Here is a 50,878-nt window from a genome sequence, read left to right as displayed (position 1 = left end):
TCGACTAAGAATAACAGAACGGAACAAAGCGGTTAGCTCCCGAGTACTATCGGAGCCTGACCTTTAATGCGTTTTAGGAATTGAAGGTTGGGCTTGGATAGGCAAAAGGAGCTGCTTTGAGAAGCTCGACTAATAATAGAGCACAGCAATTAACTTGCTGGCTTTTATCCCACTCTTTAACCTACCTTATATTTTGCACTACTCTTTTACGAATGAAAAGAATTTTTTGCCAAATCAACTATATTTATAATAAATACCTCAGACCAAACATATTTGCTTGACTTCACCTGGTAAAACCAGTACATTAGATTTATCAATTAACTAACTAAAAGTAAGTAATTTCAAAAACAACACTTTCTCACTCAAACGGAGGTCTTAACATGACACAAAATAATGAACTGATTTTTGGCTTAGATACCTTTGGCGATGTGCCAGATGATGCCAGTACTGAGCAACCTGTCTCATATGATGTTGCGCTCCAACAAATTATTCAAGAAGCCAAGCTGGCTGATGAACTAGGTGTCGATGTCATTGCACTAGGTGAACACCATCGCCCAGAATATGCCATTTCTAGTCCGGATACAATGTTAGCAGCCATTGCGATGGTCACCAAAAACATCAAGCTTTCAACTGGTGTCACAGTTTTAAGTTCTGACGATCCCGTTCGTGTCTACGAACGTTTCGCCACTTTAGACAACATCTCTAATGGCCGCGCTCAGGTCATGTTAGGCCGCGGCTCGTTTACCGAGTCTTTCCCGCTCTTTGGTTATGAGCTGGAAAATTACGACGAATTATTTGAAGAGAAAACCGCTTTGTTCAACAAGCTCCGTGACGGTGAACCGGTCGACTGGTCCGGCAAGTTCACTCAGAAGCTGGAACAACAAGAAGTCTATCCTAAAATCACTGGGCACAAACTAGCCACTTATGTCGGTGTCGGCGGAACCCCCGAATCAATTATTCGTGCCGCCTACTACGGCTTCCCAGTGATCCTAGCAATTATCGGTGGTAATCCTGAACGATTCAAGCCATATGTCGAGCTTTATCAACAAGCAACCGCCAAATTTGACCAACCAACTCTGCCAATGGGGATGCACTCCCACGGTGTGATCGCAGATACTGATGAAGAAGCTTACGAAATTGCATGGAAGTATTTGCGCAGATCGATGGACCGGATCGGTGCCGACCGCGGCTGGGTCCCAATGAATAAAGAACGTTTTGATTTCGAAGTTAATAAAGGTGCCTATTATGTTGGAACTCCTGAACACGTTGCCCGTAAAATCGCAGAAAAAATGACAAAAGTCGGCGTTAAACGTTTTGACTTCATTTACGGTGCTGGTGGTCAAACCGCTCAGCAACGAGAAAAGTCAATTGAACTATACGGTACCAAGGTTATCCCAATGGTCAAGGATCTAATTAAGTCTGGTGAATATAGTTATGAATAAACCAACAATTGGGATCTTAGGAGCTGGTAAGCTAGGAACAACTCTCGCTAAGTTAAGCAGCCAAGCCGGCTATCCTACTTTGATCGCCAGTTCCAAGGATCCAGCCAGAATCCAGCTTACCATTAGTGTTTTAGCACCACACGCCCAGGCAGTCACTGCCACTGAACTGACACACCAAGCTGATATCGTGATTTTAGCCCTGCCGCTAGGAAAATATCAGACAATTGAAAAAGACGGGCTCCAAGGAAAGCTCGTCTTAGATGCGATGAACTACTGGTGGGAAGTCGATGGCAAAGATAATCATTACTCTACTCCTGAGCATTCATCAACGGAGCTCATCCAGCAGTATTTGTCAGAAAGCACAGTGGTTAAAGCTTTAAACCACATGGGTTACCATGACTTAGAAGATGAAGCGGAAAACGGCAAAGATGGTCACCGCAAGGCCATCGCAATTGCAGGCGATGATAAACAAGCAGTCTCCACTACTGCCAAAATTGTCTCGTCTTTCGGCTTTGACCCGCTGTTGTTACCGACACTGGCTGCCGGACGAATCTTAGAACCAGGCAGTCCTCTTTTCGGCGCTGATGAGACTTTAGAAAAACTGCAAACTATTGTCGACCAGCAACTTGCTCAATTAAATTAAACGCCAAAAAGCGTTAGCGAACTGAAGAAAATTACTTCAGTCACTAACGCTTTTTTGTTTTAGTCGAGCTTCTCAAAGCAGCTCCTTTTACCTATCCAAGCCCAACCTTCAATGCCTAAAACGCATTAAAGACCGGCTCCGATATGCTCGGGAGCTAATCGCTTTGTTCCACTCTGTTTTTCTTAGTCGATCTCCGTGAAACAGAAAGTTCCGCTTATCCAAACTCAGGAACCAATGCCTAAAACGCATTAGTCCTTGGGTTCCGATAATGCTCACTTTCTAACCGTTTCACTCCACTCTGTTTTTAGACCAGTCCCTGCGCAATCATCGCAATTGCAACCTTCTTAAAGCCGGCAATGTTTGCCCCCGCTTGGTAATTTCCTGCCAAGCCATAATCTTCTGCCGCTTTTTCTGATTCCGCAAAAATGTCGTGCATGATTTTTTCTAATCTGTCATCCACTTCATTAAAGGTCCAAGATAACCGTTCACTATTTTGACTCATTTCTAAGGCCGACACTGCTACCCCACCGGCATTAGCTGCCTTAGCTGGACCATAGGCGATGCCATTTTCATGATAAACAGCAATGGCTTGTTCATCACTTGGCATATTGGCTCCTTCACAAATATACTTCACGTGTTGCTGGACCATCGCCTTAGCCTGAGCTTCATCAATTTCATTTTGCGTTGCACATGGTAAAGCAATATCGTACTCAACGTCAAAGTCCCAAACTGATCCGGGATGGTAAACAGCAGTTGGTACCTCTTTAACATATTCCTTAATGCGTCCACGCTTAACTTCTTTAATTTGTCGGACCACACCGTCGTCAATTCCGGCTGGATCATAGACAAATCCATCCGAATCAGAAACTGTCACAACAGTAGCACCCATCTCTGTCGCCTTTTGCAAAGCATAAATGGCTACATTTCCGGAACCAGAAATCTTAATTTTTTTACCAGCGATTTGATCAGAATTAGCGTGCAACATTGCTTGAGTATAATACAATAAGCCGTAACCAGTTGCTTCTGTCCGCGCTAAACTACCGCCAAAGGTCAAATTCTTACCCGTCAAGACTCCATTTTGGTAACCGCGTAGTCGTTTGTAAGCACCGAAAAGATAACCAACTTCTCGACCGCCAACCCCGATGTCACCAGCTGGCACATCCAAATCAGGACCAATATGGCGCGCTAATTCAGTCATAAAGCTCTGGCAAAAACGCATGACTTCGCTATCCGACTTGCCTTTCGGGTCAAAGTCGCTGCCGCCTTTACCACCGCCGATCGGCAAACCTGTCAAGCTATTCTTGAAGGTTTGTTCAAAGCCTAAAAATTTAACCGTACTCAAGTTCACACTTGGATGGAAACGGAGTCCACCCTTATATGGTCCAATCGCAGAATTAAACTGAACGCGGTAGCCGCGATTTACATGAAAACTGCCGGCATCATCTTGCCATGGCACCCGAAATTCGATGACGCGCTCAGGTTCAACGAGCCGTTCCAATAAATTTTCTTGTATCACACGCGGATGCTTTTCTAACACTGGTACCAAAGAATCTAAGACTGCAAAGACAGCCTCCTGAAATTCAACTTGTTCGGGATCACGTTGTTGAATTGCAGCTTTTACACTTTCAACGTAAGCTTTAGCATCTAACATTAACGTCCATTCCTTTCACTGACTCTCACTCATTATTTTTAACCATTAATTCATTTAATTACAATTATTTTCTAATAGATAGCCTAGTAATGTCAATCACTTTCTGGCTTTTAGTCCAAAAAAATCTGGGTTATTAAGGAAACTACCTTAGTTTGCCCAACTATGGTAGTTTCTTTGTAGTTTTCTACCATAGTCCCACTAACTATGGTAATTAATCAGCACTAAGTGTTCTCACTACTGGTGCAGCAAACCGAGTTCTCGCTTCATTTTCAAAATTCGGTAAACTGACTGGTCAATTTGGCTTCGCGGAATTTCTCCCTGCTGGACTGCTTTAGCAATCGCTGGGGTCCCAGTGGCATAATTTCGACTCATGATGATGTCATTGCCGGCCTTGACAGCCTGGACATCCGCGGAAATTTTTTGTTGGCGGGCAAACTCCTTGATCGCCCCCATCCCTAAATCATCTGAAACGATCACTTTTTTGAAGTCCAATTCTTTCCGCAAAATTCGGTGAGCTGCTGGCGAAAGTGAAGCAGGGTATTTGTCATCGATGTTGGTGGCGATAATATGAGCAACCATGATCGAATCGACCCCCATGCGAATTCCGGCCCGAAAAGGCAAAAAGTCGTCATGTTGAAATTGGGACAATGGCCGCTTGGTCGTCGCTAAGCCAGTATGAGTATCTGCCGCCGAACCATAACCCGGAAAATGTTTCAAGGTCGCCGCCACTTTTGCGGACTGCATCCCGCGAACCACTCGTACCGCATAATTTGCCGTTTGGTCATAGTTTTGTCCCAGAGTCCTGTCAAAAATAAAACTCTTGTGATCACTAGTCACATCAACAACTGGGCTAAAATTCCAGTTGATCCCCAACTGGTGTAAAGCTTGTGCCGTTTTTCTACTGAGATCTTCACTGCCATTGAATCCATACTGGTCATAAATTGTTTTGGGCGCTGGAAATGACTGTCCACCCGTCAAATTAGGGTTCACGCTTAGGCGAGAAACGCTGCCGCCTTCCTGGTCGGTCCCAATCAGCAACGGAATTTGAGCTGCCGTTTGATAAGCAGCAATTTTTTGCTGGAACTCTGGCCGTTTTTGTTGCGCTAGGTCTCGGGCAAACAAAACCAGTCCACCCAAATGGTATTGTTTGATCGCCTGTTTCATTGCTTGTGGATCACCATTACTCGGGACAGCATACATTTGCCCAATTTCTTCTTCCAAAGTCATCTGGTCGACTTGTTTTTTCAATTCTTTTTTAGTTGGCTGAGTTTGCGCGGCTTGAACCGGCATTTGATTGACTACAGTAATTCCCGCCAGCAGCACGAAAAACGCCAGTAAAACTTTTTTCTTCAATTTTCTTTCCTTCTCTCAAAAACATAAAGAGCAGTTTTGCTAAAAATCCACAAAACTGCTCAAACTAAACTTAGATTATTCTATTAACATCTTCTGGCGAATCTAATAAAAGCGGCTCAGACTTGAAGTTTTTCTTCGAGCCTGTTCCCCACAAAGCCCCGCCAAAATCGACACCGGCATTTAAAGCAGCCTGTTCATCGGTATCAGCGTCTCCAATATAAAAAGTTTCATTCGCACTAAAGCCCAGTTTTTCACACGCAAACTCTAATGGTTCGCCCGCTGGTTTCGGCTGTTTAGTATCGCTTGATGTGACCACAATTGCCATCTTTTGATACCACCAAAATGATTGCAAATTCTCGTTTGCATCGTCTCGACTACGCGAAGTTACGATTCCAATTTTAACTCCCGGTTGAGACAACAAATGTTCAAACATGGCATCAATTTCTGGGTAGGCTTCTGGTTGAAGCTCCGTTTTGCGAGCAATTGCCGCGTATGTGGTATACCACTCTTCAGTGCGGTCAGCTGGCACCTTAAAATACTTGACCTCTTGTTTAGCCGTCATCGTAAAGGCCCGTTTCATCCGTCTTTCAGTCGGTTCAATTCCAAATTGAGGCAACAGCTGTTCCATGATCTTCGCAAAATAAGGATAGCTGTCGACCAACGTTCCATCAACATCAAACAAAATCAATTTTTTCATGGTTGAAATTCTCCTCGTCTTTTTAATTAAACTGTCTCTACTTTCAGACTTCATTTGACCCCACTATTTGTCTTGATGATAAGCCCAGGTCACCACACCCAAGTTGATCAAGACTAGGCAGGTGGTCATGATAAACACATACCGATAATCCAAAATCCCGGCCACTCCAGAAGCTAACATTGGTCCGATCACGGAACCCATCGCCTGAAACGACTGGTTGTAACTAAAAATTCGACTAACAGAGGCTGGCGGTGTATTCAAAGACATCACCGTTTGTGTGACAGGCATTAATGCTGCATCTGCGATCCCTACAAAGAAGCGTAAAAGCGCCAAAACTAGGACCGTCTGGACGAAATACATTGGGAAAAATAATGCCCCGGATAATACCAGGCCGCCTAGTAATACTTTTTGAGCACCAATGTGATCACTAAGTTGACCTAACCTGGGCGCAGCCAATAAGGTGGCGACCCCCGGCAAGGCAGCCACGACCCCACTGGCCAAGGCCACGTTCCCGTTACCATGCATTAACTGACGGACGAATAAACTAATGATCGGATTGATCGAATTAGTAGCCGCTTGGATCAGCATTGATGAAATAAACATTGCCCACACAATATGCACATTTTTAATTCCAGCAAAGGCACTGTGTTTGCCCGGCTTCTTTAACGATTCTGACGGCTGGAAGTTTTCCTTCACACCAAACATCGTGACCAAAGTCGCCACAAACATCAGCATCCCAAATAAGAAAAATGGGATCCGATAACCAAAAGCACCAGCAATCAAGCCTCCAAAAATTGGGCCGATCAGCTGACCGCCAACGGCACCAGTCGTTAAGGTCCCCATCATTCTTCCGCTATGTTCACGGGGAACCTCGCTTGCCATCAAAGCATAGGCGTTATTAATATAACCTGAAAAGGCACCTTGAATCAGGCGCAGACCAATTAACATCCAAACATTAGTCGAAAAGCCGGTCAAAGTGGCGGTGATCGTCATCCCGATCGCAGCCCGCAGCAACATTGGCTTTCGGCCAGTTTTATCCGCTAACTTTCCCCACAAAGGCGAAACGATCGCCTGACTTAAAAACGTACTCGAAAAAGCTAGTCCTGCATATAAAGTCAGCTCCCATTTGGGAAAATTACCTAAAGTTGCGACAAAGAGCGGAAGGAATGGCAAACTCATACTCGAACCCGCACCGGTCGCGAAGTTTCCTAACCATAGTGCGTACATATTCTTTTGCCATTGCTCCAACTTTTTTCCTTTTACCATTTTTTATCCTATTCCTGTCTTTCTGTTAACGAGCGGTCTATATCGCTTACTGCTTAAATTTTTTCGTGAAAATGTTTAGCAGTTGCTTTGATCATGTCCATATTTTGTTGATTAAGTAGTGGTGGTAAATCATCGAACGGGAAATACTTTAAACTTAAAGTTTCATCCGTTGGTTTCTGTAAGAGTTGCCCACCAGCAGCTTCCACTAAGTATAACCGACCGATCACTTGAGCTTGATCTCCATTCGGGTAAGTAATAAAACCCTGTTCAAAGGTCCCTAACATATCAACAACTTCGACCTCTAGCCCGCTGTCTTCTTTCATTTCTCGTTTTAAGGTTTCTAAAAAGGATTCGCCGTATTCCATATAGCCGCCCGGCAAACTCCAATTTTTAGTGTCTGTTCGTTCTTGCAACAAAATTTCTTGGTGGTCATTCACTATCGCACCCGCGACAGAGTTCAAAATAATTGGCATATGACCGACTTTACTTCGAATATCCTGAATATAATTACTCACTTTAGTCACCCGTCTTTGTTGATTTATTTCTTATTCTAACTGATTTGAGCCAGAATATCATACCTAAGCTGACAAAACTCTTAAATAATTATGGTTCATCGCCAAATAGGCTCTCCCCCACACATATCAAGCTTAGCGGAGAGCCTACAATTACTTTCTATTCATTCTTATGTTCTTTAGCTTGACTTGGATCACTGGTACTTCTCGCCTGACGCAAAATTGAGATCACTTGCGCGTGGGTCTTTGGACTAAGCGGCTGAGCCATTAAAGCTTCAAAGCCTTCAAAACTCATTCCCAACATATCAGCAACATAATATTCACTCACACTGCTGTTCGAAATTCTTTCTCGCAGATCTTCATTTGGTAATCCTTCTACGTCACGCATAAAAAGTTCCTCCTTCGATGATCCAGGGGCTGCTGTTTTTTCTTTCCCCTACCTATAGTTTTACCAGATAAAGCCAGCTAACACAATTAGCAGGCCTCGTTAATCATGGCTAATATGAAACAAGCCAGTTGGCCTTTATTTTTCTGTAATTGTAAGCGCTTGAAAAAAACAATTAATTTTGTTACGGTTGATGGTAAAGGAGGTGCTTTAATGACTAAAAAATCTATACGAGCTAAGTTTGCTGTCACCATCGGGATCGTGATTGCTATCCTTCAATATGGATATACCATCTGGATCGCCCCATTGTTTTCATCGGCTCAATTTAGTTCTGTCATTAACATTGTCGTGATCCTTGGTACTATTTGGTTGATTTATCTGCTTTTCAAACGAACTTATCCAGACTTTTAGCACTAACCTTCTTGGGCTATTTTAGCAAGTAAGCGTTCTTTTACAAAAAATCATCACTTTTTCCTTATAATCCCTTAACAAATTTACTAAAGGTTGTATAATGAAGGCGAAATTCATTTACGGATGAAGCTCGGCAATTTGTATGCAAGCGTTGTTACAAGTCGTCAGTGGACGGATGCAGCAACGCTATTTGTGTGTCAAAATTCTGGCACACTAGCTTAAAAATTAACCTATTTTGTCTCATTCACCAATTTTATATTTGCTTTGCGTCTAGTTTTTGCCCGTAATTTGAATTGAACCGGCCCGAGTCAAGCTTTTCTGTTACAAAGGAAGGCTTAAAACCAGCTTGGGCGGTTCAGATCAACTAAGTTGTATAATCTCCAGTCTGTCTTGAACACACTTTAAGGTTCAAAATTGACTAGTGATTGGCTTAGTTTGTTTAGTCGAGCTCCGTGAAACAGAAAGTTCCGCCATCCAAGCCCAACCTTCAATGCCTAAAGCGCATTAAAGGTCAGGCTCCGATGGTGCTCGCTTTCTCCCGTTTCACTCCGCTCTGTATATCCTAAGGAGGATTTATTATTTTATCTCATAAAGCTATAGATAAACGTATTTTTCTGCCCGTTGTTGGTTTGTTCGGCCTCGCCGCCTTGTTCTTAATGCTTGGCGGACCTCGCCTGCAACAACCGCTGACTGCGATCCTGAGCTGGGTCAACGTTCACTTCGGCTGGCTCTATCTGTTAGTTTTCATTGTCAACTTTATTTTCTTGCTGTGGCTTGCTTTCAGCCGCTATGGCAACATTAAACTTGGCAAACCCAACGACAAACCAATTTACGGTAATTTCAAATGGGGCTCCATGATTTTTGCGACCGGGATCGATGCTAGTATCATGATGCTGAGTATCACTGACCCGCTGCAATTCATTCAAGCTCCGCCGTTTGGCCTCAAGCCTTACTCAGACTCGGCTTACATTGCCTCGAGTGCCCTATCGCAATTTAACTGGGGACCGATGGCCTGGATGATGTTTGCCCCGGCCGCTATTTTAATTGGTTATGTCACCTATCGTAAAAATAAACCTACTCAAAAATTAAGTGACAACTTTTCTTTCTTACAGGGAAATCGCCCAGGGAAAAAAGTGTTACGTGTTCTGATCGACTTTTTAGTTGTGATCGGGATCATCGGGGGCTTAGGCTCCTCGATTGGGATGGAAGTTCCCCGCACCTCCCGCGTCTTTTCTGCGGTCACCAATATTCCAAATACGATTTGGCTGCAGCTCGGGATCTTCTTCGTTCTTTTTGTCCTATTAGGTCTCACCGTCTACAAGGGCTTAAATGGCGGGATCGACCGTTTAAGTATGTTCAATATTTATTTGGCCGTTGTTTTCTTAGCCTTAATTTTGGCAGTCAGTCCCACTGGAACCTTGTTGGCGGATTGGGGTAAAAGCCTGGGCGTACTCGCACAGAAGTTTATTCCCATGTCGACCAATATTCATCCTAGCCCAACTCAACAAGATACAATTTTCTATTGGGGCTGGTGGTTAACTTTCATGCCATTGATGGGGACCTTTATCGCAAAAATCTCTCGCGGCCGTACTATTCGCCAAATATTATTGGGGATGTTAGGTTACGGTGTGCCCGGCTGTTTCCTGTTTCACGCGATCCTTGGCGGTTATGCCATGTGGCTGCAACGAACCGGAGTAATTGACCTTGTTTCCGTCTTAAATCATCATAGTCAAGCTGATGTCATCGTCGCTGTCATTGCGACCCTGCCGCTCAAAAAACTCATGCTGATTTTTTACGCAATTTCCTGTTTCATCTTCCTAGCTGCCACAATTTCCGGTGCTGCTTACGTCTTATCTTCTTTCACCAGCACACCGCTATATGGCAAGGAACCCAGCCGGTTCAACCGGATGAGCTGGGTCTTTATCTTTTTGGCCTTTGCCTTTAGTTTGGTCTTAGTCGGCGGCTTTGAAGTGATCCAAACGATTTCTGTTTTAGCGGGCTTACCGTTAACGATTGTTTGCTTACTAGTCCTATTTTCGATCTATCGACTGGTCAAACACGACCGCGAATTGATCTTTACACCAACCGAACTCAAAAATACCGACCGGCGGCAAAAATATACCGTCGAACGAAAATTTGCAGTTCGTGGGAAGCTGATCCTTTCCTTTAATAATTATCACAATTTAAGTCGACCATAATCACTGTGACTCAGGAAATTTTTTCCTGAGTCATTTTTATTTAAAAAAACTAACTTGCGGTCACTAAATCTTTCAGGTATATAATAGAGAAAAAAAGGACTGATCATTTTCAATGAAAACTACTGAAGGATTTATGCCGTTTCACGGTTACCAAACCTATTACCGGATCGTTGATGAAGCTCAGAACGGGACTGCCCCACTGATCTTGCTGCACGGCGGGCCCGGCTCCTCCCATAACTATTTTGAAATGCTGGATGACTTAGCTGAATCCGGTCTGCAACTGATCATGTACGATCAGCTTGGCTGTGGCCGTTCTTCTGCTCCTGACCAGCCTGAACTGTGGCAAGCTGAGACCTGGATGGATGAACTGGCTGAATTACGGCGTTATCTCAAGCTAGACCGGGTGCATTTGTTAGGCCAATCCTTTGGCGGAATGCTGGCAATTATGTATTTGTTAGAAAGAAAGCCAAAAGGAGTTCAAAGTTTAATTTTATCCAGCACTCTTTCTTCAGCTTCACTTTGGGCCAGTGAACAGCACCGGATGATCAAATATTTACCAGCAAATGAACAGGCCGCCATCGCGACTGCTGAGCAAACTGGTAATTATGAGACACCTGAATACTTGGCTGCAAATGAACATTACATGGCACTCCATGCGGCTGCACCAGTCACGGCTGCCTCACCCGAACCCTTGCGCCGACCAAAACAAAACGGTGACCAGGCATACTTAACCGCATGGGGGCCAAACGAATATAATCCGTTAGGCAACTTGCACAACTACGAATATACTGACCGTTTGCATGAACTTACTTTACCAACTTTAATTACCAATGGAACTGATGACTTATGTACACCTTTAGTCGCTAAAACAATGTTTGATCAACTGCCAAACGCAAACTGGCACCTGTTCCAAAACAGCCGGCACATGCCGTTTGTTGAACACCACGACGAATACGTCAGTTTGCTGCGCGACTGGCTCACCCAGCATTAATTAACAGCACACTGAAAAAAACACTAATCTTGTTCAAGAACTTGTTATTTTTTCTTGACCTTAACGTTACGGCAAGGTCTATAGTGATTTTGTCAGGGGGAGAACAAAATGGAATATACGATCAAAAAATTTGCTCAATTATCGGGTGTCAGTGCACGGACACTGCGGTACTACGATGAAATTGATCTGCTAAAACCAGCCCGCATCAATTCGGCAGGTTATCGAATTTATGGAGCTAAAGAAGTCGAGCGCTTGCAGCAAATTTTATTTTATCGGCAGCTAGATCTTCAACTAGCAGAGATCAAAAACATTTTAGATGCTCCTGACTTTGACGTTGAACAGGCACTAAATGACCAGTGGCAGCAACTTTCTCAAAAAAAGGCTGACATTGAGCGGTTATTAACGGCTGTTGAACAAACTCTAGACCACTATCAAGGAGAAAAAAAGATGTCTGATCAAGAAAAATTTATGGCTTTTAAAAAGCAAAAAATCACTGAAAATGAAAGTAAATACGGCGCAGAGATCCGAACAAAATATGGCGAAAAAACTATTGATGCTTCTAATCAAAGGTTTTTAAATTCAACAGCAGCTCAACTACAAGAAAAAGCAACGACCGAACAACAACTTTTCGAAAAATTACAGGCTTACGTACAAAACACACAAAGCGACCTTGCCAAGGAAATCTTTGACTTGCACAAGCAATGGTTAAGTTATACTTGGACAAGCTATTCAGCTGAGGCTCATCGAGGATTGGGACTGATGTATGTCTCAGATGAGCGATTTACTCGCTATTACGATCGCCACTTTGTTGGAGCAGCGCGGGCACTGAATGACATTATTCAGCAGTTTGCACATTGATAAAAATTTATGCCAGCATAGCAAAAAACGCCTCTCGCATGAGAAGCGTTTTTTTGCTGGTTTAGAACCCTAATCCTGGTTTATCCTTCAAAATAAAGCTATCTTTTTCTAATGAATACGGCTGATTACCATTTGTTAGGTCAGCCATGAAAACTGAGTCTAAATCAGCAAACTTCACGTTGTCGTGTGCTGCCGCAAACGCCGCTGCCGCTGCGATCCCGCTCGCTGATTCGATCATACAACCTACCATACAATGGACCCCGTACAATTCACAAAGTTGATTGATTTTTTCTGCCTGACTTAAACCACCTGTTTTCATCAATTTGATATTAATATAATCACAGGCCCGCTCCTGCAGTAAATTCAGTGCATCCACTGGTGAAAAGACACTCTCATCTGCCATGATCGGTAGTTTGGACTGGGCAGTCACTGCTTTTAACCCAGCAACATCTGCGGCCTTAACTGGCTGTTCAATAAAATCGATGCGGTCCGCTAGATCAGCCAATTCTTCGATCAACTGCAAGCTTTCTTTCACGTTCCACGCCTGGTTTGCGTCGATCCGTAAACGAGTTGTTTTTTGGGTAGCTGAAGCAATCGCATGGATCCGGGCTGACTCTTCAGCGACATCAGTCCCGCCAACTTTAATTTTTAGTGCTTGAAAACCAGCTTGTTCCTTTTCCAAAGCTTCTTTGACCATCGCTTGAGGTTCACCAATACCAATCGTAAAGTCTGTTGCGACTCGCTGACTACTGCCGCCTAAATACTGATATAGTGGGACCCCAAACAGTTGGCTGCGTAAATCATACAGCGCCAATTCACAGGCTGCTTTGGCTGGTTCATTATGTTTGATGGCTGTCTGTAGTCGTGTCAATAAAGCTTCCCACCGTTCAAAATCCTGCTCTAACAATTTAGGTCGTAAAACTTCCTCGATCACGCTCATGGCCGAGGCCAAGGTATCGCCTGTTACTACTTCATTGGCAGTCGCAGCGCCATGCCCCACTAAACCATTGCTGAGAGTGATCGTGACACCAATAGCTTCAATGTCGTTGACTGTATGTTGAGCTGTCACAAATGGGTGTATTAAAGGTGTTTTTGTCGTTTCACTAGTAACTTTAGTAATTGTTAATGTCATTTATCTTTTCCCGCCTTTAGCACTAAATTTAAGATGATCGTGCTGAACTTTAGTGCCATTATACCGCAATGAACTGCGAATTACAGAGTGCATAAACTTAAAAAAAACAGCTTAGCCCTATTACTAGGAACTAAACTGTTTTTCTAACTGAGCTGCTCCGCTCTGTTATTTTAGTCGAGCTTCTCAAAGCAGCTCCTTCCGCTTATCCAAGTCTAACCTTCAATGCCTAAATCGCATTAAAGGCCAGGCTCCGATATGCTCGGGAGCTAATCGCTTTGCTTCGCTCTGTTTTTATTCTGAGTGACTAGCTGATGTTGTGGCATCAGTTGCTAATTCTTCATGTTCAGTCACTGCTGTTTGCGCTGCGATCCGACCGAATGTAAAGATATCAGCTAAAGAGTTACCGCCTAAACGGTTCCCAGCATGCAAGCCGCCAGCAACTTCACCCGCTGCATACAATCCAGTGATCTTCTCGCCGGCTTCGTTTAAGACATGAGCCTGCTTGTCAATCTTCAAACCACCCATTGTGTGATGCAAGGCTGGTTTACGTGGAGTTGCGTAGAATGGTGCTTTTTCAACTTTCAAATCAAAGACATCTTTACCAAATTCAGGGTCTTTACCAGCATCAACGTAAGAATTGTAATTCTTAATTGTTTGTACTAATTCAGCTGGATCAACTTTAATTTGAGCAGCTAAGCCTTCCAAAGTATCATCTCTGAACAAAGTCCCGGCTGCAACTTGTTCGTCGATTTTTTCTTGACTGGTATTATAAGCCGTTGCCTTGATGTTGTCATCAGCGATCAGGTAGAACAAACCACCATTATCGATTGCTGCTTGAGATAAGACGTCACGACTTTCATATTCGTCAACGAAACGATCACCCTTGTTATTGACCATTACGAAGTTTGCTGGTGGAACTTGCAAACCACTGAACAGTTCACCTGTCACAGGGTCAGAAACTGGCATCATTTGTGAGAAGCCCATTCCGACTAAGTCAGCACCAACATCAGTCCCTAACTTGATCCCGTCACCGGTCATTGCTGGTGAGTTAGAAGTTGCAATATCATCGTCAACCTTAGTCCAGTAAGTGTTATATTGTTGGACCATCTTCGTATTTGCGGCGAAACCACCAGAAGCTAAGATCACTGAGCTGGCATGGACGATCACTTTTTGGCCATCGAAATTTTCTGCTTCCAAACCAACTAATTTGCCATCTTGTTGCAGTAATTTCTTAACGCGAGTATCAGTAATGATCTGCCCGCCTTCTTCTTTAACATATCTTTGTAAGTTTGAGATATATTCGTAACCTTGGTTTTCCAATGGTTTGTGTCCCCGACGCCACTTAGCACCAACAGGCATTGTAACTTCGTTTGGATCGAAGCGAACCCCAATATTTTGCAGCCATTTAACTGAGTCCAAAGCATTATCAACTAAAGTCTTCACTAAGTTGTAGTCACCGTGGATATCATTGCCTGACAAATCTTGCCGTTTTCCACCGAGGTAAGTTTGAATTTCATGCAACAATTTAGAATCAAAGAGGAAGTGCTTGTCACTATCCAAATATTCCTTTAATTGACCTTGTAAAGCATGGAAGTCTTCCAAGTATTCTGGGTCGATTTTCTCGTCTGGTGTTTCCATCAAACTCTTCAAGGTTGCAGCTTCACCTGGCAAAGCATCAAAAGTATTTTGCCATTCTGGATCAGCAGCGTTCATTGGACCACCTGTCCGGATCGTGTTTCCACCAACAGCGGGGAATTTTTCAACCAAGATCGTCTTCTTGCCAGCTTGTAAAGAAGTTGCAGCGGCACTTAAACCAGTTCCACCACCACCAACTACGACGACATCAGCTTCATATTCAACTGGTTCGTCAGCAACGTTTTTCGCTGGTTTTGGACGTTTCTTCAAAACATCAGGGTCAGCCCCTGCCAAAGAAACAGCTTCGGCAACACCAGTCAACACTCCACGGCTAGTATCAGAAGCACCGGAAACAGCGTCAACATTCAAGGTTTGGCCATCAATGATTTGTTGCGGCATCCGCTCCCACACTGTATCAGCGATCCCAGTTGTTTCTCCCTCAGTATCGATTTCGATGTTTTCGATCCGATTTTCTGAGAAAGTTACCTTCATTGGTACCTTACCGTTGTGTCCGCTTGCCATTACTGAATATGTTCCTGGTTCGAAATTCATTTCATCCACTCCATTCAAAACGTCTGCGACTTTAACAAACTGCAAAAAGTTTTTAAAACAAGTTCCTAGAAAATCAATTGTTCCCTGATCTTTTAATGCGCCATTTTCATCGAAGGCTGCAGCACTCGAACTCAACAAAAATTCATTGCCGGGCAAAACGATTGCTCCAAGTCCTGGTGCATCTAAAGTTTGACGCAAGGCTAGCTGGGCGCTGGCAGAGCCTTGTTTCGTAACTGAACTGCCAACTACCATAACAGGTTTGTTATTGAAAGGATGTAGCTTAAAGGACATCCATTCCAAAAAGCTCTTCAAACTGCTAGGGATCATCCGGTTATGTTCTGAAGTTGAGATGATCACACCATCAGCAGCTTCAATTTTTTTGGCATCTCCGGTCAATAAAGCTGACTCGCTCTGGTCATCTGATTCATTAAACAGCGGGTAGTCAGTAATTTCTAACAGCTCGATCTCAGCTTGTTGCTTAAAATGTTGTTGCATGTACTCCAGTAATTTACGCGTTGCTGAGTTAGCTGAGTTTGTTCCAATTACACCAATAATTTTCATGTCAGATCACCCTCACTTTCCTTGGTTACTTTTAACAAATTCTGCGAAATACTTCATGTGGTCTTCCAAAGACTGAATGTCTTCTGCTACAACCATCATGCCATCCTCGTCAAAAGCTTGTAAGGAGTGACCTAATAAGTATTCCTGACCGGGCAGTACACGTGCACCTAAATCTGGGCCATTTAACATGATCCGCAGGTGTCCTTGCGCCCGTGACGTCCCAAGTGCCCCATAAGAAGCACCGACGATAAAGACTGGTTTATCTTTCAAAGCCTCCGTCGTATAAGCTAACCATTCCAACGTATTACTTAAAACGGCAGGAACGGTATGGTCGTATTCTGGAGTAGCAATAATTACTCCGTCCGCTTGCTCAATCGCTGCGGCAATTTTTGCGACTGCTGGCGGTGCAACGTGAGATTCAGGTTTATTGAAAACTGGTACATCCGCAATTTCGCACAGTGTGATCTGATCACTACCGCCAAAATGTTTTTGAATATACTGTAATAAAGTCCGGTTCGTTGAATTTCTAGCATTATTCCCAATAATTCCTGTATAATTCATTATCAAAACCTCCTAAATTGTGAAAAATAGTTTTTATTGACGATTTACAAGTAAAAACTAAATTCTATCCGACAACTAAATATATAATAGTCTTTTAACAATTGCAAATCTTGAAAACGATACCTTTATTTATTTACTGTGTTTTGATAAGCTAATCTCTTCGCTCAATCTTACACAATTTATCTTACAACTTTAGTCTAATGATTTTGCTTGCTTTTGTGAAATACTTATTTTACTATATAGGTATAACAAAAGTGTTATTGGAAGAGAGGAATCAAAAATGACTGTCAAAGACCCTGCTTTGGTCCTGCAATATTTAGATACTTTACTGCGTTACGGTAATTTTACCAAAGCTGCTCAGCAACTTTATATCTCACAACCGTACCTAACTCAAATGATCAGGCGCAAGGAAGACGAGCTTGGCGTGACGCTGATCAATCGACACAGTACTCATTTGAAATTAACTGAAGCCGGCAAGATCTACTACGAATATTTAGAAAACATCAATCAAGAAGAGGCTAATTTCCAACAAAAATTAGCTCAGTATAATAACAATGATCAAATTACTTTAAAAATCGGCGTTTTATCGGCCATGGGCTCGTTTATCCTGCCCTTAGTAATTCCAGAGTTCATGCGGGCCTGTCCACATGTCCAAGTATTATTAGAAGAAGGTGTCCCTTCAACTAGTGAAAAACGGATTCAAAACGGTGACATCGACTTTTACGTGGGGCAAAATCCAGAGACCGCTTCTCCCAACTTAAAGGTCGTCACTGCCGGGCACGAACCTTATTTTGTGCTGATCCCTGAATATTCACGTTTTTATGACAAGCGAACGCTATTTTTACAACCAGATTCACTTGATCTCAAGGAATTATTATCAGAACCCCTAGTTCTCAGTAAGACTGGCTCAGCCATCCGCCATCAAGTTGACGGTCTCCTACAAAAAAACAAGATCCACCCTGACATTCAACTTGAAAGTGAAAACATCGAGACGATCGCCGGTCTGTCCGCCTATGGCTACGGTACGACCGTGATCCCCCAGAGTGTCATCAGTCATTTGTTAGCGGGCAAATACAACTTATATCCCTTAGATGATGAAGATTTAACCTTAAAATACTTCATCGCTTACCCGACTACAAAGAAATTATCCAAGCCCGAACAAAAACTGATCGAAATTTTTTCGACGACTTATGAACGAACCGATCAAATTTCTAAGTAAAACCGTGCTTTGCAAGCGTTGCGCTAATACGCACAGTGAAAGTCGCCCTTTACGAAAGAGCCACAATGTATTATTCTAGGTAGTGGTCACTAATTGACTAACTATTCATTAGTAAATTTTTCAGTGAGTAGTTTAATTCACAGTCCTAGCTGCTAAAAACAACTGGAACTGTCAGAGTATTGACCGTAAGGAGCGAATTTTATGAATGAAAGAAATACAGATGTCCCTCCCAGGCTGCTGGATGACTTTTCCGACTACTGTCTCTACCTTTCATCAAATAACGTTATTGAACAAAGATTTAGTATGGATCACTTTGTAAAGTTTGGTTTAACGGACCGTTCTTTTTCCATGGACGGTTCACAGTTAAAACAGTTAGAAGACTTAATTGCCCAACATAAAAAAAGTGTCGATCCTCAATCAGAGTTAATTAAGCACGAAATTGAAAAACAGTTTTTACACTGTTGAAGCATTGAACTTAACTTATTTCTTACTTCAAAAAAAGGTGTGTCCATCGTCGGACACACCTTTTTTTGTTGACCATCAGTGAAAACTATCTTGTCCAACGAGCAATCTGGAGCATTCCTTGCTCGACTTTGAACCAGACAAACCTGCTCTGGAGCATTCTTTGCTCGACTTTGAGCCAGACGAACCTGCTCTGGAACATTCTTTGCTCGACTTTGAGCCAGACGAGCCTGCTCTGGAGCATTCTTTGCTCGACTTTGAGCCAGACAAACCTGCTCTGGAGCATTCTTTGCTCGACTTTGAGCCAGACGAGCCTGCTCTGGAGCATTCCTTGCTCGGCTTGGCTCCAAGATATTTCTGTTTGGCCCCTCCTTTCCCAAACTTGAACCCAACCCTTTTCCTAACCAAACAAAAATCCGCAACCAAGCTTGCTCCAAATGAGCGGCTTAGCTGCGGACTTTGTTCAAATTTAATGCGCTGCGTTTTGTTTCTTGATCATATCGTAATACATGCCGTGCTGACGTAACAATTCATTGTTCGTCCCACGTTCAATAATTTGTCCCTGGTTTAAGACTAAGATTTGGTCGGCGTTTTGAATGGTCGAGAGGCGATGGGCAATCGCAATCGTTGTCCGGCCCCGCTCCATCTTCTCCAAACCTTCCTGAATCATTTTTTCAGTTTCAGTATCAATGTTAGACGTAGCTTCATCCAAAATCAGGATTTTCGGATCAGTGGCAACTGTCCGGGCAAATGCAATCAGCTGTTTTTGCCCACTTGAATAACTAGCCCCGCGTTCAATGACTTGCGCGTCATATCTATCAGGTAATGCTTCAATAAAACGATCCGCGTTGACAAATTGAGCCGCCTTTTTGACTTGTGCATCAGAAATATTTTGATTAAACATTCTGATATTGGATTTGATTGTCCCATAAAACATGTACGGTTCTTGTAAAACTAAGCCGATTTTTGCTCGTAATTCTTCTAACGGAAAATCACGAATATCACGATCATCAATTAAAACTTCTCCTGTGCCAAATTCATAAAAACGCATCAGCACGTTGATAATTGAAGTCTTACCACTACCCGTTTGTCCAACTAAAGCGACCGTCTCACCTGGATGGGCAACAAAAGAAACATCCTTTAAAATCTGGTGTTTTCCATCATAAGAAAATGAAACGTGCCGAAATTCAATTTTACCAAATTCAAGTTGTGCCGAGGCATTCTCATTTTGAGTTGGTGCCAAAGTTTGGTCATCCATGATCCGCAACACCCGTGAACCGGCGACGATTCCATCCTGAAAATCACTAAAATACTCCATCACTTCAGACAGCGGATTGTAGAAGTTTTCCAAGTAAGTTACGAAGGCGTAAACAACCCCGGCAGCTACATAAGAATGTAATCCATGAACACCAAAAATTCCTAAGACCACAACCGTTCCCAGTGCATAAAAGAGGTGGACGATTGGGCTCAACAGTAAGGAGTTGACCCGGATCATTGCCTTACGCGTTTGATAATATTCACCATTGACGTCTTCAAACTCATGGTTGATCCGTCGTTCCTGCCGAAAGTCTTGAATCACAGTGATCCCCGTGATCGACTCGGCTAATTTGTTATTTAAAACACTCAGTTTTTCCCGCATTTGGCGGTAAACTTTAGAACTATACTTTTGATAATACCAAATCGTGACCCCTAAAAACGGTAAAAATACCAGCAGCCATAAGGCAATCACCTTGTCCGTTAAAAACATAGCCACAAAGGCTGAAAGCATCGCAAAGGTTGCCACGATCAAGCTGCTAAATAACTGCCAGAAAGTCTGAAAAGCCATCGTATCGTTGGTCAATCGCGACAAGATCGAACCGCTTGGTACCTGGTCAAAATACCGCATGCCTAAAGTATGCAGTTTCTTAAACAAGATCCGCCGGGTATCTTCCAACATATATTCCGCACCCATACTATATAGGTAAGTCTGGGCAAATTGAGTGATTGCTTTAAAGAGCATTCCGCAAAAATATAAACCCGCAAAGAACCAAATAATCGTTTCGTTGGCCTTGCCTAATGCCAAATACTTATCCATGAAACGTTGGATAATTCTGGGCAGCAAAATGTTGATCACACTGACTGCCGCCGCAAAAATAATTGAAAAATAAAAGTACCACCGAAATGGTTTGGCAAATGAGAACAGTCGCTTGATGATCTGTAATTGTTCCTTCCACGGAATACTATGAGCCCAAACTGACTCGTGTTGCTTATCCATTCAGCTGACCTCCTTTTTCACTAGTTTCTAAGGCTTGCATGTTAAAGGTCTCAGCGTACCAGCCGCCAGCCGCCATCAACTGGTCATGGCTGCCGCGTTCAATAATTTGACCATCGCGCATGACTAAAATTTCATCCGCATTCATCACTGAACTTAACCGGTGTGAAGCAATGATCGTTGTCTTATCTTGACGTTCTGCCCGTAGTGTCTGCAAAATTTCCGTTTCAGTTTCTGCGTCCACTGCTGATAATGCATCATCTAAAATCAGCAGTTCAGGGTCGATCAACAAGGCCCGTGCAATCGCGATCCGTTGCCGTTGTCCCCCTGAAAGTGAAATACCCTCTTCTCCAACTTGCGTATCATAGCCAGCAGGGAAGGTCTGAATTTGGTCCGCTAAATCACTTTTAGCCGCCGCTTGTTCAACTTCTTTTTGTGAAGCATCTGGTCGAGCAAAGCGGATATTTTCACGAATCGTATTTGAAAACAAATAGGTCTCTTGTGGAACATACCCGATTGCTGGGATCAGTGCATCTAGCTGATAGTCGCGAATATCAACTCCGCCAAAATAGATTGCCCCTTGATAACTGTCAAACTGACGCAATAACAAACGGATCACAGAACTTTTGCCAGAACCGACTTGGCCAACTAAGCCCAAAGTCCCGCCCTCTTTGATCGTAAAATCAATTTGGTGGAGATTTTCATCTTGTTCGTCTGGGAAAGTAAAGGATTCAACTGCGTAATGCAGGTCACCATGTGGTCCTTTAACAACCCCATCTTCTTTATCCAAGATCCCACTGTGCTGGTTCAAAATATTAGCGATCCGGTCATAACTGGCATTTCCTCGTTCCAAGGTATTAAACAGCATCCCAATCGCAAACATCGGCCAGACTAGCATGGAAAGATAGGAAACAAACGAGACTAATTCTCCCAAGGAAATAGTCTGTGAGACCACCAAATGCCCACCATAAACAATCGTTAAGACATAAGATACCGCCATGATCATCGTCGTAATTGGATCAAACATCGCGTCTAATTTATTAACTTGCCGGTTAATTTCAATTGTCTCATCGATTTGACCGTTAAACTCAGCCACGTCATCTTCTTCCTGGCCAAAACTCTTGATAACTTTGACGCCACTAATACTTTCCTGCGCCTTATTATTCAAGCGCGAAAAGGCTGCCTGTGATTTACGAAAGGCGTTGTGCATTTTTTTACCTAAAACCCGCGCCATGACGGCCAAAAATGGGAAAGGTAAAATCGCAATAATTGTCAAGCGCCAATCAACGACCAGCATCATTGCCACTAAAGTCGTGCCCCCAGTAATAATTGAATCTGCAAACTGCAAGATTCCACCACCAGCCACACGCTGGATCGCAGACAGGTCATTAGTGGCATGTGCCATTAGGTCCCCGGTCCGGTAGTGCTGGAAAAACTCGGTGTCCATCTGCATATAATGCCAGAATAATCGTTCCCGCATGACCGCCTCTAGCTTGGCAGACTCTCCCCAAATTGCAGTTCGCCAGATGTAACGTGCTAAATACTGCGCCAGCGAAACCACCGTCAATGTCACCAGTAAAGTGACTAATTGCTGAACCGTTAAACTATGTTTGTGGATCGCATCAACTAAATGACCAATGATCCACGGCGGTACAATTCCCAACAGGGCGGTTAATAGCAGTCCAAAAACTCCAACTAGGTAAGTTTTCCATTCTCGTTTGAAATACCAGCCTAGCTTAATAAAAATACCCAAAAGGTCTCGCCCCCATTTCTAATAATTTTGCCGTAAAATTCTAATCATAATTCCATTTAAACACAAGCACCGCCAAAAGCCTAGCGATTGAACCATGATTTTCATTTTACTGCTATGTACAGAAAAAATCCCCAGCTATGAAGCCAGGGGTTTTTCTTGCGATATTGTCTCTTGAGTTGAAACGAATTACTGGATCTTAGATGAAGTTAATGAAAGGTTCGCCCAGAAATCATTATTAGCTGGACTTAAATCAAAACCTTTGACCCGTTTATTAACTGGATTCCAGTCAAAACTATTATCAGTTGCTACATAAGCAGCTTGGTCGTTCATGTATTCTTGCCACTTCTTGAATTGTTGTGTCCGGTAAGAATCATCCCAAGCCTTCTTATTATTCAAGGAGTTAATCAACTCTGTGTTCTTCTTAGAAACAAAGTGTCCCATGTTAAATGGTGCATCTTCACCATACAACTGCGTTGGTGTTGGTTCAGATGAAACACCCCAAGCCGCTGCAAAAATATCAATTTGATTTTGCTTTGGTTTTTGCAAAGTATCATAGAAACTGTTCATTTCCATTTCTTTACCAGTTGCCATCTTCACGTTCAAACCAACTTTTTGCCAACGTTGCAAGTAGTCTTGATATGTTGCATGGCTAGTTGCACTACCCTGCATTGCGCCAAAGTGAATTACCAGTGGTTTGCCGTTTGGTTGTACACGCCATTTACCCTTCTTCTTGTAACCTGCATCATCCAATAACTGGTTAGCTTTCTTCTCATTGTGTGGGAAACCTTTAGCTGATTTGTCAGCGTATTTGTCAAAGACTGGTGGAATCAAAGTCTTGGCCCGCCATTTAACACCATTCCCAAACTTCTTGTTCAAGGCATCTTCATCAACGGCATACATCATTGCTTGCCGTAACTTTTTATTACCCATCTTGGCCTTCGGATCCATCACATTTTTCTGGGTTTCAGTGTCATATTTTCCCACGTTAAAGCCAAAATAATTGTAACTTAAAGCAGGGATTCCAACCATCTTGTAGTCTTTCAGACCCTTCAAGTTCTTATAACTAGTTCCGCGCATTACACCGCCTGGTGTCGTAAAATCATACTTTTTAGTCTGAATTGCTTTATCAATACTGTTGGATGAAACCACGTTGATCGTAATGTGCTTGACTTTTGGTGTCTTCCCCCAGTAATACTTGTTAGGTGACCAAGAAGTTGATTCACCGGCGACCAGCTTGTCGAGTTTATAAGGCCCAACAAAAAGCGGGTTCTTACGAACTTGATCTGACGCAGCTAACTTGTCGATTGCAATTCCCTTATAGTGATGATAAGGAGCAACAGTACCCCAGATAAACGAGTTGCCAGCAAACTTCATACTTGGTGACAAGGTATTTAACTGAATAACCACTTTCTTACCATTTTCGCCATCTGGATATGTAAATCCTGAGATAGTATTGGTTTTACCCTTGTGGAAGTCGGCCATGCCTTCGATTCGTTCAAAATCAGCAGAATACTGAGAAGAAGTTGACTTTGGACTAGCGATAATTTCATACGGATATTCAACGTCACGTGCTACCACTGGATGACCATCAGACCACTTTGCGTTATCGCGAATTGTGATCGTCACTGTATTCTTCTTACGATCAAGTTTTTGATCAGCTAAACCACCATCCACGATCTTGTAGTTCTTATTAACGTTAAATAAATTACCATTTCCGCCAGGTGAAAAGACGTTAGAATCTTCTTGGTTATCAGCTAAAGTTGGTTCAGTCACACCTTTAAATGGTGAATCGTTTGGTTCAGCAACCTTCAAAGTGCTCTTTGCGTTTGCACTTTTACTTGCTTTATCCGGGTTCTTGTAAACCTCAGTCAGTTTAGCTCGTCCACTATCATTAGCGGAACTCTTTTTCTTGTCGCCACCATTACCACACGCAGCCAAGCTCAATGCGATCATAATCGCAGCAGATGAGACGGCCCATTTTTTCTTTGTCTTATTCATACGCTTCCCTCATTCCAATTTTTGTCCAAAACATCCTCTACAACACACCGGTACTGCAAAACTTGTTTACTACTCAATGAGATGCACCACCTCCTTAAATTTGACTGATGAAACTTTTTTGGTTAACTTTGCGGTAGTTTGTCGTTCAAACTGGGAGCTACTTCGCCTGACTTGAGCCGGCTAATCCTTTTGATGGTCTTACTTTCCCAAACTTGGACCGCCTAATTCATTTGATGGTCTTACTTTCCCAAACTTGAACCGGCTAACTCATTTGATGGTCCTACTTTTCCAAACTTGGACCGGCTATCAAGTTTACGGAAGTTTGTTAATGCTCGCCTTCTAACCGCCTCACTCCGCTCTGTTATTTTTCTGCTCTTCTTTGTGAGGCATTCGCTGCTCGGCTGACTACCTGGCCGATGTAACTAATTGCTAAACATAAGATAATGATTTCAATCGCTGCTGGTAACCATGTCCACCAGTATTGCGTAATGTTATTCGGATCATTAGCATTGGCAATCAGTGTCCCAAGCGATGGGGTCTGCGGTGGCAACCCAAAGCCCAAATATGATAGTCCTGTTTCAACACCAATATTTTCCGCAAATGAAAGTGTAGTATCCACAATGATCAGCGATGAAATATTTGGCATGATTTCTTTGAAAATAATCTTCCAAGAACCCGTCCCGGACGTAATTGAAGCCGCCACATAATCCTTTTTCGTCTCCGCTAACGTTCGTGAACGAATCAACCGCGACGTCCCCATCCAATAAAATATCGAGAAAATGAAAGTCAACGAAATTGAGTTGTAATCATGGATAATTGTCACCAAAACAATAATCATCATCGTCATTGGTAACATCATCATAAAGTCATAGACCCGTTGCATCCCCCAGTCAATGTAGCCGCCAAAGTAACCGGAAATCAGTCCCCAAGCGATCCCAAAAGTCGAGGAGATCAAGGTCAAACCAATCGCGATCCCAATCGAGTTTCTAGAACCTACGATCAGCTGTAAAGCAATCGAGCGCCCGTTGGCATCTGCTCCCAACAAAAAGTGATCTTCCATCGGTGGTGTCAGATAGGCCATAATATTGGTCGTCATCATTTTTTCACTGTTAATAAAAATTGGTGCTATCATGACAAATAAGATAAAACCCACCACAATGATCAAAGAAATCAAGGCCGGACGGTCTGCCTTAAATTCGTTCCATAAGATTCGCGTTGAAGACGGGGCTGCTTCTTGATTTGCTTCAGTGGTTAACCGCTGTAATTCTTCTGGTGAAATATCTGCTTGATTTGTTTTTACTGCCATCTATCTGCATCCCCCTTCCTAATCAATTCGAATCCGTGGATCCACGATTCCTAAAATAATATCTGATAACAAAGTTCCTAAGAGGTTCAAAATTCCAAACATTAAGACCAGCGCCGTAATGACGGTATAGTCCCGATAGTTAATAGAATCAATAAACAACATTCCCATTCCTGGATAAGAGAAAATTGTTTCGGTAAAAATTGAACCGTTCAACAAACCTGTGATCGAGTAACCCCCAAAAGCGGCGATGGGTAGTAAAGAATTCCGGAAGATATGGTGCTTATAAATATCTTTATTAGGAACCCCTTTTGACCGTGCAGTCCGCACATAATCGGAGTGCTTGGCGTCGATTACTTCCGAGCGCATGTACTGTACGATGTTAACTGTGCCAAATAACGCTCCTAGCAACCCTGGCAATAAGATATGCTCCAGTCGGGAGCTTAAAACTCCCATCCCATGCGCAGTCGGTGAAACCGAACCTGTCGTCGGGAACCAGTTAAAGACATACCCGAAGATCCACAACCCGATAACTAAGATCACGAAAAATGGAATACAATATGTGACATATGTATAAATTCGGATCACAGTATCTGGCAGGCGACCTTCATGTTTCCCGGCATAAAGTCCCAGCGGTAATGCCAACATATAAGTTAAGACCATCGTAAAGGCGGACAACCATAAGGTGTTGACGGCCCGGTCTCCAATTAGATTAGAAACTGCTTCGTGGTACTGGTAGCTTTGGCCCAAATCACCGTGGAACAAATGCACGACCCAGTTCCAATATTGTTGGTACCATGGGTCATACAAACCATTGATTTGCTTTAAATGTTCAATTTGAGCGGCACTAGAACGCGGGTTGATCGACCCCGTAAACGGATCTCCTGGCATTGCTTTAGCTAGTAAGAACACCAAGATACTCAACAAAATAATTTCTGGGATCATAATCAAAACGCGGCGTAAAATTGTCTTCCACATTAAGCATCCCTCCTTTTTTCTCCGGTCAGTTGAGTCAGTTTATCTTCTGGCAAAGCTACAAAATGAGTGGGTGACACCTGGAGCAGTGGATAAGCCAATCCTTCTTCGTCGTAATACTGGTCAGATTCTTGCTGGTAAACTTGCTCAATCTCTAACCGCTTTTGCATGCGTTCTTCCCGGTGAGCCACATCCACTTCAGGAATGGCTGCTAGTAAACGTTTGGTATAGATATGTAAAGGATGCTCATAAATATCTTCCCGCGTTCCGACTTCCACTAACCGTCCCTTGTTCATGATGGCAATATTTTGACACATATGACGCACCACCCCGAGATCATGGGAAATAAATAAGTAAGAAATGCCAAACTCCCGCTGAATTTTTTTCATGAAGTTTAAGACCTGGGCTTGCACTGACAAATCCAGCGCCGAAACAGGTTCATCCGCGATAATTAATTGTGGATTTGTCGCAACAGCTCTAGCAATTCCTATTCGTTGCCGCTGTCCTCCAGAAAATTGGTGCGGGTATTTGTAAAGTGAATCCGGATTAAGTCCAACTGTTTCCAATAGTTGCAGCACCCGGATCTTTTCGTCTTCTGCCGATAACTTTTCAAAGTTACGTAAAGGTTCAGCAATGATATCAATGATTCGTTTGCGGGGATTCAAGCTTGATAAGGAATCCTGGAAAATCATTTGTACGTTTTCGTTATACTTGATTTTTTTGCGGGCAGACTTTTTAGTAATATCGACCCCATCATATTTGATCGACCCCGAAGTAACCTCTTCTAAACCGACAACTGACTTGCCAGTAGTTGACTTACCTGAGCCTGACTCACCGACTAAACCGTACGTTTCGCCCGCTTTAATATCAAAACTAATTCCGTCAACGGCCCGCACAACGTCTGTCACACGGTTTAAAAAACCTGAACGGATCGGGTAATGAACTTTTAAATCTCTAATTTCAATCAGGTTCATTGGTCAACATCCTCCAATCGTTGGAAATAAAAATCTTGGTAACAAGTGCACCGCACTTGATGCCCTGGCGCTACTTCATGCATAGTAGGCTCCTCTTCATGGGCACTTGCTTTGATCCATGGGATCCGTGGAGCAAATTTATCACCAGTTTGCGGCATTTTTTCAATCGATGGTACGCTGCCAGCAATCACGTAGAGGTCATCGTGTAAGACATCCATATCGCCTTGCGGCATCGAACGTAATAATGATCTAGTGTAAGGATGTTTAGGATCACCGAAAACTTGGGCGGTCGTCCCGCGTTCCACGATTTCTCCGGCATACATCACGGCAACCTCATCAGCAGTTTCAGCGACAACTCCTAAATCATGGGTGATCAAGATAATTCCAGCATGATTTTCAGCTTGAATATCTCGTAAAACGTCCAAAATTTGGGCCTGAATTGTCACATCCAAAGCAGTTGTTGGTTCATCTGCGATAATCAGATCAGGTTTGCAGGCGATTGCAATCGCAATAATCACTCGTTGCCGCATCCCGCCAGATAATTCGTGGGGAAATTGATGGGCTGTTCGTTGCGGCTCCAAGATGCCGACCTGATTTAACAATTCGATCACGCGGGCATGTTTTTCTTCACTAGACATGCCTGTATGGTAATCCAATACTTCACTAATTTGATCTTCAATCCGTTTCAAAGGATTAAGAGCTGACAACGGGTCCTGAAAAATCATGCCGATTTTGGCTCCGCGGATGTCATTTAAATCTTCTTCCTTCATTTCTAATAAATTTTGACCAGCAAAAACTGCTTGGCCCGAAATTTGAGTAGTTTGCGGGTCATGCAGGCCCATGATCGTTGTTGCCAAAGTACTCTTACCACAACCTGATTCGCCCACGATCGCTAAAATCTCATCTTTTTCAACTTCTAAGTCGACATGAGACACTGCTGGGTAATACTGACCGTCAATTTTAAACGCGGTTGAAACGTCTGTTAGTTTTAATAATTCGTTTTCTTCATTCAAAATACTCGCCTCAGTCTCAATCTTTTTAAATTTCGTTTCTGTGAAGTTATATTATAATTATGTAAGATTATATTAAATTATGTACGACTTTTCAACTGTTTTAGTTAATTAAATTTTAATCATAGTACCATATTAGTCTGATATAAATAAATGTATTCGCTACCATATGTGTTGTATCAAGAATTTACTTAAAATTATTTTTAACAGTTTAGAATTTAATGAGAACTATTTCAAGTCAATTTTTAATGTTAAAATGAATTACAGTACACACAGAAAGGGAGTTATCCTATTACACCTTACACACACAAGGTCCAATACTATGAAACTGACCAAATGCAGATCACGAGTCACACCAACTATATTCGCTTCATGGAAGAAGCACGGTCAGACTACTTAGAGCAAATTGACTGGCCCTATGATCAGCTCGAAAAATCTGGGGTAATTTCGCCAGTTGTCAACGTTAATTGCAACTATAAAAGAACGACGACCTACCCTGACTTGATCGAGATCACGACCCGTGTCCACAAGGTCAGCCGGGTCAAATTAACTCTGGCCTACCAAATGACAGTCTCAGGTCAGCTAGTTTGCCAAGCTGAAAGCTCACATTGCTTCTTAAATCAGGCTGGTAAAATCGTTGACCTTAAAAAAGCCATGCCAGATTTTTACCAACAGCTGCTGGAACTGCAAAAACAGGAACTATAAGTCAAACAGTATCATTCACATCAGCAACACTTATATTAATTTTCAAACCAAAAAATCCAGCACAAAAAAGAAACATTTCCTTTTTGTGCTGGATTTTATTTATCTGATGTCCACTAATTTATTTTTGGCTAATACTAGTTAAAATGGTTTTCAAAATTTGAACCATTAATCCCAAAACTACTAGTGGTACGGCCACTAAAACTAACAAGTTTCCATCTCGGCCTCCACCCAATTGTTCAAGCAGTATGCGGAAAATCAAAAAGAGCAATATCGTCCACACGAACGAATTAGTCATTAACTTTCTCATTTGATTTCTCCTCTCAACGCTCATTTCAAATTATTCTGCGTCTTAGCCGCCAAGCGACCGTTTCTAAAAGACAGGGTCAAGACTCCGGCCGGCTCGCCTTTCGTTTCAGCGGCAGTATAGGTCCACTGCTCATTATTTAAACCAGGCAGCCGTTCATTAAAAGTATAATCATTGGGTGTCCCAAGTTTTCGAGCAATGTCACCTTTTTTAGTGCCAAGTTTTAAGTTCATGAAATTCTGGCGGGTGATAGTTTTTGTCCGGCCTCTTTTTAAGCCCTGAATAGTTTTAGAAACTGCATGACCATCGTCAAAAAAGACGTAAATGCGTGATTCTGCCGGACTATTCGCAACTTGTTGCCAAACTGCCACTTGAGTTTTAACTCCCTTTTTTTGCGTCTGAGTCACCTTTTTTGGTCGACTGCCAAAAAGCTCACTCACATCTTGCAGCGAATCTCCTTCAAAACGAGACAGCTCGATCGAATTAAAATTAGCCTGCGTTAAGTGGCTTTTAGCTTGGTAATTTTGCCGCAGTAAAACTCCGGCTAATATCACAACGATCAGAAGTAACACTGCACTAACGGCGTGGGGCCATAGGCTAGGCTGACTCGTTGGTTGCGGAGTATTTTGCCGTTTTTCAGTCATCTCGGCCTCCTATTTTCGCTGTATCATTCGTAACCCACGGTACCGGTTCAACGCAGCACCGAGTTCTTGTGGCCTTGGCACTGCCAAATCACCGGCATGACGTTTGTCGCCGAGCACCTGGTCTAAACCTTGCTGGTCAATTTTGTCATACAAACTATGCAGCATTTCTGCCACCGTAGTTTGTTCATCAAAATAATCACGTTTCAAGACCGCTAGTAAGGCAGTGATTCCCCGCGTTTGACTGGGTTCAACGAGTTGTTCGACTGCACTTAAATTTAAATTACTGTGTCCAAATGAAATTTCGGTTCGGCTGCGAGCCTTAAAGCGGTCCTTACGCGTGACGACCCTAAAATTACTCTTTTTAGGGATCCGCGCTTCCAGTTGACCAAAGTCGGTTTCGGCTGCAGTCAAACTAGTGGGTCCTTCTAAGGCGGCGATCTCGTGGGCCCGTTTAGTCACATCCCCAGGCTGATATTCATTCATCATAATAACTCGGTCGGCTACTTCGAAATACGCTCCCGAACCGCCAGTCACTAAAATAGTGGAAACGCCCACCTGCTTAGCAAGAGCCTGAACTTTAGCCACAAATGGTGTGATTGGTTCCCGATCATCACTAACCAGTCGCTGCATTCGAGTATCGCGGATCATAAAGTTGGTTGCGGAAGTATCTTCATCTAATAACAATGTTTTAGCGCCGCTTTCAAGTGCCTCGATCACATTAGCTGCCTGTGACGTACTGCCACTCGCATTTAAGGTCGAAAATTCGGCCGTATTCCGCCGACCAGGAATATGGTTGATAAATGGTGTAATATTCACGTTGGCCACACTTCGCCCATCTTCAGCACGGATCTTCATCGCTGTTTGATCAGTTAACACAAGTTCGCGGCCATCGCCTTGAATGTGATTATAGACACCTCGGTCTAAGGCCTGCAGCAAGGTTGATTTGCCATGGTAACCGCCACCGACGATCAAAGTGATTCCCTGTCCGATCCCCATCCCAGTCACCTGCTTGCCACCGGACAACTTAAACGTAACTGCTAATGATGCTGGACTGACAAATGGCACCCCAGTTTTCAACGGTAAATCAGAATCTCCGCTATCTCGCGGCAAAACTGCACCGTTCGCAACAAACGCCACTAACCCCTGTGCTTGCATTTGCTGCCTCAATTCCTGCTGCATCTCAAACAATTCCACTTGTGCTTGCAGTTTGCGTTGGTCCAGCTGGTCGTACATCAGGGATTTTTGCACGATCTGCGGTAAAATCTCCAATAAAATTTTCGCTGCCGCTTTCGCATTGATCCGCCGTCCATTTGCGGGCAACCCGACTGTCAAACGGACCTCAAGTGTCTCTTTGGTAAAAATAATTGCCGTTCGTTCCAAAATTTCTTGTCCGCAGTGGTCGATGCGAATCTCACTGCTATGACCAGTCCCACGTTGCGGTACATCGCTCTTGATGATTGCTTGTGCCACTGCTCGTTGGAGAAAATCCGCCACTGCGATCCGCCGATTTTTAGTCGCCAGTAATTGTTTGGGTAAACCCGTTTTTTTAAGCGGGAGAACCAAATGAAGAGTTGTCGCTGGTGCGAATGGATCCACTTGAATATGGTCAAACACTAAGATATAAGCCGCAAACTGGTATGCTCCGCTTAATGATTTATAACCACCGTATCCTTTCCCGGCCAACGCCAATAATTTTTCAGTCAAATTTGCCATTAAAAATAACCTGCTCCTTTAGCTCGTACTACGATAACACAACGTTTAAATATAATTCGCCTTGAATGATCCCCACACTCGCTCCAGTCTTCGAAGCAAAACCAGCTGGGTCTTTCATTTGAAAATTCTTAACTCGATAAATCTTAGCGACACCCTGTTCATTGGTAACCTTCATTCGTTGTCGCTTCACATCATTTTGAAACTTTTGTGCTTCCGCAATCGATTTAAAACTCACTAAATAGCGGGTATTTAAGCTGATTGAAAAATCTTTGATCAAATCAGCTGCATGTTGAACTTTATTTCCCTGGCTGTCTGAATATTCCAGGACGACTTGTTCAAATTTTTTCATCATACTTAACTTCCTTTCACAGTAATGAAATCTGCTCATTACTGACACCTTATCCTAAATTTTAAACCAAAGTTGAAGTCGAGGCCAACTTTTAAACTCCAAAACTTTCGTGCCAGCAATTCAATTTAGCGGTCTTTTGGGCAGAATCCTGTATAATAGAGACAAACAAATATTTTCTTAGTCGAGCTCCATGGGGCAAGAGATGAGTATTATCCAATTATGCCAGTTCAGCACTAAAAACGTGCTACCCTGGCATAATCCGATAATACTCATCTCTTAACCGCCTCATTTTGCTCTGGGCCTAATAACATGGAGGTTTCCAATGAAAATTATTGAATATGTATTTGCCAAACAAGACCTAGAATTTCAAGTCCACCAAAACGATTCTTGGCAATTTCGAGCCGGTTTCCTTTACCCTGTGATCCAAGAAGAAGATTCCAGTGAACTTCAAATTTATTTTCACTTGCTGAAAGATGACGAATCACTGCATCAACGCGTACTTGTCCTCGAATCAAACGAATGGCACGACTGGGTCGCTAGCGAGCCCAACATTCACCGCATTCCAGCTGCCGACCTCAATCAGTTTATGGAACAATACTAATATCAAAAACCCTAGCCATTTCACTTAAACACAGCTATAGTTTTTCGTATCTAAATTTTGTAGACATTATTCTCGGAATTTTGGGTACACAAACTAAATTCTAGACTTCCATCTGAATAAAAAGGCTGTCATCTTTCAAAATGAGTATTCGCCCATTTGAAAGATGACAGCCTTTTTTGTCGAGCTCCGTGTGGCAGGAGGTTCCACTTATCCAAACCCAGGGATCAATGCCAAAGACGCATTAGTCTCTGGGCTCCGATGATGCTCACTTTCTACCCGTTTCACTCCGCTCTGTTTTTCTAGTCGAGCTGCTTGAAACAGAAAGCTCCGCTTATCCAAACCCAGAGACCAATGCCAAAGACGCATTAGTCCCTGGGTTCCGATAATGCTCACTTTCTACCCGTTTCACTCCGCTCTGTTTTTACCACAGTTCTTTTTTCAATTCTAGCCGGTCTGCCTCAGTAATCGGACGCAATACCCGACACGGATTTCCCACCGCCAAGACCCCGGCAGGAATATCACGGGTCACCACACTGCCCGAACCAATCACACTTCCAGCACCAATCGTCACTCCGCCATTGACTACCACATTTGAACCTAGCCAACAGTTATTCTCAATTCTCAACGGTTTTCCATATTCAAATGCGACCTGTTTACCAGCCACTTCATGCAAATTACGCTCCGCTGGTAACAAAGCATGCATTGGTGTTGCCAAAGTAATATTAGGTCCCAGAAATTCGTTATCCCCTAAGATCACCGGACATGTATCTAACACAGTCAAATTGAAATTAGCGTAGAAATGGTCACCAATTTGAGTATTACTACCATAATCAAAGAAAATCGGTCCTTGAAAAAAGACATCTTTGCCCTGATTGGGAATTAATTCCTGGATGATTTGCCGTCGTTTGTCGGTCTGATCATCAAATAAGGTGTTGTACTCCTGACAGAGACGGTGTGCCTTAGTTCGCTGTTCTTGCAAACTAGCATCTTCCGGATCGTAGAGTTTGCCAGCGAGCATCTTTTCTTCGTTTGTCATCTAGTTCTCCTTACTAACTGTTACAAATCTAGCTGGTAATCACTTTCACTTACCACTGGGATTATTTTAGTAAAAATGTACTTAAATAATCCAGCTAAAACTACTGGCGCCACAATGAACAACAATAATCCAACTAAAATATTGGAGCCAGTCCAGCCACCTGGTGCTAAGTTGATATGGTTGATTGGTCCAACTAAACCACTGATACCAAAGCCAGCACTCATTGGTGTCCCTTGCACGTTAAAGAAGTAGCCCAAAATTCCTAAGACAAACGCATTCGCTGCAATTGGCAAGAAAGTTTTGAAGTTTCTAGCAACTACTGGCAATGCCATCTTGGGTGAACCCAGGAAAATCGCCAAACTAGTTCCGCGGGAATTCACGCCCCAACCCATAATGGCATAACCGAATCCAGCCGCACAAATTCCTAAGTTAGCAGCGCCTGAACCTAGTCCAGCCAAGGAAACCGCGAGTGCGATCCCTACCGTGGTAATTGGAGACAAAATCAGAAGTGAGAACACTTCGGCTAGTAAGACTGACATTACTACTGGCTGTAACGCCATTAACTGTTTAACACCGAGACCGATCCAGGTCGTAATTTGTGACACGTATGGGTACATCAGTAATCCACACACCCCGACTACCGCTAACAATAATGGAGGAATTACCAACAAACTAAATGATTTCAATTTTGAACCGATCAACATGATCACAGCTACTCCGACTGTCGCCGTTATAATCATGTTAATAATATCTCCGGTCCCATTCATTGTCATGATCCCATCTTTAAAGATGACTGACCCCGATGCCAGATGAGTCGCTAACCCTAACGAGAAGGTTTCAATTGGTGTAAACTTGAACCGCATCCCAATTGAGATCCCACAAACAACACCCATTAAGGAATTCGACATTGTCAGTGCATTCAATACAATCGTTAACTGAGGAAAACTCCCCACTAAAGCTTTAAAAATTTCTGACAGCAACGCTCCCGGAATTAACACAACAACGACACCCGTTGCTACCCCATTTAAAATATTCATTACAAAAGTCTTCAAATCCATCTTTTGTGCCATAAACTTCTTCCTCTCTCAATTTGGTTTGATTGGACGGCTTCGTGTCAGTCACAATTTTTTAGTTGGGCAGCTATATGTATAAAAAAAAGCCGCCTCTATCGCATAGAAAAACTATTCGATAGAGGCGACTCGTTAATACGACCGCGGTACCACCCTACTTTGAAAATATCTGACGACACTTCCACTCTTTGATAAGATGATAACGGTTCTTAACAAACCCGAACTTGATTCGCCGTATTTCGTGAAGATTACTCTGATCGGTTCGCAGCGTCCACCGACTTCCTGACAACATAAGTAATTTCCTACTTGCTTGGCGACTTCTTAAGTTAGAAAAATATTAACATCCAATTAGGTTTTAGTCAACCATCTTTTAATAATTTGTTCATTTTAAAAAATCAACAGTTATTTGTGCACATAAACCCGACTTTCATATGGGCGGAATTCAGTCAACTGGCCAGCTGGGTAATTTGCCAACAACAGCTCGCCTTTGACCTGGTCGTAATCCCGGTGCACAGTTGTTGCCGTAAAGTTATTAATAACCAGTAATGTAGTCCCCTGATATTCACGCAAGTAAGCGAAGACTTGGTCGTCTTTAGGGTCCAGCAACTGGTAACTGCCGTATCTGATGGCTGGTTCTTGGTGCCGCAATGCGATCAATTTTTGATAATAACTAAAGACTGACTCAGGATCGTCTGTCTGACTAGCAGCGTTGATTTCTGGATAATTTGGATTCAGCGCAAACCATGGTTCAACGTCAGAAAAACCCGCATTCAGGCTGGTATCCCATGGCATCGGGGTTCGTGCATTATCCCGGGACATGTGTGCCAAATAACGTAACATTGTTGAACCCGAAACTAGCTGTTCTTTTTCAACGTACTCATGATAAGCATTCAACGATTCAATATCCTCGTACTGGTCCAAGCTAGTGTAGCCAACGTTAGTCATTCCTAACTCTTCACCTTCATACACGTACGGTGTTCCTTGCAAAAGGTGGAGAGTAGTCCCCAACATTTGAGCGGCTTTAACTCGTTCTTGTGGTCCAGCAGTCGTGAACCGTGAGACTGCGCGCGGCTGGTCATGGTTATTCCAGTACAAACTATTCCAGCCCTGACCGTCCAGCCCTTCTTGCCAACGCGAAAGGCTCGCTTTTAAATCCACCAACGAAACTGGTTGATCGTTCCATTTGCCTAAGCGTGGATCAGGATTGCCCGCCAAACTAACGTGTTCAAACTGGAAGATCATATTCAGCTCGGTCCCAGCCAAATTACTATACTGTCGCGCCATCTCAGGGGTAGCCCCTGGCATTTCACCAACAGTCATAATGTCATAGTGGGACAGAACTTCCCGATTCATTTCCTGTAAAAACTCATTCAAACGGGGGCCATTTGTCGTATACGGACTGCTATCGCCATAAGCAGCACCCGCAGCTTGCGGCCCATCAGGCAGGCCTGGCACCTTCGAGATCATGTTGATCACATCCATCCGGAAACCATCGATGCCCTTCTCTAACCAAAACCGCATTGCTGCATAAACGTCCTGGCGCACGGCTTCATTTTCCCAGTTTAAGTCTGGTTGTTCTGGCGCAAACAGATGTAAGTAGTATTGTCCTCGTTCCGGCACATAAGTCCAAGCTGAACCGTTAAAGCTTGCACCCCAGTTGTTAGGTGCATGACCATCGACTGGATCACGCCAGATATAGTAGTCAGCATAGGGATTATCCCGCGATTGTTTGCTTGCTTGAAACCATTTGTGCTGATCAGAAGTATGGTTAACTACCAGATCCATCATCAATTTTAGCTGATTTTTGTGGAGTGCCTCTAGCAATTGATCAAAGTCTTCCATCGTGCCAAAATCAGCCTGGATGCTCTCGTAATCTGAGATATCGTAGCCGTTATCAACGTCAGGTGAGCGGTAAATCGGGTTCAACCACAAGACGTCGACTCCCAATTTCTTCAAATAAGGAATTCGCTGCTTGATACCACCTAGATCACCGATCCCGTCATGATTACTATCTTGAAAACTACGAGGATAAATCTGATAGACCACCGCATCTTTAAACCAATTTGAATTCATTCAAAAACCTCCTTGGACTTTTATGTGCCAATCTTCTGGCTATTTACAGTCACTTTATCACAATCATCTCGGACAAACTGCTTCCCCTAGTTTTTTTAATTTAACTTTCATTTTCTGGCAACAAAGTCAGTTCATTTCCAGTGGTCCTGTAGACGTTAGTCTGCCAAAGTTGTGTGTACAGCAACTTCTGTAGACATTAGTTTGCCAAAGTTACGTGTACAGCAACTCCTGTAGACATTAGTTTGCCAAAGTTGTGTGTACAGCGACTCCTGTAAACATTAGTCTGCCAAAGTTGTGTGTACAGCGACTCCTGTAAACATTAGTCTGCCAAAGTTGCGTGTACAAATTTATTTCTGGACGTTACTTTTGCAATCTTGTGTCCACAAATCTGTTGACCTATCAAAAACGAGACTGCCTTTAGCCAAATTTGGCAAAAAGACAGTCTCGTTTATCATATTATTCTTAGTCGAGCTACTTCACCCAGAAGATTGCGCTTAACCTGCTTTCCGTCACAATGCCTAAACCGCATCATGCCCGGAAACCTGTTAATGCTCGCCTTCTAACCGGGTGACTCCGCTCTGTTATTTTTAGTCGAGCTACTCAAGCCAGAACTCTCCGCCTATCCAAGCCCAGCGACCAATGCCAAAAACGCATTAGTCACTAGACCCCGATAGCGCTCAAGTTCTCCCGGCTTGCTTCGCTCTGTTATTCTTCAACCTCGATCGTTAACGCATTTTCCGAATAGTTAATATACGTCCGCAACTTAGTCGCATCCTTCCGGGTGATCCGGCCCGTTTCTAACATCGACTGAACTGACGCCCGTTGCGCCCCCAAAGCAATGATTTGTAATTTCGAACGCTGCTTTTGGTACTCTTCAAATTCAAAGTTTGATTTACCTTTCGCACGCTCGATCCGGTTCCGGTAAGTGATCACCAAATGGTAAATCGTATTCCGGTTAATTTTACTGTTATCGACTTTTTCACTAGAAACATACCGTGATAAAGCTTTGATCGCAGCCTTGGAAACTTCTCGTTCAACTAACCGTGCTTCTTTTAACCAGGCCTTACTTTCTTCTTCCGAATGACGGGCATGGAAATACCGGTGAAAGAGCCGGCGAACCGCACGGAAATCAGTAACAATGCTTAACTTCGGTCGTTCAGTCAGACGTTCAGTATTTTTCAACTCCTGCTCGACCCGGTATAAAGCATCCTGGCACATTTCCGCACTGATCTGGTTGTTTTTAAATAACCGTTCAATGGCTTCTCGTTCACCCTGAATGGCTACTTTACGCAACTTCACTTCTTGTGCCAACGCCTTTTCAACTTGGTCATCATTTCTGATTTCCATGGAAATTTGCCGTTCCACATTTTGATAGTCCAAAATCAATTCATATGCTGCCCGTTGATTTTTCGGCTTCATTTTCTCATTCAACCGTGAAATCGCCGTTTGAACAATAATCAAATAGGCTTCATTTTCTGTCAAATATTGTGGCAGCTCTTCTTCGTCTTCCTCATCACCATCATCAACCAAACTTCCCCGCGTCATGATTGGCCCGGCATTTGGTGCGACTGACGGTAAGGTGATCACCGCCGCTAACAAACTAAAAATCACCACACACGATGCAATAAACAACACTAAATCTCGTTCCGGGAACGGTGACCCGTTTGGCATTCGCAACGGTAAGGATAAAATCCCAGCCATCGTGACCGCACCTCTCACTCCAGATAAACCGGATAAGAGCGCATAACGAGCGGCACCTTTCTTTTTACCCTGATTTTTGCGGGTAGGAAAGACCTGGTAAACGTAGGTCCAAATCACACGAATCACTAAAATAATGATCCATGTTAACAAAGCATAACTAACAGCTTGTAGTGTGCCAAACTGGTCGCCTTCGACCACATTACGCATCGCAGTTGGCAACGCGTTTCCCAGCAACATGAAGACAAAGCCGTTCAATAAGTAGTTCAATACATCCCAGGTCGTCGTTGAAACGACCCGTAATTCCGGCCGATATTCCACCGCAGGCGTTTTGCCAAATTGCATCGTGACCCCGGCTGCAACTACACCGATTACGCCGGAAGCATGGAAGACTTCTTCGATCACAATATAAATCAAAAACGGACTAACTAGCTGAATTGCGGTATGAAAGACCACGTCATCAACGCCATTTCTAAGTAACAATTCTTGCACTAGATCCAGGATCCGTGACAATAAAAAGCCGAGAATGATCCCAACGATCCCAATATAGATAAAGTTTCCTGAAGCTTCTGCCAGTGAAAAAGTTCCGGTTAAAACTGCCGCTAACGCATAGCGGAAAGCCACCAGCCCAGAAGCATCGTTGATCAAACTTTCACCACTGACCAAATGCAAGACGGAATCTGGTAATTTTGCACGTTTGGCGATCGACTGCACCGCGATTGGATCAGTGGGCGACAAAATCGCTGCCAACGCGAAAGCTTCTGCCAATGGAATTTTTGGTACAATTTGATAAATTAAATAGCCGCCAACGATCGTTGTTAGAAAAACTAACAGGATCGCATTTCCGAGGATCGGCCCCCGCATGCGCCATAACTCTCGCTTGGGGAACCGCCGTCCATCGGTATAGAGCAGTGGCGCAATAAAAACGAGTAAAAACCAGTCCTGGGACAAGTTGATTTGGAACTCTCCGCTAAAGGCGGTCAACAACCCGAGGACAATTTGAATCAAACTTAAAGGTATTGCTGGTAAGTAGTGACTGATCACGTTTGATACTAAGATCAAAAGTGCCAGCACAATAATAATTTCAATCAGATGCACGTATAAGATCACTCTCCCAAATTTTTGCCGATGCAACACTCACTGTCTTTGTAACAAATCAGCCACCTATTGCTGGTGTTCAATTTTGTTTTTGATTCGTTTCAGCGTCGAGACGGAAAAACCAGTTTTGTCGGCTACTTGCTGATAAGTGAAGTCCTTCAACAGCAAATAAGCCTGCCGCTTTTCCTCGGTGATCAATGCTTTTGGCCGTCCTTCATGATAATTTTGATTCCGTTCTTTAGCCCGTTTTTTACCAGCTAAAGAACGTTCACGGTACTCGATTTTTTCTAACAAAACAACCTTTTCCAAGGTTTCCAAAATCAAGCGTCCCGCAGCCGAATCATCGATCAAGCCTAAATCCAACACATTAATCAAAATTCCCCGTTTAACTAGCGACTCGCACAGCTCTGTCAGTTGTTTAGCGGATTCCGCCATTCGATCTAAGGTCGTCACCACTAACATATCCTTGGCTTGGAGTTGTGCCAATAACTGCTTAAACGCAGGAGTTTGCGCTGAAATTTCATCACTTTCGTCACAAAAAATTTTTCCGGTCAAAACACCAGCATGCACCAATTGTTCTTGTTGCGCACTTTGACTAGGACCACACAGTGAAACACGAATATAACCATACTTCATAAACGTTCCCTCGTTTTAACACAGAGTCAAATCACCCGCAGTAAATTTCACTATGACTGACTTCACTTGAATCTTAAAGTCAAATGGACCAATTTATAAAAAATTAGTTCTTTCCACCCAACATTGTGCTACCGTTCTTAGTTTTTCCGTTTCCGTTAAAGCTAATCGTTAACTTAATTAGTATACCAAAAATCGACCAATGGTTCAAAAAATATGTACTTTATGACCCCTTAATTTTTAAAGCTTGTTATATCAGCATTTATAGCCTTTTACACTTAAATTTACTAACAAAATATATTTTTTCCGGTTAGCAAACGCTGCTTCGATTAGCTTGAAGAGGTTTTTCTTTGTGATTAACTGTGTAATAGTGGACTTTCATTGTAGATATTCGCCAATGAGATCATGCTCTTTTCATCGCAAGAATCAACATCAACAATTGATTAAAGCCAAAAAAATAGCCTAACCGTGACCTCGGCTAGGCAAGAGAGAGAAATTTTTATGTGAAAAATATCACCGAAATTAGTATAACACAGATTTTGATTTTTGAACACTTTTTCACAAATATTTTTTTATTTTTTTCAAATCTGAGCCTTGAGCGGCATTTTAGTGCTGTTGTTTCCTCCGATTTGGAGCCAGCAATTTTCCGTTTGGCCCTCCTTTTTCCTGACTCGGAGACAGACGCCCGCTAGCGCAGCGATATTTTCGTCCACTTGCCAAAATAACAATTGACAAGTCCCTACTCTTGCGTTAAATTAGACTTTAATTAAATAACGATGAAAAACGCGATGACAAGGAGCACTAGGCTAACGACAATTCAGAGAGCTTCCGGGAGCTGCAAGGAAGTATTGTTAAGCCATAGTTTCTCACCTTTGATGCGGCAAAAATGATTAGGTAGTTTTTGCTGGTAATCCACCATTATTAGGATAACGACATTTTTAACTCATAATGTCGCAAGCTCAGTGGGTCTTCACTGAGAAATAATAGGTGGTACCGTGGAAACGCCCTATCAAGTCATTTGGCTTGGTGGGGCGTTTTTTGTTGTTATTAAGAATAAGGCTTGTTTCTGTTAGACAGACAGGGAGGAAAAGTAAGATGAAAGAAAAAGTAGAGAATTTGGATTGGAATAATTTGGGTTTTAACTATCATGATTTACCTTACAGTTTTACAGCGAAATTTTTCGATGGGCAGTGGCACGCCGGTGAATTGACAGAAAAATCAACCATTGAGCTGTCTGAAGCAGCTGAAGTTTTCCACTATGGTCAAGAAGTTTTTGAAGGTTTGAAAGCATATCGCCGAAAAGACGGTAAAATCAACCTCTTCCGCCCTGAACTAAACGCCCAACGTTTGGCAGACTCTGCTGCACGCCTGGGCATGGAGCCCTACCCGATCGACGCTTTCGTAGAATCGGTCAAGACGATCGTTAAGGCAAACGAGCAGTTTGTACCGCCTTACGAAAGTGGCGCGACTCTGTACATCCGGCCCTTTATGATCGGAACTACTCGCGTTGTGGGCGTTTCTCCAGCGACAGAATATACCTATCACGTCTACGCGACTCCAGTTGGCGCCTACGTGAACGGCTTGATCCCCGCTCCTTACACTGTGAGCGAATACGACCGCGCGGCGCACGCTGGGACTGGCCGAGCAAAAACTTCTGGTAACTATGCCAGCAGCTTAATTGCTTCCGCCCAGGCACATCAAGATGGTTACGCAGACTGCTTGTTCCTTGATCCACGAGAACATAAATACATCGATGAATTTGGTGGTGCCAACTTCTTTGGGATCACTAAAGAAGGCCAGTTTGTCACACCAAAATCTGCGTCGATCTTGCCATCGATCACCAAGCGTTCACTGCTCGAACTCGCCGAGCGCCAAGGCTTAAATCCAGTGGAACGCCCAATCGAGTTCAGCGAGATCGACCAATTTGCCGAAGCCGGTGCGATGGGAACTGCTGCCGTGATTTCTCCTGTCGGCTCGATCACAGCGAATGGTCATAAACATGTCTTTTACGATGAAAAAGAAGCTGGCCCGATCACGACTAAGCTCTATAACGAACTAATCGACATCCAATACGGTGATCGTCCAGCTCCTGCTGGTTGGATCCAAACGCTCGAATAATTTCTGGGACAGAGACGCACTGAGTTGGTGGCCAACTGGGTGCGTTTCTTCATTTGACAAAACAGGAGGCAAAATTACCATGACTAGAAAAATAGGAATCATTGGGATGGGTAATGTTGGTGCTGCCACCGCGCATCACATTATCGTGACTGGTTTAGCTGACCAGCTCGTCTTAATTGACAAAAATGAAGCGAAGGTCACTGCGGATGCCATCGACTTTTCCGATGCCGCTGCCAACCTTGACCACTATACAAAAATCACAGTCAACGACTATCCTGCGCTGGCCGACGCTGATCTCATTATCTCAGCTTTAGGAAATATCAAACTCTCAAGTGCCAGTACGACTAAGGATCGATTTGCAGAGTTACCATTCAATAGTCAAGAAGTTCAGCAAGTTGCCACTCAAATTAAAGCGAGCGGTTTTAATGGTGTCTTGATCGTTATCACTAATCCATGTGATGTCATCACTTCCTTGTACCAAAAATACACCGGCTTACCGCACCATCAAGTGATCGGTACAGGGACTTTACTTGATTCTGCCCGCATGAAACGAGCGGTCGCAAAAGAATTACAGCTTGACCCACGTTCCGTTTCCGGTTATAACTTAGGCGAACACGGTAATTCACAGTTCACGGCCTGGTCAACTGTTCGGGTCTTGGGTCAGCCAATCACCACAATTGCAGCCAAAAAAGGTTTGAGTTTAACAGACCTCGACCACGCAGCTCGGTTTGGCGGCTTTACTGTGATGGAAGGAAAACAATATACTAATTATGGGATCTCAGCTGCTGCGGTCCATTTGGCACGTACAGTCTTAAATGACGCACACACTGAGCTGCCCGTCTCCAATTTTAGCGAAAAATATGCAACTTACTTGTCATCTCCCGCAATTATTGGTAGAAAAGGTATAGAGGAAAAAATTCAGTTAGACCTAACTGATGAAGAACAAGAAAAATTACAACTATCAGCCGACTACATTTTGGAAAAATTTGCCGCAATCACTGCCAAGCAAACTAACTAAACCGTCCTGATAGCTTTGAGAGGATTTTACAAAATGGAAAAATTAAGAGTTAAAGTTTCGGTTGCTAATATCTGGAGCTCACCTGACAAGCCTCGCCAACTTGACGACCAAGAACTAGCTGGTCACGCTAAAGATTGGACGCAATCAATGTCAGATCAGGAAACGATTCAATTATGCGACGATAGTATGGTGGATACTCAGGTCCTGTTCAACGATGAAGTTCTCGTCGAAGAAGTTCAGGGTGACTGGACTAAGGTCATAGTGGTGGATCAACCAACTCACAAAAATCCGACGGGCTACCCCGGCTGGATCAAAAGTGACTTACTAGCACCAGCCATCGCGGAACAAGCAACCGAAGAGACCGTCACAATTTCAGTTAAAACAACTACCTTATATGATGAAGGCCACTTACCACTAGCTGAACTATCATTAGGGACGAAATTGGAACAGCTCTACGCTGACAAATGTAAGGTCAAAGTCGCTACTCCACTGGGGATCGGCTTTGTCGATACTGAAGCGACTCAGATTCCAGCAGACCTAGTCGGTCAAGATGACGGCGAAACGATGGTCAACATTGGCAAGCAGTTCCTCGGGATGCGCTATCTCTGGGGTGGGATCAGCGCTTATGGCTATGACTGTTCCGGCTTAGTTTACGGTTTACACCGGGTACTTGGGATCACTTTGCCCCGTGACGCTGACGACCAACAAGTTAGCGGGACACCAATTGAAGTCGACCAAATCAAACCTGGCGACCTGATTTTCTTTGCTTATCAACACGGAACTGGCGACGTGCATCATGTTGGCATGTACATTGGGAATGGCGAAATGATTGAATCACGGACTCCCGGCAAAAAAGTCGACATTGCAGCTCTGACTGAGCCAAAGTTTGCCGCTGAATATGCTGGCTACCGTCGTTTTTGGTAAGACTAAACGCTAATAAAAAAAGAGCGGTTGTTGTTCGCTAAATAGTGAACTCAACCGTTCTTTTTGTGCCCTTTTGTACTTAAGTCCACAGGAGTTTGGTACATAACACCTGCTTTTGGACCAAACTTTTCCATCATTAACTATCAAAAGGCCGCCCCAAGCTGGCAGTTTTTCGCTAGCAGGCTGGGACGGCTTTTAGATTATTAAGCGTATTGATGGGCCATTTTAGCGGCAACAGCTGCAGCTAACGCGCCCACAAGGTCATCAATGAAGGTATTGACCCGACCATCTTTTTGCGTGTCTAAATCTTTGATCACACCATTTTTGACCCGGTCCATGTAACCAAAGTTAGTGACGCCGATCGTGCCATAGATATTAGCGATACTAACAGCCAGAGATTCATCTACCCCAAAGACGCCAGAATCATTGGCGACAATATTTTGCAGCGGTTGCTGGAGCTTGTCTTCTGTTGCTAGTCGGTCCAACTCCAAGGCGACCATCGCATTATTCAAAACTTCGCGCTTATGCAAAACTTCATTAGCGGCATCGTAAAACTCTTCAATCTGAGCTGCTGGGTAAAAGTCCTTTTGCAATTCAAAGGCGATGTCACCGATCGTTTCCATCGTGATCCCCCGCTGACCCAGTTCATTCATCACCATTTCATGCGCTGCCTTATCTGGATACTTAAAATTTTTCGTTCTCACTAACTTGCCCCTCCTAGTTCTGTTTCTTCATTATCAAGATTATTCAATAATTTGACTTTAACTCATTCATCCTAGAAATTCAATTTTGAAAACTAGCAGTTAGGTAGAACAATTTCTAAAAAATAGTTTTTTAACCTGAATTTTAGTCAAATTTGGGCAGGTTAACCACTGTTTTTTAATTAAATTTAAAATATCTAATGATTTTTTTACTAATATTGCTTATTTTTTATATAAAGACCTTATTCCAAAAAGTCTTTACAAATCGTATTATTGCTAGTTTTGCTTATGGATTTTAATTATAACACTTAAATAATAAGCATTTAGTGACTTAGCGTGCATAAATTTAATGGTTGACTATTTCTCAGCCCTTAAGTAGAATTATGGACATTGATGCAAATGCTTACTAAAAAATAAGCATACACAGATGATTCATTACAAAGCTGAAAATTATTTTTGACATGTACCATCACAAGGAGGAAGTATTTTGAAAGACAGATCTACTGCAAATATTCTTTGGTTCGATGAACTACACCGCGACGACGTGAATTTAGTCGGCGGAAAGGCCTCATCCTTAGGGGAATTGACTTCGGAAACCAACATTCCTGTCCCCTACGGCTTCGCTACCACCTCACACGCTTACCGTTACTTCATGGAAGAAAGTGGCGCAAACGCTAAGGTCAACGAATTGCTGGAAAGTATCAAAGATTATGAAGACTCCAGTGAGTTACATGTAGTTTGTGGAGAAATTCGGCGCGTGATCACCGAAAGTCCATTTCCCGCAGATTTGACCGCCGCTGTCAAAGACGGTTATGCCGAACTTGAAAAACGGATCGGCCAAAAAAATCCATTTGTCGCGATTCGTTCGAGTGCGACCGCAGAAGATTTACCAGACGCATCCTTTGCGGGCCAACAAGAATCTTACCTGAATATTTCTGGTGCAGATGACGTTGTGTCCTATGTGAAAGAATGTTTTGCATCACTATTTACTGAACGAGCAACTTACTACCGCCACAAACAACAATTTCCTCATGAAAAAGTTGCTTTGGCCGCAACCGTTCAAATGATGGTGTCATCCAAGGCTTCTGGTGTAATGTTCTCAGTCAATATCACAAACGGCGATGACAGCCAGATCATTATTGATAGTATCTTAGGTCTCGGCGAATATATCGTGCAAGGGATCGTCACCCCAGATGACTTTCTCGTGGACAAAGCTACTCACCAGATTACCCAGCGTAACATCAACGAACAGACTGTTGAACTATTGCGGGCTGAAAATGGTGGCGTTGCTGAAAAGAAAGTGCCAGCAGAAGTTGGCAAAAAGCCATCTTTAACTGATGACCAAGTCCTAGAATTAGCCGGTTACGCTAAAGACATTGAAAAGCACTACGGTTGTTATATGGACATGGAGTTTGCTTTAGACCAATACTCTAACAAACTCTGGCTCGTCCAAGCTCGACCAGAAACGTTCTGGTCCCAACAAAACAAGAACAAAGAGACAACAGGAGAACAGAAAACAATGACTAATATTTCCGATGCAGAGATCTTAGTTCAGGGACTGGCTGCCAGTCCTGGTTTAGCCAGCGGTCCAGTGCATATCATCGAAAGTCCAAAAGACATCGCTCAATTTAATGAAGGCGAAGTTTTGGTCACATCAATGACTTCACCTGACTGGGTGCCAGCTATGAAGAAGGCCGCCGCTATCATTACGGACAACGGCGGGATGACTTGCCACGCCGCTATCGTTTCCCGTGAAATGCAGATTCCATCGATCGTTGGGACTAAGAGTCGCGGAAAGGCTGCCATGGAAAGCTTACAAGACGGTCAAATTGTAACAGTCGATGCCAAACATGGTGTGGTCTATGCTGGTCAAATTGACTCATTGGTTGGCAACAAACAAGAAGAGTCTGCTCAACCAGTCGCTGCTGCAGAATATTTTGCACCAACAGCGACTCAAGTCATGATGAACTTGGGTAACCCTGAGCTTGCTGAAAAGTATGCGCCCCTACCCGCTGACGGGATCGGTTTAATGCGTGAAGAGTTCATTTGGACCAGTTTTATTCATGAACATCCTTTGAACTTGATCGCCAATGGTGAATCAGACAAGGCTATCAAACTCTTAGCAGAAGGTATCAGTCAAGTGGCACGTGCGATGGCCCCTCGCCCCGTTGTTTTGCGCTTCTCAGACTTTAAGTCGAGTGAATACCGCAACTTAAAGGGCGGCGACCAGTTTGAACCACACGAACCATCAGACTTACTAGGCTGGCGTGGTGCTTCACGTTACTACGATCCAAAATACGTGGAAGCCTTCAAACTGGAACTAGCAGCGGTCAAAAAAGTCCGTGAAGAGTTTGGTTTGACCAACTTGAACGTCATGGTTCCATTTGTTAGAACTGTGGCAGAAATGAAAAAGGTCACTGAACTCATGGAAGCGCAGGGTCTGTCACGCAGTGCTGACTTTAAAGTCTACATGATGGCAGAGATTCCAAGTAACATTATCTTGGCTGACCAGTTCAACCAATACATTGACGGATACTCCATCGGTTCTAACGACTTAACGATGTTGCTGCTTGGCTGTGACCGCAACAACGATGCCGTTGCTTCACTCTTTGACGAACGGAACCTAGCTGTCAAACGTGCGATCGTACATTTGATCAAAACTGCTCATCGTGACAACAAGACTGTTTCGATTTGCGGCCAAGCACCTTCCGAGTACCCAGAATTTACTGAGTTCTTAATTCAACAAGGAATCGACTATGTTTCAGTTAACCCTGACATGGTCAAAGCTACTAAGCACAACGTTGCTCATTTTGAACAACGGATCATGCTTGATAGTGCAACAAATAAAGGACGCCAAGACTCAACAAACTATGAATGGTAAACATAGTTTCGTCCTGTAAATTTTAGATTTACCAGTACTGCACAAAGTACTGTACATTTACTTTCACACTCGTTACCAAAATTACACGTAACAAAACTCTCTCTAGAAAAAAATCGCCTCGTGGAAAGGGCGATTTTTTGTGTTATCTGGGGTATTTTCTCTGTGAGCTTATTGGTCAACTTTCTTGCTAGAATATGTTATCTTATAGGTGAAGGTAGTTAAGCCTTTACAGTTCTCTACACCAGTCGTCCTCCCATGCGGACGGCTTTTAATTTACACAAAAAAACTCGCAACTTTCGTTAGTTTGAAAGATGCGAGTTTTCTATTAGTCAAGCTACGTGAACCAGAAAGCTCCACCCATCTAAAAACCGCATTAACTCCTGGGTTCCGATGGTGCTCACTTTCTCCCGTTTCACCCCGCTCTGCGTTCTTAGTCGAGCTACTTGGCCCAGAAGACTCCGCCTAACCTGCTTTCTGCCACAATGCCTAAATCGCATTATGTCTGAAAGCCTGTTAGTGCTCATCTTCTAACCGGGCCACTCCGCTCTGTTTTAGACTTCTCGCCATAAAAAATTAAAAAAGAACAAAAACACTGGTAAGCCTAACAGGGCCAAAAAAAATGTTTGCCAGCCAAAATTAACTAAAAAATAAGTGCACATAAATAAGGTATAGCCTAGTACTACTAACAATGAAACAAATAAAATAAAGTATAAGACTAACTTTTTTGAAAAACTCATTTTGCTTGATTCTTTCTCCTAACTTCCTGGACTGTTAATAATCCACGATAAATTTCATGCTCCGCCTGGTCAGTCAAATTCGACTTTTGCACTTCAAAATCCGTCCGGGTAATTTCATGGTATGACCCAAAAAAGTTTTGAATTGTCATATGACATTTGCGACTCAATTGATCAAAGTCTTGCGCTGCCTTTAAATTGGGAAACAACAACGCATACCGACTTTGATTGACCATTCCACGAGTATTCAGCTCCTCGGCCTGATAAAAAGTCTTTTTACCCTTTGAAATTAGCCGTAAACTATTTCTTTCAAACATTCTGTTAAACCTCCATCAACTAACAGGAATCAAACTATTACTAAAAAATTGCCGTTACTAAAGTAAAACTGCTAACCACCAACTTCAAATTCTGTTAGTATATATATTATATTGTATAGCGAATTTCCAATTTGTGCATGTAAAGTTGGAATTTTTTAACTAACATTGCTTTTAAATCATTATGGGAGGTTTTACTTTGGAAAAAGCTGCTTTAATTCTGGAAGGTGGAGCCTTACGTTCCTTTTTCACCAGTGCCATTTTAGATTATTTTATTGAACACGAAGTAGAGTTCGAATACGTCCATGGTGTTTCAGCTGGGACACTATGTGCCATGAATTATATTTCCAAACAGCGCAATCGTTCAGCCAGCATTAACCTGCACTTTTTACATGATAAACGCTACATCAGCGTCAGCAATCTCTGGAATAGCGGCGGCATCTTTAACCTCGACTTCTTATTTTCACCCGAGTGTTTTGCTTATAGTGCTTTTGACTGGCAAACTTACCGGCAAAATCGCCAAATTTTTGAGATCACTGCCACCAACTGTGAAACTGGTCAGGGACACGTTTTCCGCAAAGAACCTGGTAATGACCAAGTTGAAGCCATTAAAGCTTCCTCCAGTATTCCGTTAGCTTCAGATATCCGGATCGTTGAGGATCAGCCCTACTTAGACGGCGGTATCGCAGATTCGATTCCGTTCAAACGAGCCCAAGAACTCGGCTACGAAAAAATTGTTGTCGTCGTGACCCGTGACCTCGCCTACCGAAAGCCAGAAAATGGTGCTGCTGTCAATAATCTGGTCAAAACTCGCTACAAACAGTATCCCAAGTTTGTCCAATCCTTTATTGACCGGCCTAAGCACTATAACGAGGCTTTAACCGAACTCGAGCGACTCGAAGAAGCTGGCAAAGTCTTCGTTTTACGGCCAGAGGATCCTGTCACCGTTTCTCGCTTTGAAAGAGACAACACCAAGCTCATTGACCTCTATCATAAAGGAACTGAAACGATCATCGAACAATTCGATGCCATGAAAGCCTACCTCGAAAGCTAATAAAGCCTTATCTATCCAACAAAAGCCTGCAAAGCCAGAGAGCTTTTTCTGAACTTGCAGGTTTTTGTTTGGTTGAAATACTCGATTTACTTCTTCTTTTGAGCATAGTTGGGCTGACTATGCTCATTTGTCATCTTCTTTTGAGCATACTTTGCCTGACTATGCTCATTTGTCATCTTCTTTTGAGCATACTTTGCCTGACCATGCTCATTTGCCACCCTCTTTCGTGCATACTTTGGCCAACTATGTCCACTTCGGGCTAAATCAACCAAACTTTTCAGTACTCCCCCAGCAAACTAAATAGTGGGTCTAAACTTTTTAGTGTTGATGAGTTGATCATCAGCACTTTTTTTCTACGCAAAAAGGACATCATTTGTCCTCGTGTGCTACGATTAAAGTGTCTAATTAAAATCAAAG

44 protein-coding genes are annotated in these 50,878 nt (G+C 43.2%); 16 read left to right on the top strand and 28 right to left on the bottom strand.

The genetic code is table 11. The annotated features are described in order from the left end of the window. The first annotated feature begins 380 nt into the window (after window positions 1-380). Both LPAF129_RS08820 and LPAF129_RS08815 read left to right on the top strand, forming a co-directional pair. Window positions 381-1,442 carry an LLM class flavin-dependent oxidoreductase gene (locus tag LPAF129_RS08820; RefSeq protein ID WP_244056341.1) on the top strand — a complete coding sequence of 354 codons (1,062 nt, stop codon included), beginning with the start codon at window positions 381-383 and terminating at the stop codon, window positions 1,440-1,442. Beyond that, window positions 1,435-2,085 carry an NADPH-dependent F420 reductase gene (locus LPAF129_RS08815; RefSeq protein WP_244056339.1) on the top strand — a complete coding sequence of 217 codons (651 nt, stop codon included), beginning with the start codon at window positions 1,435-1,437 and terminating at the stop codon, window positions 2,083-2,085. Before LPAF129_RS08820 ends, LPAF129_RS08815 begins: the two co-directional genes overlap by 8 nt. Window positions 2,086-2,389: 304 nt before the next feature. Here the strand turns inward: LPAF129_RS08815 and gdhA are convergent, their stop codons facing one another. From gdhA to LPAF129_RS08785, 6 genes are all read right to left on the bottom strand, one after another. Continuing rightward, window positions 2,390-3,736, bottom strand: coding sequence for an NADP-specific glutamate dehydrogenase (gene gdhA, locus LPAF129_RS08810; protein WP_244056337.1), 1,347 nt, complete (start codon window positions 3,734-3,736; stop codon window positions 2,390-2,392). 234 nt (window positions 3,737-3,970) lie between these two features. Beyond that, on the bottom strand, window positions 3,971-5,089 hold the full coding sequence (locus LPAF129_RS08805; RefSeq protein ID WP_244056334.1) for a glycoside hydrolase family 3 N-terminal domain-containing protein: 1,119 nt from the start codon (window positions 5,087-5,089) through the stop codon (window positions 3,971-3,973). A gap of 70 nt (window positions 5,090-5,159) precedes the next feature. After that, a complete protein-coding gene (locus LPAF129_RS08800; RefSeq protein ID WP_244056333.1) occupies window positions 5,160-5,786 on the bottom strand; it encodes an HAD family hydrolase in 627 nt (208 codons plus the stop codon). Window positions 5,787-5,849: 63 nt separating this feature from the next. Next, window positions 5,850-7,052: an MFS transporter gene (locus LPAF129_RS08795; protein ID WP_244056331.1), complete on the bottom strand. Its 1,203-nt coding sequence runs from the start codon at window positions 7,050-7,052 to the stop codon at window positions 5,850-5,852. Between the two features lie 53 nt (window positions 7,053-7,105). Further along, a complete protein-coding gene (locus tag LPAF129_RS08790) occupies window positions 7,106-7,567 on the bottom strand; it encodes an NUDIX hydrolase (RefSeq protein WP_244056328.1) in 462 nt (153 codons plus the stop codon). Between the two features lie 157 nt (window positions 7,568-7,724). Further along, window positions 7,725-7,952, bottom strand: coding sequence for a hypothetical protein (locus LPAF129_RS08785; RefSeq protein ID WP_244056326.1), 228 nt, complete (start codon window positions 7,950-7,952; stop codon window positions 7,725-7,727). A gap of 210 nt (window positions 7,953-8,162) precedes the next feature. Here LPAF129_RS08785 and LPAF129_RS08780 point away from each other — a divergent pair, with 210 nt between their 5' ends. The 4 genes from LPAF129_RS08780 (at window position 8,163) to LPAF129_RS08765 (ending at window position 12,407) form a co-directional block, all read left to right on the top strand. After that, window positions 8,163-8,360 (top strand): hypothetical protein, encoded by a 198-nt coding sequence (locus LPAF129_RS08780; protein ID WP_244056324.1) that lies wholly within the window; start codon window positions 8,163-8,165, stop codon window positions 8,358-8,360. A gap of 575 nt (window positions 8,361-8,935) precedes the next feature. Beyond that, window positions 8,936-10,558 carry a BCCT family transporter gene (locus tag LPAF129_RS08775; RefSeq protein WP_309296510.1) on the top strand — a complete coding sequence of 541 codons (1,623 nt, stop codon included), beginning with the start codon at window positions 8,936-8,938 and terminating at the stop codon, window positions 10,556-10,558. Between the two features lie 112 nt (window positions 10,559-10,670). Beyond that, complete coding sequence (pepI, locus tag LPAF129_RS08770; protein ID WP_244056318.1) at window positions 10,671-11,549, top strand: proline iminopeptidase; 879 nt, start codon at window positions 10,671-10,673, stop codon at window positions 11,547-11,549. Between the two features lie 108 nt (window positions 11,550-11,657). Continuing rightward, window positions 11,658-12,407 carry a MerR family transcriptional regulator gene (locus LPAF129_RS08765; RefSeq protein WP_244056315.1) on the top strand — a complete coding sequence of 250 codons (750 nt, stop codon included), beginning with the start codon at window positions 11,658-11,660 and terminating at the stop codon, window positions 12,405-12,407. A gap of 61 nt (window positions 12,408-12,468) precedes the next feature. Here the strand turns inward: LPAF129_RS08765 and LPAF129_RS08760 are convergent, their stop codons facing one another. The 3 genes from LPAF129_RS08760 to LPAF129_RS08750 form a co-directional block, all read right to left on the bottom strand. Further along, window positions 12,469-13,539 (bottom strand): dipeptide epimerase, encoded by a 1,071-nt coding sequence (locus LPAF129_RS08760; protein ID WP_244056311.1) that lies wholly within the window; start codon window positions 13,537-13,539, stop codon window positions 12,469-12,471. Window positions 13,540-13,830: 291 nt separating this feature from the next. Further along, window positions 13,831-16,287: a flavocytochrome c gene (locus LPAF129_RS08755; protein WP_244056307.1), complete on the bottom strand. Its 2,457-nt coding sequence runs from the start codon at window positions 16,285-16,287 to the stop codon at window positions 13,831-13,833. 12 nt (window positions 16,288-16,299) lie between these two features. Further along, window positions 16,300-16,848, bottom strand: coding sequence for an NADPH-dependent FMN reductase (locus LPAF129_RS08750; protein ID WP_244056304.1), 549 nt, complete (start codon window positions 16,846-16,848; stop codon window positions 16,300-16,302). A 280-nt stretch (window positions 16,849-17,128) separates the two neighbouring features. On the opposite strand from LPAF129_RS08750, the gene LPAF129_RS08745 reads away from it, so the two are divergent. The 3 genes from LPAF129_RS08745 (at window position 17,129) to LPAF129_RS08735 (ending at window position 19,055) form a co-directional block, all read left to right on the top strand. Next, entirely contained in the window at window positions 17,129-18,067 is a 939-nt protein-coding gene (locus LPAF129_RS08745) for a LysR family transcriptional regulator (RefSeq protein WP_244056302.1), read from the top strand. A gap of 201 nt (window positions 18,068-18,268) precedes the next feature. Next, window positions 18,269-18,532, top strand: a complete 264-nt coding sequence (locus LPAF129_RS08740) for a hypothetical protein (RefSeq protein ID WP_244056299.1) — start codon at window positions 18,269-18,271, stop codon at window positions 18,530-18,532. 118 nt (window positions 18,533-18,650) lie between these two features. Then, entirely contained in the window at window positions 18,651-19,055 is a 405-nt protein-coding gene (locus tag LPAF129_RS08735) for a hypothetical protein (protein WP_244056297.1), read from the top strand. On the opposite strand, the gene LPAF129_RS08730 is transcribed toward LPAF129_RS08735, so the two are convergent. The 7 genes from LPAF129_RS08730 to LPAF129_RS08700 all read right to left on the bottom strand — a co-directional run bounded on the left by LPAF129_RS08730 (window position 18,999) and on the right by LPAF129_RS08700 (window position 28,796). After that, window positions 18,999-20,783: an ABC transporter ATP-binding protein gene (locus tag LPAF129_RS08730; RefSeq protein WP_244056294.1), complete on the bottom strand. Its 1,785-nt coding sequence runs from the start codon at window positions 20,781-20,783 to the stop codon at window positions 18,999-19,001. The genes LPAF129_RS08735 and LPAF129_RS08730 overlap by 57 nt on opposite strands. Next, window positions 20,776-22,533: an ABC transporter ATP-binding protein gene (locus tag LPAF129_RS08725; protein ID WP_244056291.1), complete on the bottom strand. Its 1,758-nt coding sequence runs from the start codon at window positions 22,531-22,533 to the stop codon at window positions 20,776-20,778. The genes LPAF129_RS08730 and LPAF129_RS08725 overlap by 8 nt, the downstream gene beginning before the upstream one ends. Before the next feature lie 186 nt (window positions 22,534-22,719). Beyond that, window positions 22,720-24,531 carry an oligopeptide ABC transporter substrate-binding protein gene (locus LPAF129_RS08720; RefSeq protein WP_244056288.1) on the bottom strand — a complete coding sequence of 604 codons (1,812 nt, stop codon included), beginning with the start codon at window positions 24,529-24,531 and terminating at the stop codon, window positions 22,720-22,722. A gap of 361 nt (window positions 24,532-24,892) precedes the next feature. Continuing rightward, complete coding sequence (locus LPAF129_RS08715) at window positions 24,893-25,837, bottom strand: ABC transporter permease (protein ID WP_244056285.1); 945 nt, start codon at window positions 25,835-25,837, stop codon at window positions 24,893-24,895. 18 nt (window positions 25,838-25,855) lie between these two features. Beyond that, window positions 25,856-26,812, bottom strand: a complete 957-nt coding sequence (locus LPAF129_RS08710) for an ABC transporter permease (RefSeq protein WP_244056282.1) — start codon at window positions 26,810-26,812, stop codon at window positions 25,856-25,858. Continuing rightward, window positions 26,812-27,783 (bottom strand): ABC transporter ATP-binding protein, encoded by a 972-nt coding sequence (locus LPAF129_RS08705; protein ID WP_244056279.1) that lies wholly within the window; start codon window positions 27,781-27,783, stop codon window positions 26,812-26,814. Before LPAF129_RS08705 ends, LPAF129_RS08710 begins: the two co-directional genes overlap by 1 nt. After that, complete coding sequence (locus tag LPAF129_RS08700) at window positions 27,780-28,796, bottom strand: ABC transporter ATP-binding protein (protein ID WP_373875044.1); 1,017 nt, start codon at window positions 28,794-28,796, stop codon at window positions 27,780-27,782. The genes LPAF129_RS08705 and LPAF129_RS08700 overlap by 4 nt, the downstream gene beginning before the upstream one ends. A 288-nt stretch (window positions 28,797-29,084) precedes the next feature. Here LPAF129_RS08700 and LPAF129_RS08695 point away from each other — a divergent pair, with 288 nt between their 5' ends. Continuing rightward, on the top strand, window positions 29,085-29,498 hold the full coding sequence (locus LPAF129_RS08695; RefSeq protein WP_244056343.1) for an acyl-CoA thioesterase: 414 nt from the start codon (window positions 29,085-29,087) through the stop codon (window positions 29,496-29,498). Between the two features lie 118 nt (window positions 29,499-29,616). On the opposite strand, the gene LPAF129_RS08690 is transcribed toward LPAF129_RS08695, so the two are convergent. Genes LPAF129_RS08690 through LPAF129_RS08675 form a run of 4 tightly spaced genes read right to left on the bottom strand, consistent with a single transcriptional unit; the run spans window position 29,617 to window position 32,508 of the window. Then, entirely contained in the window at window positions 29,617-29,805 is a 189-nt protein-coding gene (locus LPAF129_RS08690; protein WP_244056276.1) for a hypothetical protein, read from the bottom strand. Between the two features lie 20 nt (window positions 29,806-29,825). Next, window positions 29,826-30,446 (bottom strand): DUF3862 domain-containing protein, encoded by a 621-nt coding sequence (locus LPAF129_RS08685; RefSeq protein ID WP_244056273.1) that lies wholly within the window; start codon window positions 30,444-30,446, stop codon window positions 29,826-29,828. A 9-nt stretch (window positions 30,447-30,455) separates the two neighbouring features. Then, complete coding sequence (locus LPAF129_RS08680) at window positions 30,456-32,159, bottom strand: ABC-ATPase domain-containing protein (RefSeq protein ID WP_244056270.1); 1,704 nt, start codon at window positions 32,157-32,159, stop codon at window positions 30,456-30,458. 28 nt (window positions 32,160-32,187) lie between these two features. Continuing rightward, entirely contained in the window at window positions 32,188-32,508 is a 321-nt protein-coding gene (locus tag LPAF129_RS08675) for a hypothetical protein (RefSeq protein ID WP_244056268.1), read from the bottom strand. A 322-nt stretch (window positions 32,509-32,830) separates the two neighbouring features. On the opposite strand from LPAF129_RS08675, the gene LPAF129_RS08670 reads away from it, so the two are divergent. Next, window positions 32,831-33,109: a hypothetical protein gene (locus LPAF129_RS08670; RefSeq protein ID WP_244056266.1), complete on the top strand. Its 279-nt coding sequence runs from the start codon at window positions 32,831-32,833 to the stop codon at window positions 33,107-33,109. Between the two features lie 421 nt (window positions 33,110-33,530). Here the strand turns inward: LPAF129_RS08670 and LPAF129_RS08665 are convergent, their stop codons facing one another. From LPAF129_RS08665 to LPAF129_RS08645, 5 genes are all read right to left on the bottom strand, one after another. Then, window positions 33,531-34,145, bottom strand: a complete 615-nt coding sequence (locus tag LPAF129_RS08665) for a sugar O-acetyltransferase (protein WP_244056264.1) — start codon at window positions 34,143-34,145, stop codon at window positions 33,531-33,533. A 20-nt stretch (window positions 34,146-34,165) separates the two neighbouring features. Beyond that, window positions 34,166-35,215 carry a PTS sugar transporter subunit IIC gene (locus LPAF129_RS08660; RefSeq protein ID WP_244056262.1) on the bottom strand — a complete coding sequence of 350 codons (1,050 nt, stop codon included), beginning with the start codon at window positions 35,213-35,215 and terminating at the stop codon, window positions 34,166-34,168. A gap of 402 nt (window positions 35,216-35,617) precedes the next feature. Continuing rightward, on the bottom strand, window positions 35,618-37,288 hold the full coding sequence (locus tag LPAF129_RS08655; protein ID WP_244056260.1) for a glycoside hydrolase family 13 protein: 1,671 nt from the start codon (window positions 37,286-37,288) through the stop codon (window positions 35,618-35,620). A gap of 705 nt (window positions 37,289-37,993) precedes the next feature. Continuing rightward, complete coding sequence (locus LPAF129_RS08650; protein ID WP_244056258.1) at window positions 37,994-40,096, bottom strand: Na+/H+ antiporter; 2,103 nt, start codon at window positions 40,094-40,096, stop codon at window positions 37,994-37,996. A 54-nt stretch (window positions 40,097-40,150) separates the two neighbouring features. Continuing rightward, window positions 40,151-40,720: a recombinase family protein gene (locus LPAF129_RS08645; protein WP_244056255.1), complete on the bottom strand. Its 570-nt coding sequence runs from the start codon at window positions 40,718-40,720 to the stop codon at window positions 40,151-40,153. Window positions 40,721-41,770: 1,050 nt separating this feature from the next. On the opposite strand from LPAF129_RS08645, the gene LPAF129_RS08640 reads away from it, so the two are divergent. The 3 genes from LPAF129_RS08640 (at window position 41,771) to LPAF129_RS08630 (ending at window position 44,777) form a co-directional block, all read left to right on the top strand. Then, the gene (locus tag LPAF129_RS08640; RefSeq protein ID WP_265747499.1) at window positions 41,771-42,835 is read left to right on the top strand and encodes a branched-chain amino acid aminotransferase; all 1,065 of its coding nucleotides are present in this window, start codon (window positions 41,771-41,773) and stop codon (window positions 42,833-42,835) included. A gap of 79 nt (window positions 42,836-42,914) precedes the next feature. Beyond that, window positions 42,915-43,853 (top strand): L-lactate dehydrogenase, encoded by a 939-nt coding sequence (locus LPAF129_RS08635; protein ID WP_244056249.1) that lies wholly within the window; start codon window positions 42,915-42,917, stop codon window positions 43,851-43,853. Window positions 43,854-43,886: 33 nt separating this feature from the next. Further along, the gene (locus LPAF129_RS08630) at window positions 43,887-44,777 is read left to right on the top strand and encodes a C40 family peptidase (protein WP_244056247.1); all 891 of its coding nucleotides are present in this window, start codon (window positions 43,887-43,889) and stop codon (window positions 44,775-44,777) included. Window positions 44,778-44,980: 203 nt separating this feature from the next. On the opposite strand, the gene LPAF129_RS08625 is transcribed toward LPAF129_RS08630, so the two are convergent. After that, window positions 44,981-45,481 carry a phosphatidylglycerophosphatase A family protein gene (locus LPAF129_RS08625; RefSeq protein WP_244056244.1) on the bottom strand — a complete coding sequence of 167 codons (501 nt, stop codon included), beginning with the start codon at window positions 45,479-45,481 and terminating at the stop codon, window positions 44,981-44,983. A gap of 484 nt (window positions 45,482-45,965) precedes the next feature. Here LPAF129_RS08625 and ppsA point away from each other — a divergent pair, with 484 nt between their 5' ends. After that, window positions 45,966-48,359: a phosphoenolpyruvate synthase gene (gene ppsA / locus LPAF129_RS08620; RefSeq protein WP_244056242.1), complete on the top strand. Its 2,394-nt coding sequence runs from the start codon at window positions 45,966-45,968 to the stop codon at window positions 48,357-48,359. 733 nt (window positions 48,360-49,092) lie between these two features. Here ppsA and LPAF129_RS08615 read toward each other — a convergent pair. Further along, on the bottom strand, window positions 49,093-49,410 hold the full coding sequence (locus LPAF129_RS08615) for a hypothetical protein (RefSeq protein ID WP_244056240.1): 318 nt from the start codon (window positions 49,408-49,410) through the stop codon (window positions 49,093-49,095). 196 nt (window positions 49,411-49,606) lie between these two features. On the opposite strand from LPAF129_RS08615, the gene LPAF129_RS08610 reads away from it, so the two are divergent. After that, window positions 49,607-50,461, top strand: a complete 855-nt coding sequence (locus LPAF129_RS08610) for a patatin-like phospholipase family protein (RefSeq protein WP_244056238.1) — start codon at window positions 49,607-49,609, stop codon at window positions 50,459-50,461. 86 nt (window positions 50,462-50,547) lie between these two features. Here LPAF129_RS08610 and LPAF129_RS08605 read toward each other — a convergent pair whose 3' ends face one another. Beyond that, window positions 50,548-50,733, bottom strand: a complete 186-nt coding sequence (locus tag LPAF129_RS08605) for a hypothetical protein (protein ID WP_244056237.1) — start codon at window positions 50,731-50,733, stop codon at window positions 50,548-50,550. Window positions 50,734-50,878: the final 145 nt, after the last annotated feature.

Origin of the sequence: Ligilactobacillus pabuli (assembly GCF_022836475.1) — a bacterium.
GTDB classification, from domain to species: Bacteria; Bacillota; Bacilli; order Lactobacillales; family Lactobacillaceae; genus Ligilactobacillus; species Ligilactobacillus pabuli.
The sequence above is the reverse complement of the archived record's forward strand: the minus strand, read 5'-3'. Positions and strand labels throughout refer to the sequence as shown.

Coding starts and splice junctions, on each gene's coding strand:
- LPAF129_RS08780 (WP_244056324.1), top strand. CDS start 8,163: ATGACTAAAAAATCTATACGAGCTAAGTTTGCTGTCACCATCGGGATC.
- LPAF129_RS08785 (WP_244056326.1), bottom strand. CDS start 7,952: ATGCGTGACGTAGAAGGATTACCAAATGAAGATCTGCGAGAAAGAATT.
- LPAF129_RS08795 (WP_244056331.1), bottom strand. CDS start 7,052: ATGGTAAAAGGAAAAAAGTTGGAGCAATGGCAAAAGAATATGTACGCA.
- LPAF129_RS08665 (WP_244056264.1), bottom strand. CDS start 34,145: ATGACAAACGAAGAAAAGATGCTCGCTGGCAAACTCTACGATCCGGAA.
- LPAF129_RS08755 (WP_244056307.1), bottom strand. CDS start 16,287: ATGAAAATTATTGGTGTAATTGGAACAAACTCAGCTAACTCAGCAACG.
- LPAF129_RS08800 (WP_244056333.1), bottom strand. CDS start 5,786: ATGAAAAAATTGATTTTGTTTGATGTTGATGGAACGTTGGTCGACAGC.
- LPAF129_RS08690 (WP_244056276.1), bottom strand. CDS start 29,805: ATGAGAAAGTTAATGACTAATTCGTTCGTGTGGACGATATTGCTCTTT.
- gdhA (WP_244056337.1), bottom strand. CDS start 3,736: ATGTTAGATGCTAAAGCTTACGTTGAAAGTGTAAAAGCTGCAATTCAA.
- LPAF129_RS08675 (WP_244056268.1), bottom strand. CDS start 32,508: ATGAAAAAATTTGAACAAGTCGTCCTGGAATATTCAGACAGCCAGGGA.
- LPAF129_RS08720 (WP_244056288.1), bottom strand. CDS start 24,531: ATGAATAAGACAAAGAAAAAATGGGCCGTCTCATCTGCTGCGATTATG.
- LPAF129_RS08705 (WP_244056279.1), bottom strand. CDS start 27,783: ATGAACCTGATTGAAATTAGAGATTTAAAAGTTCATTACCCGATCCGT.
- LPAF129_RS08655 (WP_244056260.1), bottom strand. CDS start 37,288: ATGAATTCAAATTGGTTTAAAGATGCGGTGGTCTATCAGATTTATCCT.
- LPAF129_RS08660 (WP_244056262.1), bottom strand. CDS start 35,215: ATGGCACAAAAGATGGATTTGAAGACTTTTGTAATGAATATTTTAAAT.
- LPAF129_RS08745 (WP_244056302.1), top strand. CDS start 17,129: ATGACTGTCAAAGACCCTGCTTTGGTCCTGCAATATTTAGATACTTTA.
- LPAF129_RS08820 (WP_244056341.1), top strand. CDS start 381: ATGACACAAAATAATGAACTGATTTTTGGCTTAGATACCTTTGGCGAT.
- LPAF129_RS08685 (WP_244056273.1), bottom strand. CDS start 30,446: ATGACTGAAAAACGGCAAAATACTCCGCAACCAACGAGTCAGCCTAGC.
- LPAF129_RS08765 (WP_244056315.1), top strand. CDS start 11,658: ATGGAATATACGATCAAAAAATTTGCTCAATTATCGGGTGTCAGTGCA.
- LPAF129_RS08750 (WP_244056304.1), bottom strand. CDS start 16,848: ATGAATTATACAGGAATTATTGGGAATAATGCTAGAAATTCAACGAAC.
- LPAF129_RS08670 (WP_244056266.1), top strand. CDS start 32,831: ATGAAAATTATTGAATATGTATTTGCCAAACAAGACCTAGAATTTCAA.
- LPAF129_RS08715 (WP_244056285.1), bottom strand. CDS start 25,837: ATGGCAGTAAAAACAAATCAAGCAGATATTTCACCAGAAGAATTACAG.
- LPAF129_RS08635 (WP_244056249.1), top strand. CDS start 42,915: ATGACTAGAAAAATAGGAATCATTGGGATGGGTAATGTTGGTGCTGCC.
- LPAF129_RS08615 (WP_244056240.1), bottom strand. CDS start 49,410: ATGTTTGAAAGAAATAGTTTACGGCTAATTTCAAAGGGTAAAAAGACT.
- LPAF129_RS08630 (WP_244056247.1), top strand. CDS start 43,887: ATGGAAAAATTAAGAGTTAAAGTTTCGGTTGCTAATATCTGGAGCTCA.
- pepI (WP_244056318.1), top strand. CDS start 10,671: ATGAAAACTACTGAAGGATTTATGCCGTTTCACGGTTACCAAACCTAT.
- LPAF129_RS08645 (WP_244056255.1), bottom strand. CDS start 40,720: ATGAAGTATGGTTATATTCGTGTTTCACTGTGTGGTCCTAGTCAAAGT.
- LPAF129_RS08815 (WP_244056339.1), top strand. CDS start 1,435: ATGAATAAACCAACAATTGGGATCTTAGGAGCTGGTAAGCTAGGAACA.
- LPAF129_RS08760 (WP_244056311.1), bottom strand. CDS start 13,539: ATGACATTAACAATTACTAAAGTTACTAGTGAAACGACAAAAACACCT.
- LPAF129_RS08740 (WP_244056299.1), top strand. CDS start 18,269: ATGAATGAAAGAAATACAGATGTCCCTCCCAGGCTGCTGGATGACTTT.
- LPAF129_RS08710 (WP_244056282.1), bottom strand. CDS start 26,812: ATGTGGAAGACAATTTTACGCCGCGTTTTGATTATGATCCCAGAAATT.
- LPAF129_RS08730 (WP_244056294.1), bottom strand. CDS start 20,783: ATGGATAAGCAACACGAGTCAGTTTGGGCTCATAGTATTCCGTGGAAG.
- LPAF129_RS08680 (WP_244056270.1), bottom strand. CDS start 32,159: ATGGCAAATTTGACTGAAAAATTATTGGCGTTGGCCGGGAAAGGATAC.